This is a genomic window from Alcaligenes pakistanensis, assembly GCF_014652815.1.
GTDB lineage: Bacteria > Pseudomonadota > Gammaproteobacteria > Burkholderiales > Burkholderiaceae_B > Alcaligenes > Alcaligenes pakistanensis.
This window is the reverse complement of sequence record NZ_BMZN01000001.1, coordinates 368,209-424,779: the sequence shown is the minus strand read 5'-3', so window position 1 is coordinate 424,779 and position 56,571 is coordinate 368,209. Positions and strand designations below refer to the sequence as shown.

At 54.4% G+C, this 56,571-nt stretch carries 51 protein-coding genes, 1 tRNA gene and 2 pseudogenes (1 of these 54 only partly in view); 29 read left to right on the top strand and 25 right to left on the bottom strand.

The window, feature by feature from the left end; genetic code table 11:
• The first annotated feature begins 295 nt into the window (after positions 1–295).
• The 3 genes from IE156_RS01955 to IE156_RS01945 are packed head-to-tail and all read left to right on the top strand — an operon-like array spanning position 296 to position 3,230.
• Positions 296–1,843: a nitrite reductase gene (locus IE156_RS01955; protein ID WP_189390801.1), complete on the top strand. Its 1,548-nt coding sequence runs from the start codon at positions 296–298 to the stop codon at positions 1,841–1,843.
• Between the two features lie 13 nt (positions 1,844–1,856).
• Complete coding sequence (locus tag IE156_RS01950) at positions 1,857–2,201, top strand: c-type cytochrome (RefSeq protein WP_189390800.1); 345 nt, start codon at positions 1,857–1,859, stop codon at positions 2,199–2,201.
• Between the two features lie 48 nt (positions 2,202–2,249).
• Complete coding sequence (locus IE156_RS01945) at positions 2,250–3,230, top strand: precorrin-2 dehydrogenase/sirohydrochlorin ferrochelatase family protein (protein WP_189390799.1); 981 nt, start codon at positions 2,250–2,252, stop codon at positions 3,228–3,230.
• 119 nt (positions 3,231–3,349) lie between these two features.
• Here IE156_RS01945 and nirJ read toward each other — a convergent pair whose 3' ends face one another.
• The 7 genes from nirJ to cobA are packed head-to-tail and all read right to left on the bottom strand — an operon-like array spanning position 3,350 to position 8,752.
• On the bottom strand, positions 3,350–4,483 hold the full coding sequence (gene nirJ, locus IE156_RS01940; RefSeq protein WP_189390798.1) for a heme d1 biosynthesis radical SAM protein NirJ: 1,134 nt from the start codon (positions 4,481–4,483) through the stop codon (positions 3,350–3,352).
• Between the two features lie 2 nt (positions 4,484–4,485).
• Positions 4,486–4,983: a siroheme decarboxylase subunit beta gene (ahbB, locus tag IE156_RS01935; protein ID WP_189390797.1), complete on the bottom strand. Its 498-nt coding sequence runs from the start codon at positions 4,981–4,983 to the stop codon at positions 4,486–4,488.
• A 1-nt stretch (position 4,984) separates the two neighbouring features.
• The gene (locus tag IE156_RS01930; protein WP_189390796.1) at positions 4,985–5,470 is read right to left on the bottom strand and encodes an Lrp/AsnC family transcriptional regulator; all 486 of its coding nucleotides are present in this window, start codon (positions 5,468–5,470) and stop codon (positions 4,985–4,987) included.
• The gene (ahbB, locus tag IE156_RS01925) at positions 5,463–6,449 is read right to left on the bottom strand and encodes a siroheme decarboxylase subunit beta (protein WP_189390795.1); all 987 of its coding nucleotides are present in this window, start codon (positions 6,447–6,449) and stop codon (positions 5,463–5,465) included. The genes IE156_RS01930 and ahbB (IE156_RS01925) overlap by 8 nt, the downstream gene beginning before the upstream one ends.
• A complete protein-coding gene (locus IE156_RS01920) occupies positions 6,439–7,599 on the bottom strand; it encodes a cytochrome D1 domain-containing protein (RefSeq protein WP_189390794.1) in 1,161 nt (386 codons plus the stop codon). Before IE156_RS01920 ends, ahbB (IE156_RS01925) begins: the two co-directional genes overlap by 11 nt.
• On the bottom strand, positions 7,596–7,973 hold the full coding sequence (locus IE156_RS18515) for a c-type cytochrome (RefSeq protein ID WP_308430465.1): 378 nt from the start codon (positions 7,971–7,973) through the stop codon (positions 7,596–7,598). Before IE156_RS18515 ends, IE156_RS01920 begins: the two co-directional genes overlap by 4 nt.
• Positions 7,970–8,752 carry a uroporphyrinogen-III C-methyltransferase gene (gene cobA, locus IE156_RS01910; protein ID WP_189390792.1) on the bottom strand — a complete coding sequence of 261 codons (783 nt, stop codon included), beginning with the start codon at positions 8,750–8,752 and terminating at the stop codon, positions 7,970–7,972. Before cobA ends, IE156_RS18515 begins: the two co-directional genes overlap by 4 nt.
• 574 nt (positions 8,753–9,326) lie before the next feature.
• On the opposite strand from cobA, the gene IE156_RS01905 reads away from it, so the two are divergent.
• A complete protein-coding gene (locus IE156_RS01905; RefSeq protein ID WP_003799450.1) occupies positions 9,327–9,599 on the top strand; it encodes an HU family DNA-binding protein in 273 nt (90 codons plus the stop codon).
• A gap of 91 nt (positions 9,600–9,690) precedes the next feature.
• Positions 9,691–9,766, top strand: a tRNA-Val gene (locus IE156_RS01900).
• 859 nt (positions 9,767–10,625) lie between these two features.
• Here IE156_RS01900 and IE156_RS01895 read toward each other — a convergent pair.
• Positions 10,626–11,516 (bottom strand): LysR family transcriptional regulator, encoded by an 891-nt coding sequence (locus IE156_RS01895; protein WP_189390791.1) that lies wholly within the window; start codon positions 11,514–11,516, stop codon positions 10,626–10,628.
• Positions 11,517–11,649: 133 nt separating this feature from the next.
• Between IE156_RS01895 and IE156_RS01890 the strand changes: the two genes are divergently transcribed.
• The 3 genes from IE156_RS01890 to IE156_RS01880 all read left to right on the top strand — a co-directional run bounded on the left by IE156_RS01890 (position 11,650) and on the right by IE156_RS01880 (position 13,658).
• A complete protein-coding gene (locus IE156_RS01890) occupies positions 11,650–12,258 on the top strand; it encodes an RraA family protein (RefSeq protein WP_189390790.1) in 609 nt (202 codons plus the stop codon).
• Between the two features lie 77 nt (positions 12,259–12,335).
• A complete protein-coding gene (locus IE156_RS01885) occupies positions 12,336–13,316 on the top strand; it encodes a Bug family tripartite tricarboxylate transporter substrate binding protein (RefSeq protein ID WP_229840881.1) in 981 nt (326 codons plus the stop codon).
• Positions 13,317–13,463: 147 nt separating this feature from the next.
• Positions 13,464–13,658, top strand: coding sequence for a hypothetical protein (locus IE156_RS01880; RefSeq protein ID WP_189390789.1), 195 nt, complete (start codon positions 13,464–13,466; stop codon positions 13,656–13,658).
• A gap of 1,013 nt (positions 13,659–14,671) precedes the next feature.
• On the opposite strand, the gene IE156_RS01875 is transcribed toward IE156_RS01880, so the two are convergent.
• Entirely contained in the window at positions 14,672–14,821 is a 150-nt protein-coding gene (locus IE156_RS01875) for a hypothetical protein (protein ID WP_189390788.1), read from the bottom strand.
• Positions 14,822–15,385: 564 nt separating this feature from the next.
• Between IE156_RS01875 and IE156_RS01870 the strand changes: the two genes are divergently transcribed.
• A complete protein-coding gene (locus IE156_RS01870; protein WP_189390787.1) occupies positions 15,386–15,664 on the top strand; it encodes a hypothetical protein in 279 nt (92 codons plus the stop codon).
• A 204-nt stretch (positions 15,665–15,868) separates the two neighbouring features.
• Here IE156_RS01870 and IE156_RS01865 read toward each other — a convergent pair whose 3' ends face one another.
• Entirely contained in the window at positions 15,869–16,207 is a 339-nt protein-coding gene (locus IE156_RS01865; RefSeq protein ID WP_189390786.1) for a hypothetical protein, read from the bottom strand.
• 553 nt (positions 16,208–16,760) lie between these two features.
• On the opposite strand from IE156_RS01865, the gene IE156_RS01860 reads away from it, so the two are divergent.
• The 10 genes from IE156_RS01860 (at position 16,761) to IE156_RS01815 (ending at position 26,952) form a co-directional block, all read left to right on the top strand.
• Positions 16,761–17,780 (top strand): sulfate ABC transporter substrate-binding protein, encoded by a 1,020-nt coding sequence (locus IE156_RS01860; protein ID WP_189390785.1) that lies wholly within the window; start codon positions 16,761–16,763, stop codon positions 17,778–17,780.
• Between the two features lie 23 nt (positions 17,781–17,803).
• Complete coding sequence (gene cysT / locus IE156_RS01855; RefSeq protein ID WP_189390784.1) at positions 17,804–18,724, top strand: sulfate ABC transporter permease subunit CysT; 921 nt, start codon at positions 17,804–17,806, stop codon at positions 18,722–18,724.
• Complete coding sequence (gene cysW / locus IE156_RS01850; protein ID WP_189390783.1) at positions 18,721–19,611, top strand: sulfate ABC transporter permease subunit CysW; 891 nt, start codon at positions 18,721–18,723, stop codon at positions 19,609–19,611. The genes cysT and cysW overlap by 4 nt, the downstream gene beginning before the upstream one ends.
• Before the next feature lie 18 nt (positions 19,612–19,629).
• Positions 19,630–20,727, top strand: coding sequence for a sulfate/molybdate ABC transporter ATP-binding protein (locus tag IE156_RS01845; RefSeq protein WP_189390782.1), 1,098 nt, complete (start codon positions 19,630–19,632; stop codon positions 20,725–20,727).
• A 392-nt stretch (positions 20,728–21,119) separates the two neighbouring features.
• Complete coding sequence (locus tag IE156_RS01840) at positions 21,120–21,752, top strand: energy transducer TonB (RefSeq protein ID WP_373296490.1); 633 nt, start codon at positions 21,120–21,122, stop codon at positions 21,750–21,752.
• Between the two features lie 9 nt (positions 21,753–21,761).
• On the top strand, positions 21,762–22,619 hold the full coding sequence (locus IE156_RS01835) for a MotA/TolQ/ExbB proton channel family protein (protein ID WP_189390781.1): 858 nt from the start codon (positions 21,762–21,764) through the stop codon (positions 22,617–22,619).
• A 2-nt stretch (positions 22,620–22,621) separates the two neighbouring features.
• Positions 22,622–23,119 (top strand): ExbD/TolR family protein, encoded by a 498-nt coding sequence (locus tag IE156_RS01830; RefSeq protein WP_189390780.1) that lies wholly within the window; start codon positions 22,622–22,624, stop codon positions 23,117–23,119.
• A gap of 83 nt (positions 23,120–23,202) precedes the next feature.
• Positions 23,203–23,883 (top strand): response regulator, encoded by a 681-nt coding sequence (locus IE156_RS01825; protein WP_189390779.1) that lies wholly within the window; start codon positions 23,203–23,205, stop codon positions 23,881–23,883.
• Positions 23,884–23,922: 39 nt separating this feature from the next.
• Positions 23,923–25,062, top strand: coding sequence for a sensor histidine kinase (locus IE156_RS01820; protein ID WP_189390778.1), 1,140 nt, complete (start codon positions 23,923–23,925; stop codon positions 25,060–25,062).
• A gap of 54 nt (positions 25,063–25,116) precedes the next feature.
• Positions 25,117–26,952: a potassium transporter Kup gene (locus tag IE156_RS01815; protein WP_189391372.1), complete on the top strand. Its 1,836-nt coding sequence runs from the start codon at positions 25,117–25,119 to the stop codon at positions 26,950–26,952.
• 39 nt (positions 26,953–26,991) lie between these two features.
• Here the strand turns inward: IE156_RS01815 and IE156_RS01810 are convergent, their stop codons facing one another.
• Positions 26,992–27,303, bottom strand: a complete 312-nt coding sequence (locus IE156_RS01810) for a type 1 glutamine amidotransferase family protein (RefSeq protein ID WP_189390777.1) — start codon at positions 27,301–27,303, stop codon at positions 26,992–26,994.
• 122 nt (positions 27,304–27,425) lie between these two features.
• Here IE156_RS01810 and IE156_RS01805 point away from each other — a divergent pair.
• Positions 27,426–27,822: pseudogene (locus IE156_RS01805) on the top strand (MFS transporter); the annotation flags it as partial.
• Between the two features lie 182 nt (positions 27,823–28,004).
• Here IE156_RS01805 and IE156_RS18335 read toward each other — a convergent pair.
• Positions 28,005–28,273 (bottom strand): annotated as a pseudogene (locus IE156_RS18335) (site-specific integrase); the annotation flags it as partial.
• A gap of 269 nt (positions 28,274–28,542) precedes the next feature.
• Between IE156_RS18335 and IE156_RS01800 the strand changes: the two are divergent.
• The 3 genes from IE156_RS01800 to IE156_RS01790 are packed head-to-tail and all read left to right on the top strand — an operon-like array spanning position 28,543 to position 32,329.
• The gene (locus IE156_RS01800; RefSeq protein ID WP_229840878.1) at positions 28,543–29,994 is read left to right on the top strand and encodes a 3'-5' exonuclease; all 1,452 of its coding nucleotides are present in this window, start codon (positions 28,543–28,545) and stop codon (positions 29,992–29,994) included.
• A complete protein-coding gene (locus IE156_RS01795) occupies positions 29,991–30,629 on the top strand; it encodes a DarT ssDNA thymidine ADP-ribosyltransferase family protein (protein WP_189390776.1) in 639 nt (212 codons plus the stop codon). Before IE156_RS01800 ends, IE156_RS01795 begins: the two co-directional genes overlap by 4 nt.
• Positions 30,626–32,329, top strand: a complete 1,704-nt coding sequence (locus IE156_RS01790) for an ADP-ribosylglycohydrolase family protein (RefSeq protein ID WP_189390775.1) — start codon at positions 30,626–30,628, stop codon at positions 32,327–32,329. Before IE156_RS01795 ends, IE156_RS01790 begins: the two co-directional genes overlap by 4 nt.
• Before the next feature lie 687 nt (positions 32,330–33,016).
• Here the strand turns inward: IE156_RS01790 and IE156_RS01785 are convergent.
• Complete coding sequence (locus IE156_RS01785) at positions 33,017–33,622, bottom strand: ImmA/IrrE family metallo-endopeptidase (RefSeq protein WP_229840875.1); 606 nt, start codon at positions 33,620–33,622, stop codon at positions 33,017–33,019.
• Positions 33,623–33,634: 12 nt separating this feature from the next.
• The gene (locus tag IE156_RS01780) at positions 33,635–33,991 is read right to left on the bottom strand and encodes a helix-turn-helix domain-containing protein (protein WP_189390774.1); all 357 of its coding nucleotides are present in this window, start codon (positions 33,989–33,991) and stop codon (positions 33,635–33,637) included.
• Positions 33,992–34,815: 824 nt separating this feature from the next.
• Here IE156_RS01780 and IE156_RS01775 point away from each other — a divergent pair.
• Positions 34,816–35,343, top strand: a complete 528-nt coding sequence (locus IE156_RS01775; RefSeq protein WP_189390773.1) for a JAB domain-containing protein — start codon at positions 34,816–34,818, stop codon at positions 35,341–35,343.
• Between the two features lie 174 nt (positions 35,344–35,517).
• Here the strand turns inward: IE156_RS01775 and IE156_RS01770 are convergent, their stop codons facing one another.
• The 3 genes from IE156_RS01770 to IE156_RS01760 all read right to left on the bottom strand — a co-directional run bounded on the left by IE156_RS01770 (position 35,518) and on the right by IE156_RS01760 (position 43,132).
• The gene (locus tag IE156_RS01770) at positions 35,518–36,561 is read right to left on the bottom strand and encodes a pentapeptide repeat-containing protein (protein ID WP_229840872.1); all 1,044 of its coding nucleotides are present in this window, start codon (positions 36,559–36,561) and stop codon (positions 35,518–35,520) included.
• Positions 36,562–36,696: 135 nt separating this feature from the next.
• Positions 36,697–38,271, bottom strand: a complete 1,575-nt coding sequence (locus tag IE156_RS01765; protein WP_189390772.1) for a hypothetical protein — start codon at positions 38,269–38,271, stop codon at positions 36,697–36,699.
• Positions 38,264–43,132 carry an AAA domain-containing protein gene (locus IE156_RS01760; RefSeq protein ID WP_189390771.1) on the bottom strand — a complete coding sequence of 1,623 codons (4,869 nt, stop codon included), beginning with the start codon at positions 43,130–43,132 and terminating at the stop codon, positions 38,264–38,266. The genes IE156_RS01765 and IE156_RS01760 overlap by 8 nt, the downstream gene beginning before the upstream one ends.
• Before the next feature lie 795 nt (positions 43,133–43,927).
• Between IE156_RS01760 and IE156_RS01755 the strand changes: the two genes are divergently transcribed.
• Both IE156_RS01755 and IE156_RS01750 read left to right on the top strand, forming a co-directional pair.
• Entirely contained in the window at positions 43,928–44,752 is an 825-nt protein-coding gene (locus tag IE156_RS01755; RefSeq protein ID WP_189390770.1) for a DUF932 domain-containing protein, read from the top strand.
• A gap of 81 nt (positions 44,753–44,833) precedes the next feature.
• Positions 44,834–44,986, top strand: coding sequence for a hypothetical protein (locus tag IE156_RS01750; protein WP_189390769.1), 153 nt, complete (start codon positions 44,834–44,836; stop codon positions 44,984–44,986).
• A 104-nt stretch (positions 44,987–45,090) separates the two neighbouring features.
• Here the strand turns inward: IE156_RS01750 and IE156_RS01745 are convergent, their stop codons facing one another.
• The 7 genes from IE156_RS01745 to IE156_RS01715 form a co-directional block, all read right to left on the bottom strand.
• A complete protein-coding gene (locus IE156_RS01745; protein ID WP_189390768.1) occupies positions 45,091–45,468 on the bottom strand; it encodes a hypothetical protein in 378 nt (125 codons plus the stop codon).
• Positions 45,469–45,662: 194 nt separating this feature from the next.
• Positions 45,663–46,079, bottom strand: a complete 417-nt coding sequence (gene mnhG / locus IE156_RS01740) for a monovalent cation/H(+) antiporter subunit G (RefSeq protein ID WP_189390767.1) — start codon at positions 46,077–46,079, stop codon at positions 45,663–45,665.
• Complete coding sequence (locus tag IE156_RS01735; RefSeq protein WP_189390766.1) at positions 46,076–46,357, bottom strand: K+/H+ antiporter subunit F; 282 nt, start codon at positions 46,355–46,357, stop codon at positions 46,076–46,078. The genes mnhG and IE156_RS01735 overlap by 4 nt, the downstream gene beginning before the upstream one ends.
• Positions 46,354–46,839 carry a Na+/H+ antiporter subunit E gene (locus IE156_RS01730; protein ID WP_189390765.1) on the bottom strand — a complete coding sequence of 162 codons (486 nt, stop codon included), beginning with the start codon at positions 46,837–46,839 and terminating at the stop codon, positions 46,354–46,356. The genes IE156_RS01735 and IE156_RS01730 overlap by 4 nt, the downstream gene beginning before the upstream one ends.
• Positions 46,839–48,425 (bottom strand): monovalent cation/H+ antiporter subunit D, encoded by a 1,587-nt coding sequence (locus tag IE156_RS01725; RefSeq protein WP_229841006.1) that lies wholly within the window; start codon positions 48,423–48,425, stop codon positions 46,839–46,841. Before IE156_RS01725 ends, IE156_RS01730 begins: the two co-directional genes overlap by 1 nt.
• A 44-nt stretch (positions 48,426–48,469) precedes the next feature.
• Positions 48,470–48,811: a Na+/H+ antiporter subunit C gene (locus IE156_RS01720; protein WP_189390763.1), complete on the bottom strand. Its 342-nt coding sequence runs from the start codon at positions 48,809–48,811 to the stop codon at positions 48,470–48,472.
• Positions 48,811–51,738 (bottom strand): monovalent cation/H+ antiporter subunit A, encoded by a 2,928-nt coding sequence (locus tag IE156_RS01715; RefSeq protein WP_189390762.1) that lies wholly within the window; start codon positions 51,736–51,738, stop codon positions 48,811–48,813. Before IE156_RS01715 ends, IE156_RS01720 begins: the two co-directional genes overlap by 1 nt.
• 196 nt (positions 51,739–51,934) lie before the next feature.
• Here IE156_RS01715 and hemN point away from each other — a divergent pair, with 196 nt between their 5' ends.
• Both hemN and IE156_RS01705 read left to right on the top strand, forming a co-directional pair.
• Positions 51,935–53,356, top strand: a complete 1,422-nt coding sequence (gene hemN / locus IE156_RS01710; RefSeq protein WP_189390761.1) for an oxygen-independent coproporphyrinogen III oxidase — start codon at positions 51,935–51,937, stop codon at positions 53,354–53,356.
• 123 nt (positions 53,357–53,479) lie between these two features.
• Positions 53,480–54,628 (top strand): NAD(P)H-dependent flavin oxidoreductase, encoded by a 1,149-nt coding sequence (locus tag IE156_RS01705; RefSeq protein ID WP_189390760.1) that lies wholly within the window; start codon positions 53,480–53,482, stop codon positions 54,626–54,628.
• 112 nt (positions 54,629–54,740) lie between these two features.
• On the opposite strand, the gene IE156_RS01700 is transcribed toward IE156_RS01705, so the two are convergent.
• Positions 54,741–55,277 (bottom strand): hypothetical protein, encoded by a 537-nt coding sequence (locus tag IE156_RS01700; RefSeq protein WP_189390759.1) that lies wholly within the window; start codon positions 55,275–55,277, stop codon positions 54,741–54,743.
• A gap of 346 nt (positions 55,278–55,623) precedes the next feature.
• Here IE156_RS01700 and IE156_RS01695 point away from each other — a divergent pair, with 346 nt between their 5' ends.
• On the top strand, positions 55,624–56,571 hold the start of the coding sequence (locus IE156_RS01695; protein ID WP_189390758.1) for an alpha-2-macroglobulin family protein. 4,962 nt of this gene lie beyond the right edge of the window; the window shows 948 of its 5,910 coding nt (coding positions 1–948); the start codon lies at positions 55,624–55,626; the stop codon falls past the right edge of the window.

The following is a 56,571-nucleotide window of genomic DNA, read 5'->3' as shown; positions in this document are numbered from 1 at the left end:
GAGCCAAGCCGGGCCACTATAGGCAGCAGACTCTAGTTTTAACTTGAGTTAAGTCAAATTGATTATTCGTTCGTGATAAATTTATCCGACTTATTGATCTACCAACTTCTGTTCTGTCATGGATGTTTTTATCTCTGTAAGAGTATTTAATTTACTGTAATTGCGATATAAAAAAACCATTCCCCTTATTTAATCTGCATCCATACCTTATCAACGAAAAATAACAATCGTTATAGTTTGTGTGGTCTTGCCCTTTAGCAAGGCAATTGTTGGAGGTAATGGAATGTATAGAAAAATGATGACCCTCGCCTTCCTGTCTACCGCCGTCAGCGCCGCTCTGGCTGCCCCGACGGACGAGCAACTGCGGGTAGATAACTTGTTTCAGCAGAACTGTGCGGTGTGTCACGCGGCCGACCGGGGAGGGTATATCGCGCCGGGCTTGCACAGCGATCGCCTGGTTCAAAGTGAGATTGCCTTGCGTGGCACCATCATGACCGGAATTCCGGACACCCTGATGCCGCCGTTTGTGGGGCGCCTGCCCGACGAGGACATCCGTGCACTGGCCAAGATGATTAAAAACGAGCCCGTGGCAGAGCGTAGCTGGGACATGGACGAAATCCGTGCCAGCGTGAAAGTGCTGGTGGATGAATCCACCTTGCCCAGCAAGCCCAATTACGAGATCGACTCCGTCTACGATTTGATGGTCATCATGGCCCGCGGACGCTATGGTCGTGGTGATGGCAGCAATCAGGCTCGCGCCGTGTTCATCAATGGCAAAGACAACCAGAAGGTGGGCGAAATCGCCACTGTAGGGGCTCCACACATCATGGAGTTCAGTCCCAGCCAGGAGCGATGGGGTTACCTGAAAAGCGATGATGGCCATGTCTACAAGATTGACCTCTACACCCTGCAAATTGTGCGGCAGGCCAAGGTGGGGTTGACGGGTACTGGCATCGCCCTTTCCAAAGATGGCAAGTGGCTGGCACTCAGCTCCTTTGTGCCCAATAGCATGGTCATCCTGAAGGCCGACACCTTGGAGCCAGTCAAGTATCTGGCTCTGGAAGGAGAGGACCCGGATGGCAATTTCATCAAGTCCGCGGGTGGGCCCATTATTGGCAGCCGGGTCAATAACAAGTTCGCGCTAACCTTGCGACAGGCCGGACAGATCTGGATTGTTGATCCTGACAAGCCTGATATGCCTGTGACCAAGCTGGCGAAGGTAGGGCGCATGTTGCACGACACCTTCCTGACGCCGGATGGTCGCTACTCTATGGTTGCCTCTTACGATGACAACAAATACGTCGCCATCGACTTGAAGGACGACAAGGTGATGCGTGATATTCCAGCAGGTTGCCAGCCTCATGCAGGCTCCGGGGCCGTCACCGAAGTGAATGGCCGCATGCTGGCCTTCGGCACCAATATGGGTACCTGCAAGCTGGGTTCCGTCGTCACCGCCTGGGACACCAAAGACTTCTCCGTGGTGAAGCAGATTCCGGTTGCCGGGGCCACAGAGTCACCTGCCGCGCACCCTAATGCCCCTTATGTGGCGGTAGACATTATCGACAAGGACAAACGCGCTGCCTGGATTCAGCTCATCGATAAAAACACTCTGTCTGTCGTCAAGACCTTGGACGTAGGAGGTCATGCCTTCTTCCCCAACTACAACCGCACGGGGGATTACTTGTACGTCAGCTCAGGCTACTGGGGTGATCGTCTGAAGATTTACGACAGCCGCACTCTGGAGCTGGTGGCCGAGCACAAGATGGAAAGCCCGTCGGGCATCTTCTCGCGTGCCCGTACACGCTGGCTCACGATTGGTCAGCCTGAAACCCAAAAATTCTAAGCAAAGGAACGTCATGAAACAGCTTTTTATCAGCGTGGCGCTCATCAGCCTAGCGGGTTCTAGTGCGGCTTGGGCGGCAGAAAAACCGACAGGTCTGGTCGGGACACATGGGCAATCTGAACTGTCTACACAAGCCTCGTCTATGTTGCCTTTATGTGCTTCCTGCCATGGCATTGAGGGCATCAGCACAGAAGGCATGTATCCCAATCTGGCGGGGCAGAAAGTCGAATATCTGGTCAAACAGCTACAGCAGTTCAAGACCCGTGAACGCAACGACCCCATCATGAGCCCCATGGCTGAGCCACTCAGCCCGGAAATGGTGAATGAGCTGGCTGGCTACTTTTCCAGCTTGAAGTAAGTATGAACCGGGCGTCAGTGCAAACTGGCGCCTTAAGGATGTAGTGCAATGAATGTGTTTCCTTTGTTCTTCAATCTGACCGGTAAAGCTGTGACGGTGGTGGGTGGCGGTACCGTGGCCGAACGTAAGGTTCGGCTGCTGTTGCGTGCGGGAGCGCTGGTAACGGTGGTTGCGCCCGAGCAGACCTCCTGGTTGCGAGCCAGTGCCCAAGCAGGCGCCTTAACCAGTTTGTTTACCGTGTTTGCAGCCGAGCATGTGCGGGAGGCCTGGCTGGTCGTTGCGGCAACCGGACGGCCCGAGATCAACCGCATCGTGGCTCAGGCTGCCGATGCCTTACGCTTGCCCTGTAATGTGGTCGATGACGGGCAGTTATCTACTGTTCAGGTGCCCGCCATGATTGACCGCTCGCCCCTGATGGTAGCTGTTTCTTCAGCAGGGTCTGCGCCTGTGCTGGCACGACGCGTCCGCGAGTGGATAGAAAGCGAGCTGCCGGAATCGGTGGGCGACTTGGCGGGTTTGCTGGCCCGCCAGCGTAATGCAATCAAACAGGCATTTCCTGACGTGCATACCCGTCGCCATTTCTTTGATTACCTGCTCGATGGCACTATCCCCGATCTCTTGGCTCAGGGGCAGCAAGCCGAGGCGCTGGCCGCATTCGAGGCTGCTTTGCAGAGCCAGACACCCCAGCAGCATATTCAGGTCACCATTTTGCCGATTGCGGACTTGGAGGCGGTGGACTTACTGACCCTTCGAGCCCTGCGTAAATTGAATCAAGCGGATTGGGTGTTGTACTTGCCATTGATCTTGCCTGCTGTTCTTGAGAAAGCCCGTCGTGATGCACGTTTGATGGCCCTGGACCAGGCGGGCGTAGTCTTGCTAGACACCTTGCTGGCTCCAGACTTCTGGAAGCCGCTGTGTCGATCTTGGGTTCCGGGGGAGCGTATCGTGATTGCGTGGAAGGCGGCGTGGGACGCACAGCCTTTGATGAGCCTGCTGCAACAAGAAGGTTTGAGTTGCGAGCTGGTGTAAGTCCCTTTTGTCGAGGAGGAGCAGGCTAGAGGTCGGCTTGGTTGAGTAACAAGAGAGGGGCAAGGGTTTCTTGCCCCTCCCTCCTTTGCTTGAAGGGGGAGGGCTTTTAGCGCAAAGCCTCAGGCTTGAATTTCATGCTCAGTCAGATAGCAGCCTGGATCTTGTGCCCACACATTACCCGTGCTTTTTTCAGCACGAGTGCGGGTATTGCCATTACAGACATCCAGGTAGGAACAGCTTGCGCAGCGTCCTTGAACTGGCCTAGGTTGTTGGCGTAAGCCCCTCAGTAGAGGTTCCTGTTCGTTGGACCAGATCTCGGAAAAGGGCCGCTTCAATACATTCCCTAAACTGTAGTGCCACCACATCGTATCGGGGTGGACATTGCCTCGGTTATCAATATTGGCAATTCCTTGACCTGAGGAGTTGCCGCCCCATTGCCGTAGCATGGCCAGAATTTTTGGAGCGTGTTCCGGGTAGTGGCGGCGTACCCAGTGCAGGAAGAAAACACCGTCCGCATCGTTGTTGCCCGAGGTGAATTCTTTGGGTTTCCCCGCTTTCTGGTAGGCCATGCAGGCGGTGAAAATCTGTTCCATTGCGAGTCTGGTGACCGCGTGATGGCTGGCCAAGGCGCGGTTGCTTAAGCCTCTGCCCGCGTAGTTCAAGTGGGACAGGTAAAAACGGTCCACCTGTTCTTGCTCCATCACGGCTAAAAGACCATTCAGATCAATCGCATTTTCCTGGGTCAAGGTAAAGCGCAGACCCACTTTCAGTTGCTTGTCTCGGCATAAGCGTAGGCCGTGTAGGGAGGCCGCATAAGCGCCTTTCTGGCCACGAATACGGTCGTGACGAGCTTGCAAACCGTCCAGGGAAATGCCTACGTAGTCAAAACCGCAATCAGCGATCTGGTCTATGTTTTGCTCGGTAATCAGGGTGCCATTAGACGAGAGGCCCACGTACATGCCGAGTGCCTTGGCACGTCGGGCTAGGTTGTAGATATCCGGTCGTAATAAAGGCTCTCCGCCGGACAAGATCAGGGCGCGTACTCCAAACTGATGCAGGTCATCCATAACGGTACAGACTTGCTCTTCATTCAGCTCGCCCGGAAAGTCCTTGTCGGTGGAGGCGGAGTAGCAATGGCTGCAATGCAGATTGCAGCGACGAATCAGATTCCAAATCACCACGGGTGCATGGCTGCGGCGTAGGGGAGCAATAGGGTAGTGTAGGGCGGAGATGAATCGGGAGATGCGGAACATGCTTAGGAGCTCCGAAGACGCAGGCCGGTTTTCTTAAGAATGGCCGTGGAAAACAAGATGTCACGATCGCGCAGTGCATCAGGAAAGCGTTGCTGGATTTCTGCACTAATGTTCTGTGCCTGAGCCCGTACCGTCTCATGGTCTTTACCATGCAGCATGGCAAAAAGGTTGTACGGCCATTCCGGCAAGCGTCGAGGGCGACGGTAGCAGTGACTGACACCGGCTTGTGATCCCAGCCAAGGACCCACCGACTCCAAAGCAGAATCTGCAATGTCCCAGACGCACATGCCATTGGCGACATAGCCTAAAGCGTAATGATTGGGCACGGCAGCAATGCGTCGTATTTGGCCTTGGGACAACATGGTTTGAAACTGTTCAAGAACATAGGCTTCTGACACGCCCAACTCGTGGGCGATCTTTTGATAAGGCTGCGGCTCTATCGCCAAACCTTGTTGTGATGCACGGATCAGCGCGGCTTGGGCCGGGTTTAGAGGGCTCATGTCATAGCTCCAGCTTTAGGCTTAGGGCGTATTCACGTTCCTTGGGGAAGGCGAAAACGGGTAGACCTGTCTCTGCTTCGATCTCTGCCAGACAACGTTCAATGCCTTGTGGGCGAGCCGTAGCAAGTACAAACCACATATTCAGCGTGTGATCACGTTGATAGTTATGCGCGACTTCGGGGTGACGATTCACTGCTTTAACGGTGCTATCCCAACGTTTGTTTGGGACAGCCATGGCGACAAGGCAGTAAGCCCCCCCTAAGGCCTCTACTTGAAACAGAGGCCCGAACCGGGTCAGCACGCCGGATTGGCGCAAGCGATGCACACGAGCAATTAGCTCCGACTCACTTAAATAGAAAACAGGGGCAAGTTGGGCAAAAGGCCGGGAGCAGATGGGAAAACCATCTTGCAAGTGATTGATGATTTGGCTATCTATGCGGTCCAGATCGATGGGCGCGTGAAGTTGGCTAGGCTGCTTATCAGTCATGTTGCGATGAGGCCAGTAATGCGCCGCGCTGCTTGAAGCAACGCGTAGAGAACAGCACTTCGTGAGCGAACTGATCCAAACCCAGGCTGGCATTCAGCGCGGCATGTTGAGCCAGCACTTGCAGGCGGTCCTTGCCGTGAATCATGCAAAACAGATTGTGGTGCCAGTGTGGAGGATGGGGGCGCCGTCGATAACACAGGGTGATGACGGATTGTTTGCCCAACTGCTCGCCGAAGCTGTCGATGCGATTGTCTGGGACAGTCCAGACACACATGGCATTGGCGCTATAGCCTAGAGCGCGATGACGTAAGACCACGCCAAAGCGTCGGAAGATACCGTGATCCAGAAACAACTGGAGTTGCTGCAGGACTTGTTTCTCTTCCATTTTGGTTTGTTCTGCCCAGAGTTTGAAGGGCTCCGCATGTAGCTCTACACCCTGCAAGGCGCACTCCAGCAACCTTCGCTCCGGGCTACCGATAGTGGGCAGGCTGCGGCTGTTTACCAAGGGGCTGGCGACTTTATTATGTTCAGCCAGACTGAATCCCAGATCTATGTGATAGGCCTGATGCATAGGCAAACACATGGGTTGCAGGCCGGTGTGTTGGGCGATGTGGCTCAGAGTTGCCTGCCGTTCATCGGCATCCGCACACGTCAGCACAAACCATAAATTGATGGCATGTTCGCGCTCGTAATTATGGTTGACGGCGGGCAGCGCGCTTATCCAGTTGGCAAGAGCATTTATCTCGGAAGCAGGGACCTGCATTCCCACCAGGGTGCTGCTCATACAGGCGGGGTTCAGGACAGGACCGATACGGCTGATAATCCCTTCGGTCTGCCAGGCCCGAAAGTAGTCCAGTACGGTTTGTTCGCTAAGCCCCAGAAGCAAGCCAAGTTTGCGAAAGGGGCGGGAGCTCAAGGGGAAACCATGCTGCCAGGCGTTGAGTAATTGAAATGCAGAAGGGGAAAGATCAGAAACCAATGCGACCGCTCCGATTCGTAAAAAATATCCCGCTGGGTTGCTGAATGTCTAAGGTCTCCAGGCGTTGGAAATGACGGGTGTCGTACACGCTGACACGGTTGTCGTCGCGCGCTGAAATCCAGACTGATTCGCCCCGTGGAGTGAACTCCATATGCAGGACAGCTTTGCCTACATTCAGAGTCTGGATAACTTGCAGGGTGGCAACATCAATGACCTGCACCTTGTCGTTATCCGGGAAAGCAAAGTTCACCCAGATCTGACGACCATCCGGTTGGGCCATCACGAAAACGGGTTGTCCCTGAACGGGGATGCGTGTTTTTTCTTGCCAGCTTAGGGTGCTGGCCACCAGGACTTCGTGCCGTCCAATGGCTGGCAGGAATAAGTCTTGGCCCGCCATGGACCAGCCCCGTAGATGAGGCATCTTGTAGACGGGCAGGGCCACCTCGCCACGGCCATAGCCACCCAGGATTTTCTTCACCCCATCTTCAGGCTTCCATAAGTCCAGCATGGCCAAGGCGTCCTCGCCAAAGAGCCCCGCGATGTAGTAACGGCCATCAGGCGTCACCATGGCATCGTAGGGTTGAGAACCTGCGGCAAAACGTTGGGTTTTGGGGTGGAGTGGGTCCGATAAATCGGTCAGCCAAATCTCACCTGCCTCGAACAAGGAATAGGCGAATTGTTGGTTCGGTAAATCGGCCAAACCTACTACCTTGGCTCTTTGGCCGGCTGCGTAGTAGGCGGGAACCTCGCTAATTAAATCCAGCGTGTCTGCATCAAATATCTTGATCCCTCCCGGCTCGTAGTTCTGCGCCACAATCAGCTTGCCGTCCTGGGAGATAGCGCCGCCAATTGCATTTCCGGATTGAATAATGCGACGTACCAAAATTTGTTTGAGCAGATCCACTTTGCTTAAACCACCATCCCGTCCGAACACGTAACCGTAGCGCCCATCGCGGGAGTAAGTGATGTGAGCATGGGACAAGTCGCCCAAGCCTTCAATACGCGCAAGGCGACTTTGCTTGCTGGTCTCAACAAGCGCGACACTGCCACTGGCCCGCTCCACAATCAGGCCTAAGTCGTGAGTGCCGCGTGGTGTACTGGCGCAACCATTTAAGACCGCGGCTAGGCAAAGAGTCATGAGTATTTTCATGGGGCAGTATCCGAAGCATAGAGAAGAAAGCCGGCCAGCCATTGGCTTTCTGTGGGCTGTAGAAACCGATTCCAGGGTGGCATGGCGGTACCCGGACGACCTTGCATAATCGTCAAGGCGATCTGTTCTTTGGTCTGACCCTTCAGGGCGTCAGGCGTCAAAGCGGGCCCCAGCCCACCAGTCAAGTACAAACCATGGCAAGAGCCACATTCTTGATGCAGCAGTGCCCTTAAAACTGTTTGTCGTTCAAGGGAGGGCGGGTGTTCTGCCGCAACGAGTGCTTGTGGCAAAAGAAGAGCAGGCAATAGGGCAAGAATCAGCGCAGCTAAAGGCCGTGTGCCTGTTTTTTTGAGCCGAAAATGCAAGCCATTCACATCAATACCCAGGAAGGCTCAGGTGTCAGTGCTGCACGGCTGGATTCGATGGGCTCAGGATAGTCAGGATGCAGTTGGACAACCTGACCGATGATTAGTAAGGCCGGAGGACTAAACGTCTGCACCAGCTGCGGTAACTTTTGCAGGGTGCCCAAGGCCCAGCGCTGGCTTTTGAGGGTCGCATCTTGCGCCAGGGCGATGGGCGTGTGTGGGCTGCGTCCGTGCTCAATCAAAGATTCGACGATCTGGCTGCAGTTGGCCATGGCCATATAGAACACCAGCGTACAGGAAGAGTCGGATAGAGAGGCCCAGTCTAGCTCCAGGCCTTGGTTGTCCCGTAGGTGCCCCGTAATAAAGCGCACGCTGCTGGCTAGCCCGCGATGAGTTAAAGGAATCCCCAAAGAAGCGGCACAGCCTGTGGCAGCAGTAATGCCCGGAACGACCTCTACCGTGACTCCATATTGGTGCAGATAAGCTTGTTCCTCGCCCCCACGTCCAAAAATAAAAGGATCGCCACCTTTGAGCCTGACCACGTGTTGATGCGTTCTGGCCAAACATAAAAGAATGTGGTTAATGTCGTCCTGCATGCTGGGTTTGCAGGATGCGACTTTACCTACATCGTGAAGGGTGGCGTCGGGGTTGATACATTCCATGATGGCGGGGCTGACCAGACGGTCGTAGACCACGGCCTCTGCGTTTTGCAGCAGATATAAGGCGCGTAGAGTAAGAAGTTCCGGGTCGCCAGGTCCCGCTCCGACCAGATAAACCTTGCCGTGCATCGCTGTGCTCCTTGACGGTGAAGACTGCTGAAATGCAGTCAGACAATGCAGAAAATTGTAGGAGGGCAAAGTGGGAGAACATGGGCACGGTTGCCGACTAAGCGAAGGGTGCAGAAAAATGGTCCAGCACCCTCGAACAGGGCGCAGCAGCGAGGCTAAGTCGGGAGCAGGTAAGGAGATTTCCGGCGATGGGAGCAGGGCGGACAGGCCTTGCGAGTGTAGAAGAGCTTGGGGGAAACCTTTAAAAACGCAGTATTAGCCCGCTAATTTTGAGCTTGATCAAGCGCAAATAACATATTTGCAGCGCCCTGTTAAGTTTCTCGATGCAAAATAGGGAAAGTCCCGAAACCGATATCAACAGTGAGCAATGATGCGGGTTACAGGGGTTTTTTTGCTTGACACGTGTATTAAACGAAGGCTTAATACGCGGTAGCCAACCGGGGCACTTGTGCGCCTGGTTGCAATGACAGACGGTAGTGCTTGGATGTTCTGTCGTTTGTCACTATTAAGTCTGGCCGTCACAAACTGGTTCCCGCTGGGGGCCCGTAAAATAATTTTCAGGGGTATTTTCTCAATGAATAAAACCGAGCTTATCGAATTCATTTCCACCAAAGCCGATCTGTCCAAAGCTGACGCTGGTCGTGCGCTGGATGCGTTTATCGATGCCGTGACCACCACGCTGAAAGAAAAAGATACGGTTACTCTGGTTGGTTTTGGCACCTTCGCTGTGTCGGAACGCGCTGCCCGTTCGGGTCGTAACCCACGTACCGGTGAAACAATCGAGATCGAAGGCGCAAACGTGCCTAAGTTCCGTCCCGGTAAAGCTCTGAAAGACGCTGTGAATTAATTTTTAAATTAATTTACGCAAAAGACTTGCAGAAAGAATAAATTGGCCCTATAATTCTTTTTCTTCATCGGAAGAACAGCATTACAGAAATGGGTGCTTAGCTCAGCTGGTAGAGCGGCGCCCTTACAAGGCGTAGGTCGGGGGTTCGAACCCCTCAGCACCCACCATTTCTTTTGCTAGTCGAAACAAGCACTTAGGTAAAACTAAGTGCTTTTTTTGTGCCTGTTTAACTAGTTTTTAACTAGTCTAAGGTAGCCTCAGCCAACCAAGATTGGCTTGCTACCAACTCTACTACTCCCTACATTGCAGCCTGATCATGCCTAAATGACGTGCTGGAGAAATGTAAACGCTGGTAAGCGAATTCGCACTAACGGCACCTGGGAATACGTATTCAAAAAAGCCGGCCTGCTGGAAAAACCTATCTATATGACTTTCGCCTCTGCAAGGGGGCGATGAGTATGCCCAGCGGCTAGAGGCATTGCTGAATCGGGGCATTTTTCCTTCCAAGCACCAGCCAGAAGGCCGCATCCTGACGATTAACGCGTTGGACAGAGAGTACCAACGGGAAGCCCATCTATCCACGAAGGATGTCGCAGCGCTGCGCGTTATTGTGCGCATGCATGGCGATTGGCCGTTGGCCAGGATTACTGCCGGCTGGCTAGATAATTGGATTTCAGAGATGAAGAGGGTGCACAGTTGGCGCCAGCTAGCATCCGTGCCCGCCATACGAGTGTCAGGTGCCTTTGTCCTCGGTTGCTATGTCAACATTGGAGCGATATTTAGCGTTCCGAGAGGAGCAGTGGTGTGATTATTGGTTGGCATGTGTCTTCCATATAAAACCCGCCACGGGGGCAGCCAGCCAAGTTCTGCGTCGCTTGGTAGTAAGTGTTTCAGACGAGTAATTGGGAAGTCCTACTACAAGCACAGGGAAGGTTATGCGTAGGACATGGGGAGCTAAAGCGAGGACATAGAAGCTAGAGATCCATGCACGAACTCAAAGGTAAATCTGTTGAGTTTAGGGGCCTACTAATGGGCCGGTGCGAACCTGCATGCTGCTTGAGCGATGCGGGTGACGTCGTGATAGAAGGCTATGTTGCTGTCCTGCTTGCGGAATATAGCGGAGTAGATCAATCGTGGTTGTTGTTTCCTCGTTGGCAGGCGGACGAGTTGTCCGCTAGTCACCATGGGAGAAAAATACTCTTCTGGCAGGCAGCTTATTCCTTGCCCCGCAGAAACTAGGCTGGCTGTGGCGATGAGGCTATTGATAGTGAAGACGGCTGAGTCTGCGGTGTGCGGACGTAGCCAGTCGTCGTATGCCTGGCTCAGTGCTGATTCATGGTTTTGTCGGATGATCGGCATACTGGCAATTTCGCGTAGGTAGTAACTTCGTTTATCGCTCATGTCGGGCCCCCCGACCCACATAAGGCGCAATTCTCCGATGTCAATGCAGTGAAGCAGGGCATGAGTAGGAAGTTGCTGCTGGATACTAAGCTGGATCGTGTTACTTAGCAGCATTTGTTGTAGCTCTGAATGCATAGCGATGACGATTTTTAGCACGATGCCGGGGTAGCGATGCTTGAGCTGTTCGATCAGCACTGGCAGCCAAGTAATAGCCGTAATCTCCGTTACACCAATTGAAAGGCGCGGGACTGGCTGCGATGGAGTGCGGAACTGCTGCAAAAGAGTAGCGTGCTGCTGCAGCAAGGGCTCTGCCATGAGCATGGCAGTTCGGCCTTCATCGCTCAACACATTATGTCTTCCCTCTCGCACAAATAAGCGTACGCCTAGCGTTTGTTCCAATTGGCGGATGCGCTTAGTCACTGCGGATTGCGTAGTACACAGCTTTTCAGAGCTAGCGCTCAATGTACCGAGCTTGGCAGTCCAGTAGAAGGCTTCCAACTGTCTGTGGCTAGGCATAAAGCTTTCCTATTTGGAATATATATTGAGGACAACTATTCAATATACAGGAAAGTTTTGGCTAGCCACAATAAGTCGAACTTCATCAGACGCTGTAGACGTTGATGAGTGTGCTTTTAAGTAAGGGAGGGGTATGGAAGATTTGTTGAGTTTGTTCTCTGGGCTTTCTTCTTCTTTAGTATCCGATAGCTTAGATCGGCTGCGAGGATCTCAAGGATTGAAAGCAATGCATGGTGTGCAGCCTTTATTGGGACGCGCGCTCACGGTGCAAGTGGCGCCAGGGGACAATTTGTATATTCATGCGGCGCTACGTCAAGCTCAGCCTGGCGATGTACTTGTCATTGATGGTGCAGGAAGCACAGAGCGAGCGCTGGTCGGCGAAATACTGCTAAGCGCTGCACGCGCACGTGGGGTTATCGGGTTTGTTGTAGATGGCGCAGTGCGAGATGTTGATGCCTTCATCCGTGATGGTTTTCCTTGTTACGGCAGAAGCATTACGCCCAGAGGTCCATATAAGAACGGCCCAGGTGCCATCAATAAGGTGATTAGTATCGATGGCAATGTGGTCTCTCCGGGCGATGTGGTTCTGGGGGATGCCGATGGCGTGGTCTTCGTCGCTGCTGAGCAAGCAGAACAAGTTGCAGGTCAAGCACGCGAGCTCCATGCCAATGAGCAGCGGATATTGGCAGATATTGCGGCTGGTATTTACGACGATGCTTGGTTGAACTCCGCTATTAAGTAAGCGTTGTGTCTTGTCTGTTCAAGTTGCTGAATTTCATTAGCGCGCTAGCGCATAAAAAAACATAGGGAGACTGTATTGTGTTGAAAGCTAGAATTTTGTTTGCTCCGCTCTTGGCAGTGGCGGCGTTTGCAAGCCTTGCTCCCGCACAGGCTCAGGAAACCGTATATCCCAATAAACCAATTCGTATGATCGTTCCTTGGGCTCCGGGTGGTGCGACCGATGTGATTGCTCGAATTATCGGTAAGCGCTTGGGAGAGGAATTGGGTCAGCCAATTGTTATTGAGAATAAGGCCGGTGCGGGAGGCAATATTGGTACAACATCATTTGTCAGGGAGGTGGCAGATGGGTATACCTTGTTGATGACTACCAGCTCAACGAATGCGATCAATCCGCACTTGTACTCGAAGATAGGTTATGACGCGCAGAAGGACTTTTCCCATGTGGCTTTGATTGGCGCTATTCCGAATGTGCTAGAGGTGCCGGCTAATTCGCAGTTCCAGACAGCGCCACAACTTTTGGATTATGCCAAGGAAAATCCAGGCAAACTGAACTATGGCTCCGCGGGAGTTGGTTCATCTCAGCATTTGGCTGCGTCCCAGTTGATTCAGAGCGCGGGGATAAGTATTACTCACATTCCTTATAAAGGGAGCGGGCCAGCAGTCACCGATCTTATGGGGGGCAATATCGATTTGATGTTGGATACGGGGTCTTTGGCTCAGGTCAGGGCGGGCTCACTGCGTGCGTTGGCAGTGGCGTCTGCTAAGCGCTTGAACGTGCTGCCAGATGTGCCCACGTTTGAGGAGTTGGGCCTGACTGATATGTATGCTGCTGCCTGGTACGGTGTGGCTACGCATGCTGATGCCCCTGTACAAGTTGTGGAGCGTTTGAATCAAGAGATTGCCAAGATTTTGCAAGAGCCGGCGATCATTGAGCAACTGGAAAACATGGGCGTGCAGATCGGAGAACAGTTAAATCCTGAGCAGCTTGATTCTTTCGTGTTGTCGGAGATTCAGCGGTTTAAAGGGTTGGTTGAATTGTCCGGCGCTAAGTTGGAATAGGCAGATCCCTGCCTATGAGCCACATCTACTAGCGGGCTATTTTATGGTCGTATAACTCCCCGCTCGATAGGGTCTTATTTTGTTGGTTTTAGCAGCATACTACTCAGCCCGTCAGGCATCTGCTTGACGGGTTTTTTATCTGAATCTATGGCAAAACTACCTGAGTACGTGTCAATTCTGCTTGACGGTTTTGGTGAGCGCTTTGACCAGTCTGTGAAGCGCACCGAAATGGAGCGCGGTCCTGTTAAGCAAGAAGTGCTGAACTTACAGGTGATGATGGAGACAGAAGCCACTCTTTTCTTTCGCGGCAGGGCGGATACCGTTCATTGTTCAACCAGGTGATGGCGCCCGATGACCAGACGCAACAAGTCCGCTCTATGGCGGGCCGCGTATTGGCTGGGTAAGCTCTAAATTATTGATTTTTATATGGGCTTATTCATGGGCCTTACATGGGGTGTAAGAGGTCGAAGGTTCAAATTCTTCCGTTCCGACCAAATGCTCAAAGGCCTACAGCATTTTTAGCTGTAGGCCTTTGTTTATTTCTACCCGTATTTTTCAATTGGGTTTCACGCTGCCTTATCTTGTGTCTATCGCTAATTAAACCAGCGACCTATTGCTTAATGACATATGCTGTATAGCTGCTCTGACATTTGTTGGAGTCGCCATTGACCAATGGAGGTCACAATGGACAAAAAAGGCAAGGCGCCTAAAAAGGCAAGTGTACGTAAGCCTGATCCCACTCAGACCCAACCGGGCTGGCCCGCTCAGGCCCCCAATGAAGGGATCAAACGAGCCAGCGCTGCTCACGATCATAAACCGACAGGGAGAGGGGCCGCTCGGGGCCGGTAAGCTCTTGAGGCTGTAGCACTCTTTTATTTTTGATATGGGAAGGGCCCGCAATGATGTCATTGCGGGCCCTTTTACTTTCTGGGAGGCAGGACGGTTAATGCTGGAAGTTTTGCAGACCGTTGGGCCAGAGTTTGAAGCCCAGGCAGGTTCCCCATCGGTCTTGTTCATATAGCCACAATGTTTTGCAGCTGGAGCATTGATATAGAGTTTTTTTCGCCTCATTCTCTCTTTTTGTTGATCCGTATGCGATGACCATGGAGGCATGCTTCGCACTACGTGATTTTGATAGAGGTAGCAGCCGACATAGGACGCATAGCGTGTGTTGGGCTTGGTGATACACGGTCTTCTCCTGGAAGGAGTTGCTCCAGTTATTTTGCTGGATTGAGCATAAGTTTTTATTATTGTTTTTGGGTCACAGACTAATGCTTGCACGAGGATTGGGCCAAGCGTCCATGATTGTTGCATTTGCAGCGCAGACCCGTTGGGGCGAGTCTGCCGTACCTTACTTACTTGCTTTTGGGCTGATCTTGCGGGACTTTCTTGTCCTTATTCTCGTCATGCTTTTCTGGATGCATGGCAGCTTTATGATCAGGAGCAGGTGAGGGCTGCTGGGGGGATTGGGGAGCTTGCTCGGGTTTCTGGTTGGTTTGTGTCATGTGATAACTCCAATATAAAGAACGTCGTCGCGGCGAGCTAAACGCAGGCAGTGAAAGGCCGCCTTGCGGTGCCACGAAAGTGATCAGTTCAACAAGGACTGATTTTTTTGCGCAGGGGGAGGGTTTTGGGGACTGTCCTGGCCTGTACGGTCGTCTGGGTTCGGCTGTGCTTGATCTTCATCTTCAACACGTTCGATTTCGACGGGGCGTTTGTCGCGGGGATCTGGAAGGGTAGGGTCGGCAGGTTCACTGGCCGATTGAAGGGGGAAGCGAAGCAAGTTAGCTTGGGTTCCTGTGGACCGGAGGTAGTAAGTCATAGGCACTCCTGCCATGACTGACAGCATGCATGTCAGAAAGTCTGAGTGACAGCGTCAGTAGCTCCTTCAAGGTGTTCTAGAGAAGGTCTGTCTCTATACTAGGCGTGTTCACGGAATTCACACTACGCTCATTTGTAACTCATTATATTTTAAGGGAAAATTAGTTTGTACGCTCTTGTTTAATCTGTTTTGGAAAGCCTGGGAGCCTATACTCAAAGCTCTTTAAGCTCTTGTTCAAGGGGAAGTTATGAGCACGACAGCACCTCCAGTCAAGGAGCAATGGGATGACGATGGTGGATCTCAACTTAAAGGTTTGGCGGTATCGCGGGCAGTAGATCAATTGGATGAGGAGGATCGCTTAATACTCGGATTTTTGGGCGCCTCACTGCTGAGCTTGTGGGACGATCTGCCTGCCAGTGAACAGCAGAAATTGCTGAATAGCCAAGCCATAAAGGGCGCATTTGATAAAGCAGAAATTAAAACCCGAATAAAGCGGTTGGAAGAGCATTTCAAGTTGGGAAAATAAAAGTTCGCTTTCGTGACAATGAGCCGCTCCTGTCGGTCTGGCATTTGGTTTAGACACAAAAAAGCCCGCTCTATGGCGGGCCACTTCATCCTAAGTCTGACAAAATCTTGGTCCCGAGGCGGGGTCAGACGGTATACAGGGCAGTCATACTAGTAAACGCCCCGCTGAATTCCAACTAAAAAACAGAGTTTATTCCTGTTGCGGCTACCAGGATCGACTTTGCAGAAATTTATTCGCTACAAGCCACCCGCACATTGTTCCGATAGCTCCAGAAATGGCGGCTGCAAAAAACCGGCTAAGCATGTTGTCTCTGGTGAGTCGTTCGGCAGCAAAGAGTTGTTCACGAGGGTCGTAAGCCATCCAAGGCCAGAGGTAGTACGCTACGAGTAAAATAAACATTACTCCTACAGCTAAGAACAACTTATTGTCGTCCCACATCATGAAGTGCCAAATGGCAGTTGCCAAAGCGGTCAGGATGACCATGATTACAGCCGAACTGAGGATAGTCGGAAAGATAAGGTATAGGTGTTTAAGCGTTTCCATGGTTAATCTCTTTTTGGTTTGTCACAGAACAAAGTTTTACCATGTTTGCTCGGTAAAAGTTTTGACAAGCACACCATGAAGTCCGCATGACTATCGTGGCCAAGTAGAGAAATGGAAGATAGGCCAACAATGTTGTAAATGACAACCACCTATCTAATAAGCTTTTTTTAAGTAGTTCGTTATGTAATTATCTGATTTAAAAAGAAATTATAATCCCTTGTAAGGCGTAGGACGGGGGTTCGAACCCCTTAGCACCGACCATTTCTTTTGCTAGTCGAAACCAGCACTCAGGTAGAACTAAGTGCTTTTTTGTATCTGCTCCATTCGCATCGCTTTATCATCGGGCTGCGCTCCGGGCAACTGCGAGGAATCCAAGTCTTGGTTCCTCTGGTCCAAGGTTGGTGAGTGCCTCTTTGCGCTGATTGTTTTGATCTGGCTGTTCTAGCCCTCCATCTCCCCGCTATATCTAACCAAAGAATAGGTATTTAGCTTGGTGAAACAGCCTTGCTAGACTCGTTCTCATTGCTTGGAAATGGTTTCTAGGGGATGGGAAATGAAGCGGATTCAACAGAAGTGGAAGGGTGTTCGGGCAGGAGCTTTGCTGGCTTTGGTGCTGGCAGCAGCAACGGCTGTGGCAGCCGAGGTCAGTATTCTGAATGTGTCTTATGATCCGACGCGTGAACTCTACGCTGAATTCAATAAGGCGTTTCAAACCCATTACAAAGAACAAACGGGTGACAGTGTCGTTATCCGCAGCTCGCATGGTGGTTCCAGCAAGCAGGCGCGTACCGTTATTGATGGCGTACCTGCCGATGTCGTGACACTGGGCATTTCTTCCGATATTGATCAGATAGCCCAGTCCGGCCTGCTGGATAAGGGTTGGCAGGCTCGTTTGCCCGACAACAGCACACCGTATACCTCCACGATTGTCTTGTTGGTGCGTAAAGGCAATCCCAAAGGCATTCATGATTGGGATGATTTGATTCGCTCGGATATCAAGGTCGTCACCCCGAATCCGAAAACCTCCGCCGGTGCGCGCTGGAATTATCTGGCGGCGTGGTTATACGCCCTGAAACAAGGCAATGGCGACGAAGACAACGCACGTGATTTCGTCGCCAAGCTGTATCGCAATGTCAGCGTCCTGGACTCTGGTGCACGCGGATCGACCACCACTTTTGTGGAGCGTGGGATCGGGGATGTGCTGATTGCCTGGGAAAACGAGGCCTTGTTGTCGGTCAAGGACTTAGGGCCAGATCGCTTTGATATTGTGGTGCCGTCCAGCAGTATTCTGGCCGAGCCGCCTGTCGCTTTAGTGGATGCTAATGCGGCCAAGCACGGTACGGAAAAAGTCGCCCAAGCCTATCTGGAATATCTCTATAGCCCTGAGGGCCAGGAAATTGCAGCGCGTCATTTTTATCGTCCACGCTTGGAAGCGGTCGCCGCCAAATATCGCGATCAGTTTCCTGCCTTGAAGCTGTATAAGGTGGATGAGGAACTGGGGGGCTGGACTCAAGTGCAGGCCAAGCATTTTGCCGATGGTGGTGTGTTTGACAGCATTTATCTGAGTAAATGAAACCGATCTCGGAGGAATCTACGATGGGATCGGCTCGCAGCGGATCTTGGACGCTATGGCCAGCGAAGCGTACGCAACGCGCTTTGCCTGGCTTTGGCCTGACAATGGGTTTGACCGTCAGTTATCTCAGTTTGATTGTGCTGATTCCCTTGTCGGCGGTCTTACTCAAGACGACTTCCATGACTTGGGTGCAGTTTTGGGAGACGATTAGCGCCGCCCGTGTCCTGGCTTCTTTGAAGCTGACCTTTGGGATGGCGGCTTTGGCTGCTCTGATCAATGGGATATTTGGTTTGATTTTGGCTTGGGTGCTGGTGCGTTATCGCTTTCCCGGTCGCCGGATTGTGGATGCCTTGATTGATCTGCCCTTTGCCTTGCCGACATCGGTCGCCGGGATTTCATTGGCAGCGATTTATGCGCCTACGGGCTGGATTGGATCTTGGGCTGAACCTTATGTGGGTCAAATTGCCTTTACGCCCTGGGGGATCTTGATTGCCTTGGTCTTTATTGGTTTGCCGTTTGTGGTGCGTACCGTGCAACCGGTTCTGGAAGAGCTGGAGCAAGAGCAGGAAGAGGTTAGTGCCTGCTTGGGAGCAGATCGTTTCCAGACCATTTCCAAGGTTATCTTGCCCGCGATTTTGCCTGCTGCTCTGACGGGGGTAGCTTTGGCTTTTGCCCGTGCTGTTGGGGAATACGGTTCTGTAATTTTTATTGCTGGTAATGTCCCCATGATCTCGGAAATTACACCCTTGCTGATCGTGATCAAGTTGGAGCAGTTTGACTATGCGGGAGCGTCAGCGCTGGCTGTCTTGATGATGGTGTTATCTTTCATTATTTTGTTGGCAATCAATCGTTTGCAATGGTATTTGCAGTCACGCCATTCTGGTCAGGCGACTGCTAAAGCAAGCAAGGTGGCTGCGCCCTTGTCTTTGGAGGCCGCCCGATGAGCACGACCTTGACGATGGAATCCACGGTGCAAGTAGTGCCCGTACACACCGCACGCTTGCGAGCCGCGCAAGACGAGAGCCGGGCGGTCAAGGTGGTGCTGATTAGCATTGCCTTGCTGTTTTTTGTACTGTTCTTGCTGCTGCCTTTGGTGCTGGTTTTTATGACGGCATTCAGCCGTGGTGTCATGCCGTATCTGTCCGCCTTGAGCGAAAGTGATACTTTGCATGCCGCCAGCCTGACGGTTCTGGTCGCAGTGATTGCTGTGCCGTTGAATATTGCCTTTGGTTTGGCAGCATCCTGGGCCATTGCGCGTTTTGAGTTTCGCGGTAAGAGCATTCTGACTACGCTAATTGACTTGCCGTTTTCAGTGTCCCCCGTGATTGCGGGTTTGATGTTCTTGTTGATTTTTGGTCGTCAGGGTCCGTTCTGGGACTGGCTGGATGCCAATAATATTCGTATCGTGTTTGCCTTGCCGGGTTTGGTACTGGCTACTTTATTTGTGACCTTTCCGTTCGTCGCCCGAGAGTTGATTCCTTTGATGCAGATGCAAGGCAGCGAGGAAGAGCAGGCAGCGCGAGTGCTAGGGGCTAACGGCAGGCAGATGTTCTGGCGGGTGACGCTTCCCAAGATCAAGTGGGGCCTGCTGTATGGCGTGATTCTGTGCAATGCCCGTGCCATGGGCGAGTTTGGAGCGGTGTCGGTGCTGTCCGGTCATATACGAGGCCAGACCAATACACTGCCTTTGCACGTAGAGATTGAGTACAACGACTACCACACGGTGGGCGCTTTTGCAGCGGCTTCAGTGTTGGCGGTCTTGGCTTTACTGACTTTGGCGCTTAAATTGTGGGCCGAGCGCAAAATGGTTCAAGACGGTCATCGTGGATGATCGCATTCGGAGTTCATTATGAGTATCGAAGTTCGTCATCTATCTAAACAGTTTGGTGCGTTTACAGCACTGGGTGATGTGACATTGGATTTTCCAGCGGGCGAGCTGGTGGCATTGCTGGGGCCGTCTGGCTGCGGCAAGACGACCTTGTTGCGCATTGTGGCTGGCCTGGAACATGCGGATGCGGGTCAGGTGCTGATCAATGGCAAGGATGTGGCCGCGGTAGGAACACGGGATCGACAAGTGGGTTTCGTGTTCCAGCACTATGCCTTGTTCCGTCACATGACCGTATTTGAAAACGTGGCGTTTGGCTTGCGTATCAAACCTCGCAAACAACGTTTGCCCGAAGCGCAGATTCGTCAGCGGGTGCATGAGCTGCTGGAGCTGGTCCAACTGGACTGGTTGGCGGACCGCTATCCGGCGGCCTTGTCAGGCGGTCAGCGGCAGCGTATTGCCTTGGCGCGAGCGCTGGCCGTGGAACCGGGCGTTTTGTTGCTGGATGAGCCCTTCGGTGCTCTGGATGCCAAGGTGCGTAAAGAGCTGCGTTCTTGGTTGCGCCGTTTGCATGACGATCTGCATATCAGCACCTTGTTTGTGACGCACGACCAGGAAGAAGCCATCGAGGTGGCTGACCGTATCGTGGTGTTGAACAAAGGGCGTGTTGAGCAGGAAGGCGCTCCGCAGGATGTGTACAACCATCCGGCCAGCCCCTTTGTATATGAGTTCCTGGGAGCCGCCAATCGCTTGCCTGGTCAGTTCCAGCAAGGTCGCTTTGTCGCTGATCCGCAGTTGGGTCAGTTCGAGTCCAATCAGGCGCTGAATGGTCAGGGAGCCGGGCAGGGAGAGGCCGTAGGTTATGTGCGTCCCCATGATCTGGACTTGCAGCGTCAACTGGATGGCCAGGGCATTGTGGTGGCCGTGCAGCGCATTATTCCTTTGGGGGCGACGGTACGGGTAGAGCTGGCCCTGAATGAGGGTGAGCGCGCCTGGGAAGCTGAGTTCGATCATCAGCGTTGGTCGCAGCTAGGTTTGCTACCCGGAGAGCGTGCTTTGGCTCTGCCACGCAAGTTCAGCGCCTTCCCGTTGGAGCCTCAGGCGGACGCACGAGTTTCTTAGTCTTTTTTTGCAAATTATTCGCAACAGGCTGACCCTAGGTCAGCCTGTTGCGTTAGTATCTGAACAGTTTTTGCAGGGCGGATTTTAAGCAGGAAATATTACAGGAATTTAGTATTGAGAATCATTCCTGTTTCTGTTAAGATTCGATACTTCACTGGGCATCCTGTCCGGTCCCGTCATTGTCCATGCGGGTTGCAGAATGTGTAGAACGGATTATGACCGGAATTGCTTCTCAAACGAATAATCGCTCGATGCTGGCTTTAAAGGCAACCGGGCTGGCATTAGCTCTGGGATTGCACCTTGGTGTCTTGGCTACCATCTTGTGGACAGATACCCCCAAGATGGTGGGCGAGCCCGCCCCTATGGATATTGTGGGTGTGACCTTGCTGGAAATGTCGGAATCTCCGGTGCAGCAAGAGCAGGTCAGCGCTCCTCCTGAGGAGGTGGTGTCTGAGCCTGAGCCTGAGCCTGAACCCGAGGTGGAACCTGATCCAGAGCCTGAGCCGGAACCGGTACTTGAACCGGAACCCGAGCCAGAGCCTATTGTGGAAAAACCACCGGTTCCCGAGCCGCCCAAGCCCAAACCGAAACCCAAACCGAAACCTAAGCCCAAGCCACAACCTAAGCCAGAAGTGCCGCCGGCAGAAACGCCGCAGCCCGCCCAGCCAGCTGCTCCGGCTGCCCAGGCCGGTCCGGCAACGGATAATGCAGCTCAAACTGCTGCCCGCTCCACGGATGGTGACCGGCCCAAGCTGATTGGCCGAGTGGACTATTTGGGACGCCGTCCTGTACCTGTGTACCCACGGGCATCGGAGCGTCGTCGTGAGCAGGGTCGCGTGGTGGTTCGCGTAGTGATTTCAACCCAAGGAAGCGTGTTGGAAGCCAAGGTGCAAAATTCATCGGGCTATGAACGCCTGGATGAGTCGGCGCTGAGGGCGGTACGTACAGCACGTTTTAAACCGTATACGGAAAATGGTGTGGCCTATCGTGCCATGGCCGATATTCCTTTCGACTTTGTTTACTAGGATATGTCAATGATGCAGGAACTATTTCAAAGCGTATGGGTAAGCCTGGCACAAGTGGCAGGGCCGGTGGCCGATCAGGCTGCCGCCAGTGTTGTTGCGGCTGAGGAAGCAACAGGGGTGCTGCACTTTATCCAGCAAAGTGATGTGGTCGGTAAAACCCTGTTCGTGATTCTGGCCTTGATGTCGGTTGCCAGCTGGTATCTGATTATCGTCAAGGGCGTGCTGTCCTTCCGTTTGAAGCGTCGCTCGCACAGCTTCATGCGCGAATTCTGGTCTGCTAGCTCTTTGGAGCAGGTTGAAAACGAGATCGCCACCCATGGTGCACGTGATCCGTTCAGCCACCTGGCCAGCCATGCTATCCACGCTCAAAAGCACCACGTTAAATACGGTGCCATGCGCCTGGAAGAGAAAGGCTCTACGGATGCTTTTGTCTCGCGCATCATGCGTAAAGTCATGGACGAAGAAACCGCCAAAATGGAAAACGGTTTGACTCTCCTGGCGTCGGTCGGCTCTACCGCGCCATTTGTGGGTTTGTTCGGTACGGTTTGGGGTGTGTACCACGCCTTGATCAATATCGGCCTTTCCGATGGCGTGACCCTGAACAAGATTGCCGGCCCTGTGGGTGAAGCGCTGGTGATGACCGGTCTGGGTCTGGCTGTGGCGATTCCTGCTGTGTTGGCCTATAACGCTTTTGTGCGTACCAACCGCGTTTACCTGTCCCAGCTGGACGCGTTTGCCCATGACCTGTTCACCTTCCTGACCACCGGCCAGCCTGTGCAGGACAATCAACCTGTTCTGCGTCGCGTTCCAGCCTCGGGCGGCGGTGCAGCATCAAGCTCGGCAGCGGCTGCCAAGCGGGAGCACTAATCATGGCTTTTGGCAGCTTTGATAATCGCAATTCGGGCTCAGCCTTGTCCGAAATCAATATGGTGCCGCTGATCGACGTCATGCTGGTGCTGCTGGTGATCTTTCTGATCACCGCTCCGCTGCTGTCGCACTCTATCAAGATTCAATTGCCTCAGGCGACCTCTGAACCGGTTCAGCAAGATCCCAAGACGATTGATTTGGCGATTGACGCAGAAGGGCAGATTTTTGTGAATGAGCAGCCTGTTGCGCTAGAAGACCTGACCGCTACCTTGGCCCCATACTCCAAGGATCAGCCTCAGCCTGAACTGCGTATCCGTGCTGATACCGACACCCGTTACGAGGTTCTGGCCCAAGTCATGAGCCGTTCCAAGGCTTCAGGTTTGGCTCGTCTGGGCTTTATCACACGCCCTGGCCCAAGCACCAAAGCCGCCGAGCAGGATGGTGAGGCCAAGCCCGCTTTGGAGTCGGCTGACAAGGCTGAACCCAAGCCCGCTCAGTAGTCTGCGTAGACCGTGTTGTTTTTTCTGGCCCCTCGCTTTGCATCAGCAACGCGAGGGGCCAGTTTCGTAATAAAATCGTTCAAATGCGTGTACTAGTTATCGAAGACGACGCCATACTCGGCGCCGCACTGCAAGAGTTTCTAAATGATCAGGGTTACGCCGTTGATTGGCTCCAGGAAGGCGAGAGTGCCTTGAAAGAGCTGACAGCCCAGGTCTACGATCTTCTGCTGTTGGATTTGAATCTGCCCGGTATCAGTGGCCTGGATGTGCTGCGCCAATTGCGCCGGCAAGGTAATGCCATTCCCGTGTTGATTCTTACTGCCCGTGATGGCGTGGATGATCGTGTTGGGGGCCTGGATGCGGGTGCTGACGATTACCTGATCAAACCGTTTGATCTATCGGAGCTGGCTGCGCGGGTGCGCGTGTTTGGTCGCCGCCGTAGTGGACAGGTTCAGCCCGTGATTGATGTGGGCCCACTTAGTTTTGATACCATCGGCCGCGAACTGCGTTGCGCCGGTCAACGTGTGACCTTGTCGGTGCGCGAGCTGTCTGTACTAGAAATGTTGATGATGCGGGCAGGCCGAGTGGTCACCAAGCAGCAAATTATCAACTCCTTGTCGGCCTGGGACGCAGATTTCAGCGACAATGCGGTCGAAGTCTACGTGTATCGTTTGCGCAAGCGCCTGGAAGGCACCGGGGCTGTTATTCAGACTGTGCGCGGCTTTGGCTATTTGCTCGATGTGGAGAGCGTGGCCGGAGCATAACGGCAGCCCATGCCCGCTGCCTGAACCCTTAGGTCAACCATGCCCGATCAGCATCTTTCTCCAGCCCTAAAAACCTCCTTGTTGCGAGGCTGGCTGGAGCGCTTTCTTGCTCCCGGTTCTTTGGCCCGCAAGCTGATGGGCCGTTTGTTTCCCCCTATTTCCATTCTGGTCGTGCTCGATTTGAGCGTCACCTGGGTGCTGACCCGCCGCATGAGCCTGGAAGACTGGCTGCTGCGCGATATTTTCTGGACGATGGCGCTTAGCCAAGTGCTGCTAGTCAGCCTGATTGCCTGGGTGTTGCTGTCAGGGATTCGTTCTCAGTTGGCGCCTATTGATGATTTGTCGCAGCAAATCCGTAATCGAGCCGATGATGATTTTGAATGTCTGGATGCCAGCGCCTTGCCTGCTGAGATTGTGCCTTTGGTGGAGCACTTTAACGAATTGCTGGAACGTCAGCGTGATACGCTGCAGGCGCAAAAACGCTTTATCGGTCATGCCGCCCACCAATTGCGTACGCCTTTGACGGGTTTGCAGCTGGAATCCGAACTGATGCTGGCAAGACCCTTGCCGGATGATATCCGACAGCGGGCCGAGCGGATTAAAAGCGTATCGGACCGCATGATTCGCTTGGGGCAGCAGTTGTTGGTGCTGGCGCGGACTGATGCAGATACGAATATTAAAGACAGTTTTGTACGCCTGGACCTGTGCGAATGGACGCGCGAGGAGGGCGGTGACTGGTTTTTGCAGGCTCGCCAACATGGTGCGGAAATCCATTTGCTAGCACCCGAGAAACCCGTCTGGATTGATGCTGCGCCGGTGCTCTTGCGCGAGCTGCTATCGAACTTGATGGATAATGCGCTGCGCTATGGTCAGGGAACAGATCGGATTGTGTTGCGGGTTGCCAGTAACCCGCCGTCCTTGTCGGTGGAGGATCACGGTCCGGGTATTGAGTCCAGCGAGCAGCAACGGGTCTTTGAGGCGTTTTATCGCTCTCCCGGCGCTCAGGCTGGGGGTTCAGGTTTAGGTTTGGCCATTGTGCAGGAAATCGCTCGTGCGCATGGCGCGTGGTGGAGTTTGATGAGTCGTCCTGATTTTCCCGGTACCCGCGTCACGATAGTTTTTCCTGGTCCGCGTATTGGTGCGCGTTTGACCCGGCACGATTCTTTGAGTGGAAATTAAGCCTTGAACACAGCAACAGAAAACCCTAAAAAAGCGGCTCAGGCCGCCTTATTGATGGGCGCTTTAGGCGTGGTGTACGGCGATATTGGAACCAGTCCGCTCTACACCATGAAAGTGGCGCTCAGTGGCTACGGACAGCCCGGTGCCGAGCAGGTGTACGGAGTTTTGTCCCTGTTGTTTTGGCTGCTGACTATTGTGGTGTCTATCAAGTACGTTACCGTGGTGCTGCGCCTGGACAATAAGGGAGAGGGTGGCACCTTGGCCTTGATGGAGCTGGCTGCTCGCGGCATGCAAGGGCCACGTCGCCAAGTCATTGTGGTCTTGGGCCTGATCGGCGCCTGCCTGTTTTACGGGGACAGTATTATCACTCCCGCTATTTCGGTGCTTTCAGCCCTGGAAGGGATAGGCATGGTGTCCCACGTGCTGGACCCTTGGGTAGTGCCTTTGGCGCTGGGGGTATTGCTGGCCTTGTTCCTGATTCAGTCACACGGTACTGGAACTATGGGAAAGCTGTTTGGCCCCATCATGCTGTTGTGGTTTCTGGTTCTGGGTGGCTTGGGCCTGTGGCGCGTAATTGAGCACCCCCAAGTATTGATGGCCTTGGACCCCCGCTGGGCAATTGCCTTTATTGCCGAGGCACCGTGGCAGACCTTTCTGCTGCTGGGCGCTTTAGTGTTGGCGCTGACCGGTGCCGAGGCTCTGTATGCTGATATGGGGCATTTTGGTCGCCCTTTGATTCGTAAGGCCTGGTTTATGGTGGTGATGCCTTGTCTGGTTCTGTGCTACTTCGGCCAAGGCGCGCTATTGATCTCTGATCCGACTGCTATTCGCAATCCTTTCTTCTATCTGGCTCCGACCTGGGCCCTGGTGCCTATGGTCATGCTGGCCACCGTGGCGACCGTTATTGCTTCCCAGTCGGTCATCTCGGGTGCTTTTTCGGTGACCCGTCAGGCCGTGCAATTGGGTTTCTGGCCGCGTATGGTGATTCAACATACCTCGGCCAAAGAAGAAGGGCAGATTTACTTACCGCGCGTCAATCAGTTGCTGTGTGTGGCGGTGATGATTCTGGTGGTCAGTTTTGCTTCATCGGATCGTTTGGCCCATGCCTACGGTTTTGCTGTGACGGGCACCATGTTGATGACCAGCCTGTTGGCGATTGTGCTTCTCCCGCGCAGCGCTAGTGGAATCAAGCGTTGGGCGTGGCTTGTGCTCTTAGGCATTTTCCTGATTCTGGACGTGCTGCTGTTCTCGGCCAATGCGCTCAAAGTACTGGATGGCGGTTGGTTGCCCTTGCTGGTGGGGATAGTCTTGCTGGGTCTGATGCTGACGTGGCGTCAAGGACGTGCGGCCCTGCACGAGCGTCTGCTGGAGAATAAACAGCCTTTGAAAGAGTTTTTGCTGAATCTGGAGGAGTACGCCCCGACCCGTGTACCGGGTACGGCTGTGTTCATGAGTACCATCCCCGATTCGGTGCCCCCGGCCTTATTACATAACCTGAAACACAATAAAGTCTTGCACGAGCAGGTGTTGTTTTTGACGGTCAGCAGTGCTGGTGTACCTTACGTCCCTTTTGGCGAGCGCTATAGCTTGCAGCGTTTGAGCCGGGGCAGTTGGCAAGCGGTGGCTTCCTGGGGTTTCAAACAAGAGCCCAATGTACCGCAGCTACTGGAACAGATCATGCTGGAGCATCCAGAGTTGAATCTGGAGCCTATGCAGACTTCTTATTTCCTGTCGCGTCAGACAGTGATGATTCAGTCGCGTCAGCCGTGGTATTTAGGTTGGCGTCGACGCTTATTTGCCTTCATGGCCAGAAATGCCAGCCGTAGCACTCGCTTCTTTAAAATTCCACCCAATCGGGTGGTGGAGATGGGGATACAGGTAGAGCTGTAATAGAGCCTGCCGCCTTCGAGAGGTGGCAGGCTCTAAGAATTAGCTTTTGGCGTGGATAGGCTTGATCAGGCTGGGCAAACGCGCTTGATTGGCGGCTCGGGCGGCACTGTATTCCATGATGTGGGCAGTGCGCGCGGCCAACTCTGGCCCTAGAAAACGTTCTAGCAAGTAGAGCGTTAGATCCACGCATAGGCTGACGCCTCCGCCGGTAATGATATCTCCCTCGTCGACCAGCAGCGCCTCACGTACAGTGCAGTCCACCGTCATCTCGGCTAAGGCCTTCAAGGGGGAGGTTTCTGGGGCTGTGTAGGCCGCCTTGCTGGTAGCTACGCGACCATCCAGTATATCCATAAGAGGCCGGGATAAGTCTCGGGCCTGATAGTCAGGAGACCATAGTAAGCATCTCAGTTAAGGCGGAGAGTCTGGGGGACTCCTCCTCACAGGAGCATTAGGAGCAGGAGGAGAAAAAGTCCATGCGACTTGCTGTGATGGCCAGCGTGATTGGGACGACGGTGGAGTGGTATGGCTTTCTACTGTATGGCACGGCGGTAGCATTGGTATTCAACAAGTTTTTTTCCAGGTTTGGATCCGCTGATGGGGACCTTAGCCGCACTGGGTTCGTTTGCCGTAGGCTTTTTTGCACGCCCTTTGGGTGGGGTGGTGTTAGGGCGTTTTGGTGATCGTGTTGGCCGCAAATCAATGCTGGTGTTGACGATGTTTTTGATGGGTGGAGGCACGTTTGCGATTGGTTTGCTGCCTACCTATGAGCAAATTGGAATCTGGGCTCCGATCGCGTTGATCTTGCTGCGCATCATTCAGGGAGTCGGTATCGGTGGGGAATGGGGAGGCGCCGCGTTGATGGTTATTGAACGTATGTCATAAAATATTACAGCGGCGATTAGCTTGGTCTCCGTCGAGCGAGCAAGTCATCCACCGATGCGGCTTCCAGTTTGAGAGGCGCATTAAGCGGTTCTTAATAGACAACACCGGGTTTCCAATGCGATTCCCATTATCCAGCCAAACATGGCGCTCGATCGGTGCTCGCGCTTTTATCTGTTATGTTCTCCATTCCGGTCAAAGGGATGCTTGGTGGGGAGCACTTCACGTAGATAACGCTGTGGTGCCGCCTCAACCCGGTATCCACTCAGCAGGAGTGCGTAGGATGTAAACGCCGCGTACCATTTCATCGTCAGTACGGCGCGCCCAGCCTTCGGCGTCTCTTTTAGTACTTAGTACGGAAAGTTTTGGCGGTAGCAGTCCAGCCAGTTCTGCGAATTAACGCCTTCCGGGTGTCGGAAGGCGTGCCTACGATAGCGGCCATACAGGCTCCGAATGATGCTTAATGCCGCACCACTGTAACGAAACTCTACCTGGCTCGCAATCTTGGAAAAACTCCCAGGCTTGAGGGCCAACATTTGTGGCTGGTTTACTTCTCCATTCCTTCAGCATAGCGTGCTGCCTGTTTTGCCCACACTTCGAATGCCTCTGTTTGATATGTGGCCCATGTTCAAGGCATAAAGGTAAACCTGCGCTTGTGGATTTTTTGCAAAACATGCCTGTTTGTAAAAAGTAAATCTTACCGTTACGATCATGCACATTGATCGTTACAGCGAGGCAGAGTGCATGAAGGCATTAATGAACGTAAAGCCGACCCCTGAACAGCTGGCGTTGTTTTCACGGATTCGGCATGGCGTAGAAGTTATCCGAGGGGCTGCCGGTAGCGGCAAGACCACAACAGCGCTTTTAAAGCTTCAATCGGCTGTAGCGACCTATCTCGCACGAGCGCAGCGCCAAAAAACCACTGAGCCGGTAAAAGTATTGGTTCTGACTTTTAATAGGACGCTTAGAGGCTATATCGAGGAGTTAGCGCGAAAGCAGCTTCCAGACGATGCCATGTTGACGCTCGATATTTTTACGTTCTCTAGCTGGGCGAGGGAGCTTTCCGGTGCTCCACCCATTCTTTCCAAGGTGGATAGGGAACAAAAAATAATCACGCTCGCCACGCTCGCAAAACTGGGCTTGGCCTCCGACTTTTTGCTCGATGAGGTCGCGTACGTGCTAGGACGCTTCCCGCCTGCAAATCTTGACGACTATCTGACTGCGCGGCGCGACGGCAGGGGCGTGACGCCTCGCATGGAGCGTCCGACTCGGGAGACACTGCTAAACCAGGTGATTCGCCCTTATGCGAAATATAAGGAGGATCACGGCATGCATGATTGGAATGATCTCGCAGTCAATCTAGCTTTCAATAGATTCGTGGAATACGACGTGGTGGTCGTGGATGAGGCGCAGGATTTCTCAGCTAATGAGGTGCGCGGCCTGATGAACCAACTATCTAAGGATCATACCGTCACCTTCGTATTGGACTCTGCACAACGCATTTACGCCAAGAACTTCAGCTGGGCGGAGGTCGGTCTCGTTATTCGTCCTGAAACCAGCCATCGGCTAGAAAACAACTATCGCAACACGAAGCAAATAGCGCGCTTCGCCGCCGGAATTATGCACGGCATCACTCTGGATGACGACGGAAGTTTGCCTCGCTTTGAAAGCGCAACAACAGAGGGTGAGTTGCCGAAGGTTGTTGAGGGGAAGTACTCGGCCCAGGCCAGTTATGTCATTCAGTTTATTAATGACCATGTTGACTTAGACACGGAGTCGGTCGCCTTTCTGCACGCGAAAGGGGGGGGATGGTTCAAATATTTGCGGGGTGAGCTGGAGCGTGCCGGCCTTGACTATGTTTCGATTGCCCGCGAATCGGAGTGGCCACAGGGACCCGAGAATATCGCGTTGAGCACCTTGCATTCAGCCAAGGGGCTGGAGTTTGACTACGTTTTTCTATTAGGGCTGGACGGCGAGGTTTTACCCGTGGAGGGTGAAAGCCTTGAGATTACGGACGATGAGCGGCTCGCGCACTTTAGACGATTGGTCGCTATGGGCGTGGGCAGAGCTCGGAAATCGGTGATTATCGGTTTTAGGCCAGATGACAAGCCGGTGGTTGCGAATTTCTTTCAAGACGGTACATATGAGGCTGTGCGGTTATGAGTGTCGGTGAAATTGTACTGAGCCGGAACATTACCGAGGTGCTTCATTTCACCACCAATCGCGGCTGTCTCGGTGTGTTGGCGAAGCAATCATTAATGGCAAGACAAAGATTGGCTGAAGATAATACGTTGGAGTTTATTCTTCAGGTTAATGCGGAAGACCGGTCTCGTGATGCGGCATGGCACGACTATGTCAACCTGTCCATCAGCCGTATAAATACTCACTTCTTTAACGTAAGTGGGCACTGGCATAGGGACAAGGATATTTGGTGGTGCATCCTGTCTTTTTCGCCTGAAATATTGGAACATAGTGGAGTGCACTTCACGACAACGAATAATATGTATAGTGGCGTCAGGCGAGCGGTCGGGGCAGAAGGGCTAAACGCGCTTTTTGCTCCGTCCATTGTCCAGTGGCATTCAAGTGTTGTTGCGCGCAAAGCTGGGTTACCCAATCATATGACAACCTGCATGCAGGCGGAGGCACTTTATCCTGGGGGAGTGTCAACGGAATTTCTACGGGCCATTTATGTCGCCGACGATGCTCACGCAGACGAGGTTGCGGGACAAATAGGCGCGGTTTGCCACCGCAAGGTCGATATAATTGTCGAGCCGAATAGGTTTGAGGAGTTTAGATGAGGACACCTGTGGTGGACACGAGTTACCAGGATCGATGCGTTTCTTCAGCGCTATGGGCTGCCTACGGGGACGCTTTGGGTTTTCCCACGGAACTGGCCTCGCCGACCATGGTTGCCCAGCGTGTAGGCATGTCTCGGATTGCCTACACTGTGCCGTGGCGGCGTTTGGTGGGTGGGCGATTTGGTGCTCAGGTGGAGTTGCCGGCAGGGGTTTACTCGGATGACACGCAATTACGTTTGTCTACATGCCGCGCAATTCGATCACAGGGGTTCTTTGATGTCGAGTCATTCGCGAAGGTAGAGCTCCCTGTTTGGCTATCCTATTGCCTGGGTGCAGGCCGGGGCTCCAAAGCGGCAGCGGGGTCTCTCGGCGGGAAAACGACCAACTGGTTCAGCAATTTTTTCGATTCTGCAAGCAGCAAGTACGTCAAGGGCGGAGGGAATGGCGCTGCGATGCGGATCCAGCCCCATGTTTGGGCTTCGCAGAACTTGCAAGACGAGCACAGCTATCTCCCAGACGTTGTACGAAATGCGGTCTGCACACACGGTGATCTTCGCGGTATCGGTGGTGCAGCTGTCCATGCTGCAATTTTGGCTCATGTATTCCTGCACGATGAGATTCCGGAACCCGAGTTATGGGTAGATTTTGCCCATATCTTTGAAAAGATTCCGGGCGTTGTTGCGGCGGACCCAGACCTGTCAACTTTTTGGCGCCCAACATGGGAAGGCTTAACCGGACAGACACTGGACGAGGCGAGTTCCAAAACGGCGGATGAATGGGCCGATGCGGCGGGGTCGGCCATCAAGCTACTGACGAACGATTCACGCAAGTCCTATGGTGCGATCGTTGCGGGCTTGCAAGGGCTCACCGATGCCGAGCGCGGCTCGGGCCTGAAAACAGTACTGTTTTCTATGGTTGCGGCTTGGCTTTTTAAAGAGCGTTCGATCGACGAGGCGTTGTTGGAGGTGGTTAATGTGTTGAACAGCGACACTGATAGCATCGGATCCATGGCGGGAGCCTTGCTGGGCGCGAGGCGCGGCCAGCAAGCGCCATCCCATCCAATCCAGGATCAAGAGTACATTACGGCTTCGGCGCGTCGCATGGCCTCGATTGCGCAGGGCTTATCGGTGAATGATTTTTCGTATCCAGATCTGCTCTATTGGCAGGCACCGAAGAGCGCTCTTGATTCTGTGGGTACGGTAAAGGATCGCGTTGCCCTGGCCGGGATCGGCACGATGGAACCGCTGGGCGAGTGTTACTCGGGGAAAAGCCGGGGTGCGGTTTGGCAATGGCATCGGCTCGACTTTGGTCAAACGGTGTTGTGTAAGCGTCGTGATACCCTTAAAAGTATGCCCCGGGAGATGTTGCCGGAGCACATGCTGCCGCAACGTACCGAGACACCGCGTAAGGTGCCCGAGGTGCCATTATCAGTGAGCGTTAAGCCAAGCCCACCTGCAGCGCTGACAAGAGATTTGTTTGACACCCAGCCCGACCTCGCCGCAAGCAAGCTCGCCGATAAGGCGGGAAAAAGTCTAGACGAGCTGACTGATTTGGCCATACGTTCGGGGTTTGACCGGCAGCTGATTGGAGAGCATTTGCTGATGCTTTCCGAAGATGACCAAGCCATTGAAAACGCCATGGCGTATACCGTTATCATCGCAAAAGCGTGGCGCGCCCGAGTGAAAAAACGGGTTTCATAGCACGCAGTGCGCGCTGAGCCACTTGGTTCGATCAGCTTTTTCTAGACCGCCAAGGTGCGGCGGCGGGTTAGGTACGTAGGCCCACCCGCCAGCTTTTTTTAGCGTGTTCGGAGGTTGTCGTAAATCACGCTGACTCCTACCATTACAAGGGCGAGTGGCGCACCCCACTTTATGTCCGGCGAGAGCCAGCCGATTCTTTCGGCAAAGAGCAGTATTCCGGCGAGCATCGCCCAGGTGCCTACCCAGATGCTCAGGCCAGTTGCCTCTTGCTTGGGCTTCAACGAGTTCTGAGGGTTTGATAAGTTATTGCTTTGCATAATGGATCCGATAAAAAGGTGTCGATAGCACGCCGAGGCAAGCCCCAGCGTGCGTTGAGCGCCACAGTTGAGTGAACTTTCGTTTGCTCAACCGTTGGCCGGCCTATGTGCGCCGCACTTTAATCGGCCATCCCTTAAGCCCGTACGCATGCGCGTCCAGGACTTTGCCCGATTTAGTGCGACGAAATCGACGAAAAATCACGTCGTAATCGTCTTCTTGCGTAGTCATAATGAACTCCACAATTGCCGGGATCGGGAACTTATGCTTGCGGCCATTGTCTCTATACTGTAGACTTTGCGTCGCACTTCGTGGTGCATAAGAGGATTTCGACCGGCAGTTTCGATTTCCTTTTCATGTTAGTCAGCAGTCTTAAAATAGCCCTTTCGTGAGGGCTGTTTTTTTTGATAACTCTCCGCTTTTGATAAGACGGTCTAAGCGATAGGTAGCGGCTTCTTCGCTGGTTCCGCATAGCTGCGCTAGTTCACCGGCGCAACTGGCTTGGCGGCATGCCTCGATAGGCATCATGATGGCCGCTGTAAGCGCCTTGGCCTGCCATTCCGAGTCCTCATAAAATTTATGCTGCCCCAGTACGGCATCTCGGTGAAGCGTCACGCTGTGGTTGAGTACGATGTGAGCCAGCTCGTGAATGACCGTGCTGTTGGAAAAGCGGGATCCCGTGAAGAGCCCGTCGTAGACATCCTCGCGCAACACGACAATGCCATGTTCCGGAATGGTGAACGCGGCACAATCCTTTAGCTCGTCGTTTGCGGTGATCACATATTGATAGCGGGCTTGAGGCAATATCTTTTCAAGCACCTTTTGGGCGTCGATTTCAAAGTTTGACGGGTTGCTTGCATTAAGCGGCAGCAGCGGACGAACTTCGACGGCGACGGCCTCGATTTTCGCGTAGCTCATTGGGGCGACTTTCATGCCGCTTGGTGTACGAATAGAACCGGCGCTTCCTAAGGTGGTCATGGCTTGTCTCCTCTATTTTCGATTATTGATCCATTCCAGCATTTCGGGGCTGGGCGCATCGCCTTCCTGTAATCGTCGCGCGAATGCTGCAACAAGGCCCTTTGCGTCCGGATTCAGCTGTTTTGTGTTGACGACGTCGCGTGACTTTTCCGCTGCATCCGCTACCTTAGTTACCTCGTCGGGATTGGCCTTAGTCGATAGGTAGGCGATGGCGTCGCTGGACAGTTTTTCCGACAGTTTCTTTTCGCCATATTCGATCGCGCTTAGGTAGGCGGAGCTGATGCCTATGGCTTGAGCCATTTCCTTTAAGGACAGGTCATAGCGCATTCTTAAGTGCCGAACAGCTTCTCCGAATAAAGTGAGTTTCATAGTGTTCTCCTTGAAAAATTATCTGCTCCGATTTTTTATTTTCTTTATTGTAGCAAAGTTATCTATTTGGTGAATATATTAGCTGTTGCGTGAACGCAACATGCCCAGAGTATTTTTCAGTGCGGCGTTGGGCGTGCCTGAAGTATGGTTTGGGCGGATGAAAGGTGTGGACGTGTGATTGATCCGGTTAGCGTCTGCAGTTAATGTTGCATCGGTTGAGGCGGGTGTGCTTGCGATAGCGCTCTGTGTTCATGTTCCAGATAAGGCTTCTCGAATAGCGCCAGCACGGCAGCTGTTTCGGTAGTGTCGAGTTCTTCACCCGCGATGCGTTTGGCTGTGCGCAGCAAAGTCCGAATAGTCGTTTCATCATCCATAGCACCATTTTGGATGGATTCAATGGATGGGGCTATACGTAGAAGCCGTCGGTTGTTTTTTCTTTCACTGATAGCGGACCCCAAAAATCTGTCGCTTTGCCTGAGGAAGAATTGAGTTGGCCGGTTTGCGTCGCCCGGCTCGCCCGGGCCGCGCTGCTCCAGGTTCGTGTGTCTGCTCATCCCTTAACGGGACCGGGCCATACCCGCCTTGCACATCCCTGACGCCTGTCGCGTGCCGGTCGGCACTTGCATAACCCCGAGACTGTTTGCTGTTGGGGGAGGGGCGGCCTTGCTTTCCTCCTAGTGTTTCACGCCGGTCTGGCCGTCAAGGGCGGCGCGCACTCGTGCGCTTGCGGCCGTTGGCCGTCTGCGACCCTGTGACGGCTGGCGCTGCGGCGTGACCCCTTCGGTTCCAGGCAATTCCGCCTGAGTTCTGAACCGGAGGCAGTTATGCAGCAATATTCTCTTTCCCTTGATTCCGATAATTTGAATGCCGGCGCGTTGCTGGTGCGTGAGGCTGATGGCGCGGTACGTGCGGCCAGCCGCAAGGAGATCCTGACGGTGGCGCGTGAACTGGTCAATGTCGATGAACTGCATGGACAGGATCTGTCCCAGCCCAGGCTTGTCAAAGACTTTCTACGATTGCGGTTGAACGCGGCGCTGGAGCACGAGGTATGTGGGCTGATTCTGCTGGATAGCCAGCATCGGCTGATTGACTATCTGGAGCCGTTTCGCGGCACGATCAATCAGGCGTCGGTTTATCCGCGGGAGATCGTGAAAATTGCGCTGCATCGAAACGCGCTCTCAGTTTTCCTGGTGCACAATCACCCAAGCGGGTTGGCCGAAGCCAGCCCAGCGGATATTGCGCTGACCAAGCATCTGAAGCAGGCGCTGGCGTTGGTCGATGTCCGGTTGCTGGATCACTTCATCGTGGCTGGGTCCACGGTGCTGTCGATGGCGGAGAGGGGGCTTTTCTAAGCCATTATCGGCAAGCCTGCGGGCTTGCCTTTATGCTGTCCGAGATAGACGGACGTACTTTAGACGAGCGCCGTCCTGGGTAGGCGATGCATCATTGCGACTTGGTTCAGGCGTTCGTTGGCGGGCCGGTTATCGAAATACCTTCTTTGCTAAAATGACCACGAAAAGCGAAATTCATATGGCACCTACCAAGGCCTCTGCTGTGCTCAATAGTCGAAGCCAAGGTTTGTCTGCACTGTATGCAACATCGCCAAATCCAAGCGTCGCGAACGTCGTCAATGACAGGTAGACCGACTCTAGGTAAGCGGCCCAAATCGACTCATGAGTGCCGGGTGTGCCAAGCCAAAGATATAAACCTGAAAAACCAAGGGCGAGAAGCATTCCCCATAGCAATACACGAACCGGCTTCGTTGCATAGCCAGATAGAAGCCCGGATGTTAGGCTACCCGCCCATATGAAGAACTCAGGAGCGGAACGCTGCAATTTGAGATAGGGCCAGAGAATGTGCTTTCTTTGAGCGGTCTTTTCACGGTAGACGTATTTATCCACATGAGACCAAAGTTCTGCGCGTTCATATGCCAGTCTGATGCTGCGCAGAAAATCTGGTAACTGATCAGCGGGCATTGTGCGAGATTCCCATTGCCGCGAAGGATCAAGGTCGAATTGAGTTCGGTAGTTAACCTTCAAATTCTCGATCAGTACACTTTCGAAGTACGCTCCGCGAAAGTCAGTGCCTGAAAAATCGCATTCACGAAAGCCTGAATGCCAGAAACATGCATTGATAGCCACACAGTCTGTGATTTGGGTGCAGAAGCCACCGGAAGCGGAGAAAACCGTACTTGTGAGGTTGCATTTTTCAAACCTTGTATACGACAGGTCTGTCATTTCAAGGTTCGATCCGGCAAGATTGCAGTTGTAGAACGAGGCATAGTTCAACGTTTTCTTTTCAAAAGATGGCGTATTCGACATGTCTTCGTTGTAGAACTTAATTCCGCGTAGATCATCGTGTGTCAGTACCCAAAACTCGCTTTCGACCATCGCGTCAGGTGGATAGATTGGATAGCCGTAGGGTTCCTTGTTGTCTTCGTGGTCTAAAACATATGGATCAAGTATGGCCCTAACCTCGACTGAGTTTTTGAGTCCCGCGAGTACTTTATCGCGTACCCGAGCGCCAGTCTCCGTGTTCCAGCGATTGACCAGGAAACGTTGTGTATGCAAATTGAACTTGAAGCCGTCTTTTTCCTTAGGTATGTAGAGTTTTGAGAAGCTGTCAGCGCTTAACTGCGATCGGTAGTGGCCGCGCCGGCCTTGCTGGACAAAATGTTCAAGCGGCGGCTTGCACTTGCCGGCGGGTTAGCCAGTGGAGAGTCGTGGCGCGGTGACATAGCGGTCAAGGAATGAGAAATCACTCACGTCTGCGTCGTCGAGCCAGAACTTGCGCTCTTCGGGAGTGTTGCCGTTTCCCCGACCTGAGCCGTAGAGCGATGACGCCAAGACAGTCCGAGTAAATTCCACCATCTTCTGCAGCTTCGCTTCGGACTGGGTCACAAACCCCAATGGCACGTTATACCGGTCGGCGCTTGGCACCACCCATTGGTACGTCGCCCCGCCGAAGATGCCAGGAATCAGTAAGACCTCAAAGCATTCCTGCTTAGGTTGGTATGGACCCAGAAATACGCGGCTGAAGCCTGCGTCGAGCAGAAGGCGTGCGCGCTTGAAGAGTCGATCCCTATTCTCGTCCTGGCTGCAGGGCGCAATGGCGATGACTTCCAGAGGTATGCCTAGGCCCTCCTTAAGCGCAGTTTGGATGCTGTTGATGATATCCCGCACCAAGCTCGTGCGCCCCCATAGATCGGAGTCCGGTATCACCCAGAAGATGGCCTCTGGAAGATCGGCGTTCACCGTCTTCGTCTTCTTGAGAGCAGCGAGTGCTCTACGCAGTCCGTTGAAAAGCCGCGACTGACATTTGGGCATGTAGAGGGCGCCAAGAAGCGCTTGGCTTTTGCCGGCATCGTATACTTCGCCGTTAGCCTGACCATGCACGTCGTGGACGTATCGTCTAAAGTCGATTGCGTGATCCTTGCGCAGGCCGATCCGTCCGTCGGGATTAATCAATGCGGTCCTACCGCCGTTTGCCGATGGTGTTAGCAGGTACCGCGCGAGCAGCTCATCGTCGAAGAATTCGATGAAGGCTCGCAGATGGTTGGTTCTGGTTGAGAGGGCCGCGATCCGATCGGCGGTCAGGGTTCGAACTTGAGAGCGCAGTGACTCGGGAAGGAGTTCGAGTTGCGCGTCGATCTCGAACTCGACGTTGCCCTCGACGTCTACTTCAAAGTGCACGGGAAGAGGGACACTGAATGGTCGACCCGCGCGGATCTCGTCCACTTTGTAGCAAGCGTAAGCCCGTCGGTTAACGTCTTCCAGCTCGAAGCGTTCGATGTCGAGGAAGTGCTTGTGAAACGCCGCCTCTGCCTTATCTATAGTCTTGCCTGCCGTGGGGTCGTCCGTGTTCCACTGCAGCTCAAGGGTGTTGTCCCAGTAGTTGCTCGATAGTGCCTTGGGTAGTGGCGTGTAGCTCAACAGTTCGAAGACGGGGCGGCTTTGCCGCTCAGCGATCCTTGTGAAGCGCGGCAGTCCGTCTGACGACGCCGCGAAGCGCGATTCGGCATAGGAGGTCAGCGAGATGCGACCGTTGGCTTCGCCAATGAGGCCTTCTTCTCGTAGGAGTTCAAGCAGATTCCGTAATTCGCTTGCGGAGAGGCCAAAGTACTCCCGTAGTGCGCTGACCTCCAGAGGACCACTCAGGTGCAGCAAGCGCACCGCGAAGTCCGTCATGACAGGAACCTGGCGGTCGATGGAGACATGACAGCGCACGTTGAAAAGCTGCGCCGGGATCGCTACTGCGACGGTATTGAAACGCTCACGCATTGGACAAGCTCCGCTTCAGTTCTTTGGACGGTACGAACAGGGCTAATTGTTGCTCCGCTAGGCGCTCGACCTCAGTGAGCACGCGTTGCATTGGAGTGGCCGTCCGAGATCGCCACATGGCTGATGAACTGACGATCACCAGCCGGTCCTTTGATCGGGACATAGCCACGTTGATGCGCTCCGGGTCGTTCAAAAAACCAATATGCTCGCTGGTGTCGTTACGCACTACCGAGAGCACGATGATGCGGTTCTCCTTTCCTTGGTAGCTGTCCACTGTGCCCACGGAAAAGTGGTCGCGAAGCCCAGCCGCCCATTCGGCTTGCTCGAGCTTATTCCGGATCAAGTCACGTTGAGCGGAGTACATCGCGATGATTCCTATGATGGGCTCATGGTCACCGTCCTGCGCCAGGACTTGCTCCAAAAATTCTGTGGACGTTAGGATAGCTCGAACCACTTCCACAACGGCCGAGGCTTCCTGCTCGTTCACGAGCGCACCATCGTGTGTGCCGGCCGCGCGGTGAAAGGAATTGCGCCCCTGATCCTGGGTGTCAACCCACACAATCTGAGAGGCGAGGAATGGTGGCAGTCTCTCGTATTCCTCGCCCGGAGGTGCGCGTCCGACCTCAAGTGCGTCAGCGTAGAAGCAGTGCGACACGAGCTGGTTGATGTGCTCGGCCATGCGGTACTGTACACGCAATGTCCGTCCCACCAACTGGCCGTATGTCGATGAGAATGCGCGCTGGAAGTTGTTCATCCGCAGGAAGTCCTTACGCGATATTCCCAGCAAGGACGACGCTTGGTCCTCAACAGCGCGGGGATACGACGGCGGAAGTTGTAGGTGATCGCCCACTAGTAACACGCGCTTGCCCGCCTGCATTGCGACGACGAGTTCCATCGGCGATGCTCGCGCCGCCTCGTCGACGATGACCCAGTCGTAGGGAACTTCCGTGATGCCGAGTGCCCGCTTGCCAACGCCCACGCAAGTACCCGCCACAACGCTGGAGGTGCGCGCGAGGAAGGCAGTATAGTTGGAGCGCGGGTTGCGCAGTACCTGGGAGAACTCCGTTGATAAGCGAGCGATCTGCTCAAAGCGAGCGCACTTAGCCGGGCTCGGCGAGCCGTGCTGCTGAGCTAAGGCCTTCAGTTCGGAGTCCAGAAGATCGCGGAGGTTGGTGGCGTTATCGGAAGCTGGTACATGGATGCCGAACTGGCGCTCCGCGACCTCGACGAATACCTGGCTGAGCCGGCGAAGATGCTCTTTGGCCGACGCCTCCTCGCCATTGCTCTCGTCGATCATGAGTGTAAGACGGTCGATGTTTTGGAGCAACGGGCCGAGCGTAGTGTGGAGTTCTGTCGCGGCGCGTACGTAACCTTCTGGAAGCCCCATGGCGATGCCCACCGCTCGCGTGCGATCCTTTATCTCTGAATCAAAGCTCTCGCGATAGCGCTGGCGCAGCGAATCCTCCTGGACGTTACGGAGTCCGGGCGACACCATCGACTGTAAGCCGACACGCACCATGGGCACATCCATATTCGTCGCGCGCAGCGAACCAGCTACCTTGTCCATGACATTGTTCACGGCCTCATGTGATTGACTGACCAGCAAAATGTTGTGGGCTTGCCCTCGCGATAGTAGTAGGTGGGCGAACGACGCAATGAACTTGGTTTTTCCTGTCCCGGGTGGTCCCTGCAGCAGCGAAATAGGGCCATAGGACAGGGCTGCCCGCAGAGCCTCTTCCTGGGAGGCGTTCAGGTCGTATTCGCCGAGGTTACCCAGGTCGAGCTCGATGTCATGCTTCGGCATCCGTTTGGTGTCTGGATCGAAGTAGTCAACCAGCGAAGGGATGAGGCCACCGCCCGCTAGCACCCGCTTCATCGCTGCCACCCGTCGTTCGGAAGCCACCTTTTCGAACGTGCCGCGCACGTGCAGAACATCGCCTGTCTTCGGTGAGAAACGCATGCTTTTGGCACGCACTCGCATCACATCGCGTCCGATGTCGGGTAAGACCCAGCCGACAGTGAACCAGCGGTCGCTGCCATCGGTGGCGTCCACTCCGCGCTCCAATAGTTCAATGCCTTCGTCTTCCGAGAAGTCGAGTACGCCGCTCTCGCAGTCGAAGAGGATGGTCCATTCGTCGCTTTCTTGTGAGAATCGCTTCGCCCCTTGTCGCACCGTGATCTTCGTAACGTTCATCTCATCGGTATCGGACAACGCGGTCCAGAGTGCTGTTGCCGATACCCGTTGCATAGACGTTCTCTCGGGTTGGCGGGCGTAGGGGTCGGCACTGGGGGATATGACCGCTTCGTCCCCTTCTGGCCCATCCAGGGCGTTTGCACTGTAGAGCTGATACAGCAAGCCGGCTAGCGCCGCACAGTCAGCCTCGTCCGCAAAGGTGACATGAATTTCGGCGTTCACCGAGAATGTCTTGCGTCGGTAGGCGTTGACGAAATCGATGTGGTCGATTTCCTTTATTGCAGCGTCAAGCACGGCGTCCTCTTCCGGGTCGTACTTGATGTAGAGCTCCTGCCGCATCCCGACGATGTTGAATCGCATGTGCCCAGTCTCGGCATGTCGGGTCGCACGTACCGAGTACTCGCCATTGTTGGAAACTAGGTCTAGGGACGGGGGGCTATCACGGCCCCGGCGTTTTAGGGCGGTCTTAAACGTCGGGATCGAGCGTTGTTTCGGGTGAAGTTCGTCCTGCAACGTCTCGGCAAGCATGTCCAGCGGCGGCAGGGCGTCCACCAGTTCAATGGCCCGCGTCACGTCGTTTCGTGAATTCGCTAACTCCTCGGGCAACAGCGTCAGGACAAGTGTACACACGGCAAATGCGTCACGGTGCAGCGGGGATGCACTCTCAAGAGCTGGTGGCACCGTGCCGATCGTGATCCCTTCGTCGCCATCGGCGCTCAGATCCGGGATATCCACCAGAACCACTTGCGGCAACTCCTCCTCCGCCATCTGCTGCACGATGATGTTATCCGCCTTCACATCGCCGTGGGAAAGTCCCAAGATGTGGAGGCGTTGCACGGCATTGAGCAGGGCGTGTGCGACGAGCGCGCGGTGCCTTCCCTCTGGGTTGGTTGTCAACCATTCGGTGAGTGTCTGACCCTCCGCCCATCGCGTGACCAGCATTAGGCCGAAATTGCTTAGACCAAAATCCACCACTTCGGGGGCTGCGTCGAACCCTGACTGCCGCATGGCTCTCGCTTGTTGTAGGAAGGCGAGTAATCGCAGATTGCGCGCTAGATACTTCGGGTCGTACTTGAGCTGTGGCCAGCACTTCACCAATACGCGGTCACCGTTCAGCTCTGACTCGTAAACTATCTTTGTAGCCTTAGACGAGATTACGTGTTTGGACATGAGGGTCATCGGGCTGGCCTCGGTCTCGTAGCCATCGAAGTCTTCGGCGCAGATGTCCGGTCCAGCATCGATAGCCAAGCAGGCGTTCAAGGCGTCGAGCGCCTCAGAAGCATTGCAGTAGCGCGACTCAGGATCCAGGTTCATGGCATTGGCGTACCAGGGTGCCAGCACTGGGACGTTGAGTGTGACCGTGTCGTCGTAGACGGGCACATTGTTGAGACGTTCCAGTTCACAGCCTTCCAGCATTTCGTAGACCAGTACTCCAAGCAAGAACACGTCGCGAACAAAAGGGTCAGCCGAGCGAGCCTGTGCGGTTACGTCTTCGTCTTCGGGCAATTCGATAGAACCGGTCTCTAGCTCGATACGATGAACGCCTACGGTCTGGGCTTGGGGGATGCGCGCGGCGGCGAACGTAGACAGGATCACGCGGGACGGTTCAAGCACCCACAGCGTGCGTTTGGTGATGTCACGATGAGCAATCCCGAGCACGTGCAGTTTTGAAAAGCGGGTCAAGATGCTCTTTGCCAGCGAGCGCCGATCTTGCTCACTTATGCCGCTGTTGCGAATCAGGTGTTCGGAGAGGCGTTCGATGCCTGTGGGAAGGCGATATGCCTCGACAAAATTGGTGGTGATGTCGTCCGCCGTTGCGGAGCCTATGGGTTCTAACAGGTCTTCATGCAACTCGGGCGCTTGGACGCGCAACATCTCGTTCAACCGCAGCTCGCGAAGGCCGATAGTCTCGCGCTCGACGGTAGAGGTACCGCCGGCCGCGAGCTCTTCGAAGTTCCACTTTCGCAGCAGTGCCTTTGAACTTCGGCTCTCCTGGTGCTCGGCGAGGAACTCCGACCAGATCTTGCGCGGATGGTTGTAGTCAGCCTGGTCGTCGATCTGCTCAAAGCCATGTAGCACGGTGCGACGTCTGAGCACCATTGGATTGGACGTTGAAAAGATTGTGTTGTACTGCTGCCGCTGGGGCAGGGGGTTTGAAGATCGATATTTCCACGTCGGCGGGATGTCGGGGAAGCGCTTGCTGTAGCGTGTTGCATCGGACGCCGCATGCACGAAATCAGGGAGCATAGCGACGAAGCGTAGTTGCTCGTCCGGGAAGTTAATCAAGCGGCACTTGGGATGGCACAGCACCACCAGCGACTCGATGAAGGGAAGCTTGAGGGAGGAGTTCTTCTCCTTAATAAAGTGTCTCAAGGCGCGGGCTTTGTTGTCCGTGGTATCAACCGGCGAGGGCATTGGGTCGCCGCGATGGAACCACTGACCGGAAGAAAATTCGATGTCGCCAGACCAGTTTTTCAACTCGATCACCAGGATTCGATTGGTCGTCAGCAGTAGCAGGTCTATATCCAACGGTTGTTTGGAGCCTCGCGTGAGCAACCGGAATGCTGCGTAGGCCCCCCACTCGCGGGGCAACTTTGATTCGAGTTCGCGCAAGGCGGCATGCTCAACCTCCAGGACACCCCGGGGGCTAAGATAATTGATCCGCATAATTGATTGAGACCTCCCGAGTCTAATTTATTGGTGAGCATTCTATGTCGAACGAACCGACCTGGCCGCGAATTGTGGCGTTGATGCACGGGAAAGCATAAGCGATCGGCGGGCAGCCCAATTGTTCTCGTGCACATTCTGTGAGTCCGCACACGTCGGGCAACCGGCTGCTCCTGGCCGTATCCTGCCATAGAGTGAATGTCTAGTTGTGGACATCTCTCGCTATTGGCGGCTCCATCAATATGTAAGAATGTATCAAAAACAAACAAAATGGTGTTGTTGCTTTTGAAATTAATTGGGTAATCAACCCATGGCGTCTGCGCGTCGCGCACCGCGCTGCTCCAGGTTCGCACCCCGCTCATCCCTTAACGGGACGGGCTAACGCCCGCCTTGCATATCCCTGACGCCTACGGCCTGGCTTACCTAGCTTCGGGCCTGCGCGCTTGCGCTTGCGTGCGGGCGACACACAAAGACGGGCCGTTGCTTGGTCCACGTCTTTCCTGACCTCATCACCTTGTCCGCGACTGTAGCCCGTGGCCGCGTGCCGTCAAGGCGCGCCAGGCCGTGTCCTCGGCTGCGCCTGCGGGCCGCACCAACCTGTCGCTTTTCTCCTTGACGGCCCACGTCCGTGGGCTCCTGACCATCGCGGGCGATGAACTAAGGAAAGACGGTGGCAAAGAGGCCAACCGGGTTCTTCGTGCCAACCGCACAACAAAAGCTCAAAGGCTTGGGCTTCCGAATCTTGGAATCCGGTGTGCGGTTTGAACAGCAAACCCTTTTGTCAGGAGAAAGACCATGCTTGCATCCCGTTTCGCTTCCCATTCCCCGGTACTTCGCAGCGACTATCCGCTGTCCGATGACCAGATCAGGGCCGTGGTGCCGTCCATCTATGCCGACGCGCCACACCAAAGCCGTTCAGAACGCTACAGCTACATCCCCACGGCGGCGGTACTGACGGAACTACGGAAAGAGGGTTTCCAGCCCTTTATGGTGACGCAAACCCGCGTGCGTAACCAAGACCGCCGCGAACACACCAAACACATGATTCGCCTGCGCCACGCCAATCAGGTGAACGACAGCATCGCCAACGAAATTATTTTGCTCAATTCGCACGATGGCACGAGCAGCTACCAGATGCTGGCGGGCGCGTTCAGATTTGTTTGCGCCAATGGCCTGGTGTGCGGCGACACCGTGGCCGATGTGCGGATTCCGCATAAAGGCGATGTGACCGGACAGGTCATTGAAGGCGCTTGCGAGGTGTTGAGCGGCTTTGAACGGGCGCAGGAATCCCGCGAAGCCATGCAGGCCATCACCCTGGACGAAGGTGAAGCCCAAATATTCGCCCGCGCCGCGCTGGCCTTGAAGTACGACGACCCCGACAAGCCCGCGCCCATCACGGAAAGCCAGATTCTGATGCCGCGCCGGTATGACGACCGCCACTCCGATCTGTGGATGACGTTTAACCGCGTCCAAGAAAACCTGATCAAAGGCGACGTGCGTGGCCGCAGCGCCAACGGTCGCCGCCAAAGCACCCGAGCGGTGCAAGGCATTGATTCCGATATCCGCCTGAACCGTTCCCTGTGGCTGCTGGCCGAGGGGATGCGCCAGTTGAAAGCCTGATTCCTTACGCGGCACGGGCAGGCAACAATCCTTGCCGCGTTATTCGCTGCTGCATTTCGTAAATCGCAAGGAGTTTTTATCATGAACGCTATCAATCACGGTACAGGCTGGATGCCTGCCATGTTCAAGGCCGAGGATGTGGGAAATAGACCGCAGGAAGAAAGCGAAGTAGACGGCCAGCAGGACGGCTTTGTTGGCTGTTATTACCTTGTGGGCGACAAAGCGCAGTCCTGAAACATATAGGGATGACCTGACGAAAACGCAGTAAGGGTTTAGATGCACACAAAAACAGCGCCCTTATCGGGGCGCTGTTTCTATGGGACTAACAATAGCTTTGTTTACTGAACAGGAACCACTGTAGTCGTTTCGCGCAGGATACCCCCGCCCTCTACGCTACCGCGTACGGTTGTGTCCTGACCAGTCATCGATTTCAGGCAGTCTTGCTGGCGATCCACGGGCAGGCGATAGCAGCGTGCCTGACGGTTGGTATCCAGGTTGTTATCGCGCTTATCTAAATTGTGATGGCGCTCTGCCTGCAAAGCGGCACCGGCTTCACGACGGCAGCTGGTACGTTGCTCGCCCGTTAATTGCTCGCAGTGCTGGATATCGTGTTTGTAGTCTTTGGTGGGGGTTTGAGCCCAGGCAGCAGAGGACAGTAAACCCAGACTGAGCAGGCCAGCGCTCAGAATTTGTGATGGACGTGTGTATAAACTCATCGATCTCACTCCTTTACTTGCTAAGGGAATCACCGGCTTGGCGAACACTGTCACGAGTAGCAATGAGCAGGCCGCAAAGCCCCAAAAGCGACTGCGTATGGAGCAAGGCCCGATACGCAGCGAACACTTATTAGTATAAGTGGATGGATTGTAAGTGAGGGCAATAAAACTTTGCTAAACCCTCTGGAAGCTACCTACTCTTTAGGGGTGTGGCCGGAGTCGGCGGGCTCTTTAGGAAAAGGCGCTTTGTGAGGCATATCCAAGTAGCCTGGTTCGTCTGGGCCGTATTCGGCCAGGCGCTGGCGATGCTCGCGTTTGATAGCCGCGCGCATCAGGAAGATAGCGGTCACGGGCGAGGTAATAATCAGGAGCACGCTGATGATGAGCGGGTGCAGGATAGGACGGCTCATCAGGTGGCTGGCGCTGATGGCAACGGCCAGCACCATAAAGAACGTGCCCAGTGTATTGCCCATGGTGGGCGCGTGGATACGGGAATAAAAGTGTTTGAAGCGTAGCAATCCAGCCGAGCCCACCAGGGACACAATGCCGCTGAGAACCAGCAAGAGGGCAACCGGGACGGCCAGCCACCAGGGAAGCAAAGGCGTGTTCATGGCTCAATTACCTCGGCGCGCAACAGGAACTTTGCCATGGCGGCCGAACCCACAAAACCAAACAGGGCGATCAGCAGGGCAATATCAAAGTACAGGGTGGAGTCAAAACGGATGCCCAGGGCTAGCAAGGCCAGCATGCCGTTGATATACATGGTGTCCAGTGCCAAGACGCGGTCGGCTGCTGAAGGGCCTTTGAGCAGACGGATGACGGCGCAGAGCATGCCCAGCACAAAACAGCCCAGAGCAAACTGACAGGCCCAGTAAACAATGTCTATCATTGGAAAATCTCCAGTAGCGGTGACTCGTAACGCTTCTGAATGGTGTCTAACCACTGCTGTTCATCTTGCAGATCCAGGATATGCAAGGTCAGGATGCGGGTTTCGTAATCAAAGCCGGACCAGACGGTACCGGGGGTGTAGGTGATGATGCAGGCCAAAGCCGCCAAACCATGAGGGTCTGTCAGACGCAGGGGAATGGCTAGAAAGCCAGGGCGGGGGGCTTGCGGGCCTTTCAGGACTAAATGGCCTACGGCAATATTGGATAGCACAATATCCCAAGCGACTTGAGCAATAAGCTTCAAGGCTAGAAAGGGGTGGCGGATGCTGGCTTTGACCGGACGAAAGGGAATGGCGGCCAAGCTAAGTGCGGTGGCCAAAAACAGACCCAAGACCAGATAGCCGGGCGACAAGGAGTCGTTTAGAAGTAGCCACAGACCTAAAAGCAGCAAGGGGAGGAATAGATGTTTGGTATAGCGTCTCATCAGAATCCTTCTCCCTGAACCGAGCGCATGGGGTTTTGCCGCAAGACGGAACCAATGTAGATACGGGGCTCGTCCAGCTGTTGAGCGGTTTGTTCCAAGTATGTGGTGATGGGGCCGGCGTACCAGCTCAAGACGCCACAGGCCACGATGATGCCGGCAATAGGAGCCGCTTCAATCAACTTCAGGCGCGGGATCGTCAGCGAGCTATTGCTCCAGAACAGGCGGATACCCATCCGAACCATGGCGATTAAGCCAGCCACTCCGGAGATCAACACAGCAGCAGTCAGAATCCAGGCGTTCAGTGGCTCGGGTGACTGGCCCGAGGCTTTCAGAGCCGCCGTCAGCAAGGACAGCTTGGCTACGAAACCGGATAGCGGTGGCAAGCCCACAATCAGCAAGGCGCAGGCAATAAAGGACATGCCCAGAAACACCATGACACCGGGAATGGCGACACCCACCACATCATCGCTATGGTCTTCGGATTCTGGGTCGTCCAGATCAAAAACCTCCTGACTGACGGCCAGCAAGTCGGCTCCAAAGGGTTTGGTGCGGCTGACCAGTTCCAGCAACAGGAAAAAGGCACCCAGGGCCAGCACACTGCTGAGCATGTAGTACAGGGCAGGGCCAGTCAGGATCACGCCGGGCATGCCCAAGGCGGCGAGCAAGGTGCCGGAGGACACAATAATGCAATAGCTGGCCAGACGTTCGGGCTGCTGTGCGGCCATGACACCGATAGCCCCAAAGGCCAGGGTGGCGATACCTGCCGGGAACATCCAGGCAACGCCAAAGGCGGCGGGTGCACCGGTGGGCAGCAGCAAAGAGCCGATACGCAAGAGGGCGTAAATGCCCACTTTGGTCATGATGGCAAACATGGCCGCCACGGGGGCGCTGGCATTGCCATAGGCATTGGGTAGCCATAGGTTCAAAGGCCAGGCGGCGGCTTTGATCAAAAAGGCGATGCCTAATATAGCCATGGCCGATTCAAAAACCAGACGATCCGAATCTGGCATGGAGCCAGCGCGCAAAGCCAGGTCTGCCATGTTCAAGGTGCCAGTGACGCCATAAATCAGGGCAATGGCAATCAGCAGTAAGAACGAGGAGATCAGGTTGACGGCAATATAGTGCAGTCCCGCGCTGACGCGAGCAGCGCCCGAGCCGTGCAACATCAGGCCATAAGAGGCGGCCAGCAACACTTCGAAGAACACAAATAGGTTAAAGAGGTCGCCCGTCAGGAAGGCGCCGTTCAGACCCATCAAGAGCAGTTGGAACAAGGAGTGGAAATGCACCCCTACGCGGTCCCAGCGGGCCAGTGAATAGAACCAGCAGCAAAATGCCAGCACATTGGTCAGCACCAGCAGGAAAGCCGCCAGCCGGTCTACGACCAGCACAATCCCAAAGGGAGCAGGCCAGTCACCCAGCAAATACACACCGACAGACTGGGGCCAGATGGGGGCTAGCGTGCCATCAGCCAGCAAGAGTAAATAGACAGCGCAAAACAGCTGAGCTAATAAAGAACTGAAGGCAATAAACAGTTTGTAGTGACGGCGCTTGTCGCGCAGCATCACCATCAGGGCCGCAGCCACCATGGGGATGGCAACGGGCAATACAGGCAAGTGTTGGTTGAGTAGACTCACAGATCGTCTTCCTCGCGGCCATCAACGTGGTCGGTACCGCTCAGGCCGCGATTGGCCAGAATGACAACCAGGAACAAGGCCGTGGTGGCAAAGCCAATCACAATGGCCGTCAGCACCAGGGCTTGGGGCAGGGGGTCGGCATAGTCCGCCCCCAGTTTGCTGCTATTGATAACGGGTGCCGCACTGATTTTGAGTCTGCCCATGCTGAAGATGAATAAGTTCACGGCGTAGGAGACCAGCGCCAGCCCCATGATGACCTGAAAGGTACGGGGGCGTAGCAAGAGCCAGACGCCCGAGCCAGCCAACACGCCAATCGCTATTGAAAGCACGATTTCCATTATTTATTCTCCATCCCGGATGCAGCGTTCGAGGCGGATCGCAGCGACGGCAGTTTGCGATAAAAACGTAGGGATTGGTGGGCCAGCGCAACTAGAATCAGGATGGTGGAACCAATCACCAGCATGAAGACCCCTATATCGAAGATCAAGGCACTGGAGGTATGTACCTCACCGATCAAGGGTAAGTGCAGGTCCCAGCTTTGAGCAGACAGGAAGGGTTTGTTAAAGGCCCAGACCAGCATGGCGGCCACACCTGCTGTCAGCAAGCCCAAACCAATCCAGGTTTGAGGCTGAATCAGTGGGCGGGACTCCATCCACACCACACCGCTGACCATGTACTGCAAGATAATGCCGGTTGCCATAATCAGGCCACCCACAAAACCGCCGCCGGGCAGGTTGTGACCGCGCAGCAAGAAATACAGGGCAATCAGTGTAGAGATAGGCAGCAGCAGACGCAGCAGTACTGCCGGAATCTGCATGATGCCTTCGGGCAAGGGCATTTTGGGGTCGGGTTCAACAAAGACGGCTTCGCGGCTGTCTGTGACATTCTGGCGACGTGCCAGCGGCTGAGCAATCGCTTCGATTGGTGGACGGAAACGTCGCAGCAGGGCGAAGACCGTCAGGGCCACAATACCCAGGACAACGATTTCGCCGAAGGTATCAAAGCCGCGGAAGTCCACCAGAATGACGTTTACGACGTTGGCGCCACCGCCCAAAGGCAGAGCCTTCTCAATAAAGAAGGGTGAAATGCCGCTGGGGTGGGGGCGGGTCATCATGGCGTAGGCCAGGGCCGCAATACCGCAACCAGCCAAGATGGCAATAATCAAGTCGCGACTACGGCGCAGCAGGGCACGACCGCTATTGTCCTGAGCACCGGGCATATCGCTAACGCGTTGGGGCAGCCAGCGCAGGCCCAGCAAAATCAGAACGACCGTGACCACTTCCACCGCTAACTGCGTCAGCGCCAGATCAGGGGCCGATAGCCAGGCAAAGGTCAGGCTGGTTACCAGGCCGGCACCACCGGACAGCAGCAACGAGGCCGGTCTATGAAATTTGGCCTGCCGTGCAGCACCAATGGCGCAGGCGATACCGACAGCCCACATCACTGCAAAGAAGGGGTCCACAGGGGTGGAAATAGTGGACTTGAACCAGTTGCCACGAGCCAATGGTAGGGCAGCGACACAAAGCGTCGCCACAATAATCAGCAGCGTCTGCCGTTGCAGGCGTGGTGAGTACAGTTTGCCCACCGCCCAGTTGGACGCCACTTCCAGATACTCCATGACCACCTCAAAGAAGCGGCGGCCATCGGCACGGGTCAGCAAGGGCGTGCGGCCTTGGCGATTTTTGTAGAAACGGTTGATGATCAGAACAAAAACCACCCCCATGGCCGTAGCCAGCAGGCTCATGATCAAGGGCAGATTGAAGCCATGCCAGACGGCCAAGTCATATTGGGGCATATCACTGCCCAAAATGGCACTGGTAGCCGTGTGCAGGAAAGGCCCAAAGGTCAGGCTAGGAATCACACCTACCAAGAGGCAGGTCAGCACCAAGATAGCGCTGGGAATCAGCATCCGACGAGGGGGCTCATGCGGCTGTCGTGGCAGATCTTTGGCGACCGGACCAAAGAATACTTGTGCAATAAAGCGTAATGAATAGGCCACGCTGAAGGAGCCGGCAATCACGGCCACGACGGGCAGAGCGTATTCCCAGGTGTTGCCGTTACCGGCGAGAATGGTCTCTGCAAAGAACATTTCTTTGGAGATGAAGCCATTGAGCAGTGGCACCCCGGCCATTGCCGCTGCGGCGACGGTTGCCAAGGTGGCGGTCAAGGGCATGGCATGGCGCAGGCCCGACAAGCGATTCAGGTTACGCGTACCCGTTTCGTGATCCACAATCCCTGCTGCCATGAACAGAGAGGCTTTAAAGGTAGCGTGGTTCATCATGTGAAACACCGCTGCTACCAAGGCCAGCGGGCTGTTTAGACCCAATAGCAGGGTGATCAGACCCAGGTGGCTGATGGTGGAATACGCTAGTACGCCTTTCATATCGCGCTGGAACATGGCGACATACGCCCCCAGCGTCAGCGAACACAGGCCCGCCCCACCAATAATGACTGCCCATTCGGTAGTGCCTGCCAGCGCAGGCCACAAACGGGCCAACAAAAACACCCCGGCCTTGACCATAGTGGCCGAGTGCAAATAAGCCGACACCGGTGTTGGGGCTGCCATGGCGTGCGGCAGCCAGATGTGGAAGGGGAACTGGGCACTTTTAGTGAGCGCCCCCAAGGCGATCAATATCAGCATCCCGGTATACCAGGGGTGATTGCGAATTTGCTCGCCTGATTCCAGCACTACGCCCAGGTCGTAGCTGCCAGCGGCTTGGCCCAGCATGAGCACGCCTGCCAGCAAACAGAAACCACCTGTGCCGGTGATAATCAGCGACATACGCGCACCCCGGCGCGCATCCATGCGGTGATACCAATAGGCAATCAGCATGAAGGAGGACAGACTGGTCAACTCCCAGAACACAACCAGCTGAATCAGGTTGCCCGATAGCACCACCCCCAGCATCGAACCCATAAAGGCTTGAAGAAAGGAGAAAAAGCGCCGGACTGGGTCTTGGGCAGACAAGTAGTAGTGCGCATAAAGGGCAATTAAGGCCCCCATGGCGGTGATGATCACACTGAATAACCAGGCATAGCCATCCATGCGCAGCTTGAAGGTCAGGCCATGCGCAGGTATCCAGGATCGGGAGGACTCCAGTACCTCTCCACGAGCAATATCGGGATAGGCGTAGAGCGTGAGCAGGGCGCAAGCAACAGCGACGGCGCCTGCAAGAGATGCCTGGAGTTTGCGAGAGTTCGCGGGCATCAAGGAAGATAGCAAGCTACCGATGAAAGGTAGTGCTAGGATCACGAGCAAATACATCAGACTCCAACAGGCGGTAATTAAGGCGGCTAGCGCTTAATAATACGATATATGAAGCTAATTTCAGCCCAACTGCGATAAAAAAAGCGTTTTTTTAGTTATTGCGATCTTGATGCAGGTCAAGCGCATGCCTGCGGTTTTCTCTGACAATGAATGCTTGACTAGAAGAAACAGGTCTTTTGCAGGAGGACCATTTATGCCGCAAACCTTTGAAGCATCGGATGCCAGCGTGCCTACGGCACAAGACATTGAAATCTCTGAAGCCCTAATCCGGCGCTTTGATCGTTCTGGGCCACGCTATACCTCCTATCCCACCGCAGACCGTTTTTTTCAGGATTTTCCGGCTCAGCCCTACATCCACGAACTGTCGCGTCGTGCCTTAAGCAGCAGCAATCCACCTCTATCGGTTTACCTGCATATTCCGTTTTGCCAGTCGCTTTGTTACTTCTGTGCCTGCAATAAAATTATTACGCAGGATCGCAGCAAGAGCGAACAGTACCTCGATTACCTGCTACGCGAAATTGATATGGTCACCCAATATATGGGTGAAGACCGACGCACCGAGCAACTTCACCTGGGCGGCGGCTCGCCCACCTTCCTGGACAATGAACAGCTTTCCCGCCTGATGGGCAAGCTCAAGGAACAGTTCATGTTCACAGCCGATGCCGAACTGGGCATCGAGATTGACCCCCGGACTTTGGCAGACGGCACGCTTCAGAACTTGGCGGATCTGGGCTTTAACCGTACCAGTTTCGGGGTGCAGGACTTTGACCCTGATGTACAAAAGGCGATTAACCGTATCCAACCTTTCGAGATGGTCAAGCGAGCCATTGAAGAGAGCCGGGCGGCGGGGTTCCAATCCATCAATACCGATCTGATCTACGGCCTGCCGTTGCAGACCCTGGAAAGCTTTGGCGTCACCATTGACTCCCTGGTGCAGCTACGTCCCGATCGGATTGCACTTTATAACTACGCCCACTTGCCCACCCGTTTCAAGGCTCAGCGACTCATCAACGAAGAAGAACTGCCCGACGCTGATCAGCGTCTGCAGTTATTCCTGATGTCTTCGCAGCGCTTGCTGGACGCAGGCTATGTCTATATTGGGCTGGATCACTTTGCCTTGCCAACCGATGAGCTCAATCTGGCCCGCCTGGATGGCAGCCTGCATCGCAATTTCCAGGGCTACACCACACGTGCAGCCTGTGATCTGGTTTCTTTTGGCGTGTCTTCTATTGGTCAGGTGGGCACCATGCATGTGCAAAATGCCCGCAGCCTGCGCAATTACTACGCCGATATAGACCGGGGGCGTTTGCCCATCGAGCGGGGCATTGTGATGCAGCAAGACGACCGTCTGCGTGCGGAAGTCATCATGCATTTGATGTGCAGCATGCCAGTGCCTATTTTGCGTCTGGAAGCGCGTTATGGCATTGATTTTGCCAGCTACTTCTCTGCGGAGCTGCAAGAGCTCAATAGCTTTGCTGACGCAGGCCTGCTGACTATCGATCATCAATCCATTCAGGTTTTGCCCAAAGGCCGCCTGTTTGTACGTGCTTACAGCATGGTGTTCGATAAGTACTTGAGCCAGGAAAGCGGCGCTCGCTACTCCCGCCTGATTTAACACAGTGGCCGTCTTGTTCAAGACGGCCACGATTCTATTGCCCTGTTTCTGGTCCCGACGTGGCCGGCAGGTTCTTGCATCAACCTAAGGTATAACATCGTGCTAAAGACGGATTTACGTCTCATGTCCCTGAAGGGGAAACTGCTTTTGCCTATTGTTCAGGGTGGCATGGGAGTCGGTATTTCGGCGTCCCGGCTGGCTGGAACCGTGGCTGCATTGGGCGGGCTGGGGACAATCTCCAGCGTGGATTTACGGCGTCATCACGAGGATCTGATGGACAGCACCCAGGGTGATGTCGAAAAAGGTGTGGTTGATGCCGCCAATTTGCTGGCGCTGGACCGTGAAATCAGCCGTGCACGTGAACGCTCCGGCGGTAATGGCGGTATCGCGGTCAATATCATGAAGGCCGTGTCTCAGTACCCTGATTACGTGCGTCAGTCTTGCGAGAGCGGAGCCGACGCGGTGGTGGTAGGTGCAGGCTTGCCTTTGGATTTGCCTGAACTGGTTCAGGATCACCCTAAGGTAGCCTTGATTCCGATTTTGTCGGATGTACGTGGTGTCACCTTGCTGGTAAAAAAATGGCTGCGCCGCAAGCGTCTGCCTGATGCGGTCGTTTTGGAAAACCCCCGTTTTGCCGCTGGCCATTTGGGTGCGGCTGATGACCAATCCTTGAATAAACCTGAATATGCGTTTCAGCGAGTGCTGGAAGGCTGCAGGGCCTTGTTCCGGGAGTTAGGTCTGGAGGCCGAGCGCATTCCCTTGATCGCGGCAGGCGGGATTCATCGTCCCGAACAGTTGCGTCAGTTGATTGATTGGGGCGCAGACGGCGTGCAAATGGGAACAGCATTTGCCGTGACTGAAGAAGGTGATGCACACGAAAACTTCAAACGCGTTTTGCTGGATGCAAAGCCCGAAGATATTGTGACTTTCATGAGTGTCGCCGGCCTACCGGCCCGCGCCGTACGTACCCCATGGCTGGATGCTTACCTGCATAAAGAGCAGAAGCTGCAGTCGGTGGCGCGCGAACGGGCTTGCACAGAAGGTTTTGATTGCTTGGCTCATTGCGGTTTGCGTGATGGGGTGCAGCGCCATGGTCAGTTCTGCATTGACCGTCAATTGGCGTATGCCTTGAAAGGCGATGTAGAGCGTGGCTTATTCTTCCGCAGTTCGGAAGCCTTGCCTTTCGGTAAAGCCATGAAGTCGGTGCGCGAGCTGATGGACTATATGTTGAATGGCCGCAGCAAAGCACCGGGTGTGATTCCAGCTGGCTAAGAATTTACACGTAGCGAAGTGATGGGTCCGTCGTTTCGCGATGACGCTGGCGTTAAGTCAGAGCATCCGCACAGCTAGGTCGACGGATTTGATATGAACGGGATCAAGGGCCTCAGCCCTTGATTTCGCGTATCAAGCCTTCCTCAGCCGCATCAATAGTGTGAACCGCCTCTTTACGTTGCGTCTCCAGGGCTAAACGCCGGGCGATTTCATAACACTCTTCGATATGCTGGTTACCTACTTTACGCAGCACCACAAAACTGATGGTGGCCGAAATAGCGCTACCTATCAAAGGCACGTATTTGGCACCGTACTTGCCTGCCAGTTTTTTTGCCCCCAAGCGCACCAGAATATTGACCACGCGATCTGTGGTTAACACGCGTCCTGCCATGCCCAAACCCATACTGGTCCCGCCCACGACCACCAGTTTTTTCAGCTCTGGGCTCAACGCATCGACATCTTGGGCCGTCAAGCCAAACCGCGCATTGATGATGGGGATGACCTTCATCAGAATGGCTACGTCTGCACCCACATCAACACCGGGGATGGGAACGACGGCCGCAGCGGCCGACAACAGGGCACGCCGGCTGATTAGTTTGCGACAATCTTCGCGGGTTTTGTCCAGTTCCTGCAGTGTCAGTGTGCTCATGTATTTGTCCTGAGGTTCAAGGCGGCGCTACAGGTGCAAGCCTTTACACAGATGGGGTGTATATGCTGATTTACCAGCCCAGGCGCGGGGGCAATGTTATTGCCTATCGTAGTTTATGCCATTCGTTTGTGGAAAAAAGCGGGGCATTAGTCTCATTTGAAATCTTTGCTTTCAAATGCCATGAAAGCCAAAACAAAGAGGCTGCATGGGCATTTAAACCCCGGCGTCTTTTTCTGTTGCACTTAGTGGCATTCTTTATGGCTCCAAGGGGCGGTTTAGACACGCTCAGACAGCCTGATTTCCATTAAACTGGCGCCGAAAATAGCACATCCATAGGGGAAGAACGATGCATCGCCAGTCTTTGCTGGGTTTGATGTTATTGCTGGGCGTCAGTAGCGCCCAAGCCATTACTATTAGCAGTTTCTCGCCCCAAGGGGCTACATCGGATTTGCGGGATGTCAAAGTCACCTTTGCCAGTCCCGCTGTTCACTTTGGGGATTCGCAACTGCCTGCACCGGTGCAGGTGGAGTGTGATGATACCAAGGCAGTCGGCCAGGGCCGTTGGCTGGATTCCCGCCGCTGGATTTACGAATTTGACGAGCGTCCCGGACCCGGCTTGAGTTGTACTGCTGTTGTGTCCAAGAGCTTTCGCAGCATTAATAATGAGGCGATTAGCGGACCGGCCCAATATCGTTTTAATTCCGGTGGCGCCATTCTGGAAACCAGCCGGCCGTACTACAACATTATTGATGAAGACCAGGTCTTTCTATTTAGCTTCAATGCGCCTGTTAATACTGCCTCTTTAATCAAGAACGGCTATTGCCGGGTAGAGGGTATTGGCGAGCGTATTGGGCTGAAAGCTATTGAAGGCGCCGAGCGCGACGCCATGGTCCGTTCCGAGTTCTATGTAGACGAGATAGACGACCGTTACCAGGCCGTCCAGTGTGCGCGTCCCTTGCCTGCCGATGCCAGCGTGTCAGTGGTGTTGGAGCCGGGCATCATGACCAAGATCGAGAATCGTAAAGGCGTTCCTAATACTGATCGCTATACCTACGACTTTAATGTGCGCCCCGAGTTTACGGCTTCGCTCTCTTGCATGCGTGAACGTGCTGAAGCGCCTTGCACACCTGTTGGCAGTTTCGGTGTTCAGTTCTCCGCTCCGGTGGCTTACGAACACTTGCGACAGATCCGTTTGCAAGCCGGTAAGCAAGTCTGGGAACCCATGTCTGATAGTGATGAGGCCTGGCAAGATCGCGGCCCCAGCCAAAGCGTGCGTTTCGAGGGGCCGTTCCCT

Excerpts from the sequence above, each read along its gene's own strand:
- cysT (WP_189390784.1), top strand. The coding sequence starts at position 17,804 with ATGGGATCGGCTCGCAGCGGATCTTGGACGCTATGGCCAGCGAAGCGT.
- IE156_RS01845 (WP_189390782.1), top strand. The coding sequence starts at position 19,630 with ATGAGTATCGAAGTTCGTCATCTATCTAAACAGTTTGGTGCGTTTACA.
- IE156_RS01840 (WP_373296490.1), top strand. The coding sequence starts at position 21,120 with ATGTCGGAATCTCCGGTGCAGCAAGAGCAGGTCAGCGCTCCTCCTGAG.
- IE156_RS01780 (WP_189390774.1), bottom strand. The coding sequence starts at position 33,991 with ATGAAACTCACTTTATTCGGAGAAGCTGTTCGGCACTTAAGAATGCGC.
- IE156_RS01835 (WP_189390781.1), top strand. The coding sequence starts at position 21,762 with ATGATGCAGGAACTATTTCAAAGCGTATGGGTAAGCCTGGCACAAGTG.
- IE156_RS01810 (WP_189390777.1), bottom strand. The coding sequence starts at position 27,303 with ATGGATATACTGGATGGTCGCGTAGCTACCAGCAAGGCGGCCTACACA.
- nirJ (WP_189390798.1), bottom strand. The coding sequence starts at position 4,483 with ATGTTCCGCATCTCCCGATTCATCTCCGCCCTACACTACCCTATTGCT.
- IE156_RS01830 (WP_189390780.1), top strand. The coding sequence starts at position 22,622 with ATGGCTTTTGGCAGCTTTGATAATCGCAATTCGGGCTCAGCCTTGTCC.
- IE156_RS01725 (WP_229841006.1), bottom strand. The coding sequence starts at position 48,425 with ATGGTGGCTGCGGCCCTGATGGTGATGCTGCGCGACAAGCGCCGTCAC.
- IE156_RS01750 (WP_189390769.1), top strand. The coding sequence starts at position 44,834 with ATGAACGCTATCAATCACGGTACAGGCTGGATGCCTGCCATGTTCAAG.
- IE156_RS01875 (WP_189390788.1), bottom strand. The coding sequence starts at position 14,821 with ATGACACAAACCAACCAGAAACCCGAGCAAGCTCCCCAATCCCCCCAG.
- IE156_RS01705 (WP_189390760.1), top strand. The coding sequence starts at position 53,480 with ATGTCCCTGAAGGGGAAACTGCTTTTGCCTATTGTTCAGGGTGGCATG.
- IE156_RS01945 (WP_189390799.1), top strand. The coding sequence starts at position 2,250 with ATGAATGTGTTTCCTTTGTTCTTCAATCTGACCGGTAAAGCTGTGACG.
- IE156_RS01790 (WP_189390775.1), top strand. The coding sequence starts at position 30,626 with ATGAGGACACCTGTGGTGGACACGAGTTACCAGGATCGATGCGTTTCT.
- IE156_RS01825 (WP_189390779.1), top strand. The coding sequence starts at position 23,203 with ATGCGTGTACTAGTTATCGAAGACGACGCCATACTCGGCGCCGCACTG.
- IE156_RS01955 (WP_189390801.1), top strand. The coding sequence starts at position 296 with ATGATGACCCTCGCCTTCCTGTCTACCGCCGTCAGCGCCGCTCTGGCT.
- IE156_RS01775 (WP_189390773.1), top strand. The coding sequence starts at position 34,816 with ATGCAGCAATATTCTCTTTCCCTTGATTCCGATAATTTGAATGCCGGC.
- IE156_RS01795 (WP_189390776.1), top strand. The coding sequence starts at position 29,991 with ATGAGTGTCGGTGAAATTGTACTGAGCCGGAACATTACCGAGGTGCTT.
- IE156_RS01860 (WP_189390785.1), top strand. The coding sequence starts at position 16,761 with ATGAAGCGGATTCAACAGAAGTGGAAGGGTGTTCGGGCAGGAGCTTTG.
- IE156_RS01735 (WP_189390766.1), bottom strand. The coding sequence starts at position 46,357 with ATGATAGACATTGTTTACTGGGCCTGTCAGTTTGCTCTGGGCTGTTTT.
- IE156_RS01880 (WP_189390789.1), top strand. The coding sequence starts at position 13,464 with ATGGCAAAACTACCTGAGTACGTGTCAATTCTGCTTGACGGTTTTGGT.
- IE156_RS01895 (WP_189390791.1), bottom strand. The coding sequence starts at position 11,516 with ATGCCTAGCCACAGACAGTTGGAAGCCTTCTACTGGACTGCCAAGCTC.
- IE156_RS01920 (WP_189390794.1), bottom strand. The coding sequence starts at position 7,599 with ATGAAAATACTCATGACTCTTTGCCTAGCCGCGGTCTTAAATGGTTGC.
- IE156_RS01815 (WP_189391372.1), top strand. The coding sequence starts at position 25,117 with ATGGGCGCTTTAGGCGTGGTGTACGGCGATATTGGAACCAGTCCGCTC.
- IE156_RS01720 (WP_189390763.1), bottom strand. The coding sequence starts at position 48,811 with ATGGAAATCGTGCTTTCAATAGCGATTGGCGTGTTGGCTGGCTCGGGC.
- IE156_RS01950 (WP_189390800.1), top strand. The coding sequence starts at position 1,857 with ATGAAACAGCTTTTTATCAGCGTGGCGCTCATCAGCCTAGCGGGTTCT.
- IE156_RS01715 (WP_189390762.1), bottom strand. The coding sequence starts at position 51,738 with ATGTATTTGCTCGTGATCCTAGCACTACCTTTCATCGGTAGCTTGCTA.
- IE156_RS01890 (WP_189390790.1), top strand. The coding sequence starts at position 11,650 with ATGGAAGATTTGTTGAGTTTGTTCTCTGGGCTTTCTTCTTCTTTAGTA.
- ahbB (WP_189390797.1), bottom strand. The coding sequence starts at position 4,983 with ATGAGCCCTCTAAACCCGGCCCAAGCCGCGCTGATCCGTGCATCACAA.
- IE156_RS01760 (WP_189390771.1), bottom strand. The coding sequence starts at position 43,132 with ATGCGGATCAATTATCTTAGCCCCCGGGGTGTCCTGGAGGTTGAGCAT.
- cysW (WP_189390783.1), top strand. The coding sequence starts at position 18,721 with ATGAGCACGACCTTGACGATGGAATCCACGGTGCAAGTAGTGCCCGTA.
- IE156_RS01800 (WP_229840878.1), top strand. The coding sequence starts at position 28,543 with ATGCACATTGATCGTTACAGCGAGGCAGAGTGCATGAAGGCATTAATG.
- cobA (WP_189390792.1), bottom strand. The coding sequence starts at position 8,752 with ATGCACGGCAAGGTTTATCTGGTCGGAGCGGGACCTGGCGACCCGGAA.
- IE156_RS01745 (WP_189390768.1), bottom strand. The coding sequence starts at position 45,468 with ATGAGTTTATACACACGTCCATCACAAATTCTGAGCGCTGGCCTGCTC.
- IE156_RS01730 (WP_189390765.1), bottom strand. The coding sequence starts at position 46,839 with ATGAGACGCTATACCAAACATCTATTCCTCCCCTTGCTGCTTTTAGGT.
- hemN (WP_189390761.1), top strand. The coding sequence starts at position 51,935 with ATGCCGCAAACCTTTGAAGCATCGGATGCCAGCGTGCCTACGGCACAA.
- IE156_RS01700 (WP_189390759.1), bottom strand. The coding sequence starts at position 55,277 with ATGAGCACACTGACACTGCAGGAACTGGACAAAACCCGCGAAGATTGT.
- IE156_RS01785 (WP_229840875.1), bottom strand. The coding sequence starts at position 33,622 with ATGACCACCTTAGGAAGCGCCGGTTCTATTCGTACACCAAGCGGCATG.
- IE156_RS01870 (WP_189390787.1), top strand. The coding sequence starts at position 15,386 with ATGAGCACGACAGCACCTCCAGTCAAGGAGCAATGGGATGACGATGGT.
- IE156_RS01755 (WP_189390770.1), top strand. The coding sequence starts at position 43,928 with ATGCTTGCATCCCGTTTCGCTTCCCATTCCCCGGTACTTCGCAGCGAC.
- mnhG (WP_189390767.1), bottom strand. The coding sequence starts at position 46,079 with ATGAACACGCCTTTGCTTCCCTGGTGGCTGGCCGTCCCGGTTGCCCTC.
- IE156_RS01865 (WP_189390786.1), bottom strand. The coding sequence starts at position 16,207 with ATGGAAACGCTTAAACACCTATACCTTATCTTTCCGACTATCCTCAGT.
- IE156_RS01820 (WP_189390778.1), top strand. The coding sequence starts at position 23,923 with ATGCCCGATCAGCATCTTTCTCCAGCCCTAAAAACCTCCTTGTTGCGA.
- IE156_RS01930 (WP_189390796.1), bottom strand. The coding sequence starts at position 5,470 with ATGACTGATAAGCAGCCTAGCCAACTTCACGCGCCCATCGATCTGGAC.
- IE156_RS01765 (WP_189390772.1), bottom strand. The coding sequence starts at position 38,271 with ATGCGTGAGCGTTTCAATACCGTCGCAGTAGCGATCCCGGCGCAGCTT.
- IE156_RS01905 (WP_003799450.1), top strand. The coding sequence starts at position 9,327 with ATGAATAAAACCGAGCTTATCGAATTCATTTCCACCAAAGCCGATCTG.